The 57,181-nt window shown below is 34.0% G+C and carries 64 protein-coding genes, 2 tRNA genes and 1 riboswitch (1 of these 67 cut by a window edge); of the genes, 23 read left to right on the forward strand and 43 right to left on the reverse strand.

Features of this window, described 5'->3' with window-relative positions; all coding sequences use genetic code 11:
• The first annotated feature begins 70 nt into the window (after positions 1–70).
• Positions 71–574: an LVIVD repeat-containing protein gene (locus YW9_RS0102775; protein ID WP_018278658.1), complete on the forward strand. Its 504-nt coding sequence runs from the start codon at positions 71–73 to the stop codon at positions 572–574.
• Positions 575–587: 13 nt separating this feature from the next.
• Positions 588–1,325: an LVIVD repeat-containing protein gene (locus tag YW9_RS0102780; RefSeq protein WP_026193766.1), complete on the forward strand. Its 738-nt coding sequence runs from the start codon at positions 588–590 to the stop codon at positions 1,323–1,325.
• A 133-nt stretch (positions 1,326–1,458) separates the two neighbouring features.
• Here YW9_RS0102780 and YW9_RS0102785 read toward each other — a convergent pair.
• Positions 1,459–1,534, reverse strand: a tRNA-His gene (locus YW9_RS0102785).
• Between the two features lie 103 nt (positions 1,535–1,637).
• Positions 1,638–1,805 carry a DUF5522 domain-containing protein gene (locus YW9_RS13555; protein ID WP_018278660.1) on the reverse strand — a complete coding sequence of 56 codons (168 nt, stop codon included), beginning with the start codon at positions 1,803–1,805 and terminating at the stop codon, positions 1,638–1,640.
• A gap of 205 nt (positions 1,806–2,010) precedes the next feature.
• Here YW9_RS13555 and YW9_RS12980 point away from each other — a divergent pair, with 205 nt between their 5' ends.
• The 12 genes from YW9_RS12980 (at position 2,011) to YW9_RS0102850 (ending at position 14,972) form a co-directional block, all read left to right on the forward strand.
• Positions 2,011–2,550 carry a septal ring lytic transglycosylase RlpA family protein gene (locus YW9_RS12980; protein ID WP_018278661.1) on the forward strand — a complete coding sequence of 180 codons (540 nt, stop codon included), beginning with the start codon at positions 2,011–2,013 and terminating at the stop codon, positions 2,548–2,550.
• 119 nt (positions 2,551–2,669) lie between these two features.
• Positions 2,670–3,995: a sodium:proton antiporter NhaD gene (gene nhaD, locus YW9_RS0102800; RefSeq protein ID WP_018278662.1), complete on the forward strand. Its 1,326-nt coding sequence runs from the start codon at positions 2,670–2,672 to the stop codon at positions 3,993–3,995.
• Positions 3,996–4,039: 44 nt separating this feature from the next.
• Positions 4,040–4,654 carry a hypothetical protein gene (locus tag YW9_RS0102805; protein ID WP_018278663.1) on the forward strand — a complete coding sequence of 205 codons (615 nt, stop codon included), beginning with the start codon at positions 4,040–4,042 and terminating at the stop codon, positions 4,652–4,654.
• A gap of 202 nt (positions 4,655–4,856) precedes the next feature.
• On the forward strand, positions 4,857–7,715 hold the full coding sequence (gene leuS / locus YW9_RS0102810) for a leucine--tRNA ligase (protein ID WP_018278664.1): 2,859 nt from the start codon (positions 4,857–4,859) through the stop codon (positions 7,713–7,715).
• Positions 7,716–7,727: 12 nt separating this feature from the next.
• The gene (locus tag YW9_RS0102815) at positions 7,728–8,384 is read left to right on the forward strand and encodes a hypothetical protein (RefSeq protein ID WP_018278665.1); all 657 of its coding nucleotides are present in this window, start codon (positions 7,728–7,730) and stop codon (positions 8,382–8,384) included.
• On the forward strand, positions 8,374–8,997 hold the full coding sequence (locus YW9_RS0102820) for a hypothetical protein (RefSeq protein ID WP_231555654.1): 624 nt from the start codon (positions 8,374–8,376) through the stop codon (positions 8,995–8,997). The genes YW9_RS0102815 and YW9_RS0102820 overlap by 11 nt, the downstream gene beginning before the upstream one ends.
• Before the next feature lie 18 nt (positions 8,998–9,015).
• Positions 9,016–9,225: a hypothetical protein gene (locus tag YW9_RS0102825; protein ID WP_155848710.1), complete on the forward strand. Its 210-nt coding sequence runs from the start codon at positions 9,016–9,018 to the stop codon at positions 9,223–9,225.
• Between the two features lie 11 nt (positions 9,226–9,236).
• A complete protein-coding gene (locus YW9_RS0102830; RefSeq protein WP_018278668.1) occupies positions 9,237–9,938 on the forward strand; it encodes a DUF6261 family protein in 702 nt (233 codons plus the stop codon).
• Between the two features lie 69 nt (positions 9,939–10,007).
• Complete coding sequence (locus YW9_RS0102835) at positions 10,008–10,886, forward strand: carboxypeptidase-like regulatory domain-containing protein (protein ID WP_018278669.1); 879 nt, start codon at positions 10,008–10,010, stop codon at positions 10,884–10,886.
• 178 nt (positions 10,887–11,064) lie between these two features.
• A riboswitch (SAM-I-IV-variant riboswitch) is annotated at positions 11,065–11,163 on the forward strand.
• A 60-nt stretch (positions 11,164–11,223) separates the two neighbouring features.
• Positions 11,224–11,493 (forward strand): hypothetical protein, encoded by a 270-nt coding sequence (locus YW9_RS0102840; RefSeq protein ID WP_018278670.1) that lies wholly within the window; start codon positions 11,224–11,226, stop codon positions 11,491–11,493.
• A 390-nt stretch (positions 11,494–11,883) separates the two neighbouring features.
• Positions 11,884–13,548 carry a gliding motility lipoprotein GldJ gene (gldJ, locus tag YW9_RS0102845; RefSeq protein ID WP_018278671.1) on the forward strand — a complete coding sequence of 555 codons (1,665 nt, stop codon included), beginning with the start codon at positions 11,884–11,886 and terminating at the stop codon, positions 13,546–13,548.
• Positions 13,549–13,631: 83 nt separating this feature from the next.
• Entirely contained in the window at positions 13,632–14,972 is a 1,341-nt protein-coding gene (locus YW9_RS0102850) for a UDP-N-acetylmuramoyl-tripeptide--D-alanyl-D-alanine ligase (RefSeq protein ID WP_018278672.1), read from the forward strand.
• A 41-nt stretch (positions 14,973–15,013) separates the two neighbouring features.
• Here the strand turns inward: YW9_RS0102850 and YW9_RS0102855 are convergent, their stop codons facing one another.
• Positions 15,014–18,298 carry a glycosyltransferase family 117 protein gene (locus YW9_RS0102855; RefSeq protein WP_018278673.1) on the reverse strand — a complete coding sequence of 1,095 codons (3,285 nt, stop codon included), beginning with the start codon at positions 18,296–18,298 and terminating at the stop codon, positions 15,014–15,016.
• A gap of 296 nt (positions 18,299–18,594) precedes the next feature.
• On the opposite strand from YW9_RS0102855, the gene YW9_RS12985 reads away from it, so the two are divergent.
• Together YW9_RS12985 and YW9_RS0102865 are read left to right on the forward strand one after the other, a co-directional pair.
• Complete coding sequence (locus tag YW9_RS12985) at positions 18,595–19,746, forward strand: energy transducer TonB (protein WP_018278674.1); 1,152 nt, start codon at positions 18,595–18,597, stop codon at positions 19,744–19,746.
• A 99-nt stretch (positions 19,747–19,845) separates the two neighbouring features.
• Positions 19,846–19,916 (forward strand) — tRNA-Gln (locus YW9_RS0102865).
• 108 nt (positions 19,917–20,024) lie between these two features.
• On the opposite strand, the gene YW9_RS0102870 is transcribed toward YW9_RS0102865, so the two are convergent.
• From YW9_RS0102870 to YW9_RS0102890, 5 genes are all read right to left on the reverse strand, one after another.
• Positions 20,025–20,501, reverse strand: a complete 477-nt coding sequence (locus tag YW9_RS0102870) for an S-ribosylhomocysteine lyase (protein ID WP_026193767.1) — start codon at positions 20,499–20,501, stop codon at positions 20,025–20,027.
• 21 nt (positions 20,502–20,522) lie between these two features.
• Positions 20,523–21,968, reverse strand: coding sequence for a tRNA (N6-isopentenyl adenosine(37)-C2)-methylthiotransferase MiaB (miaB, locus tag YW9_RS0102875; RefSeq protein ID WP_026193768.1), 1,446 nt, complete (start codon positions 21,966–21,968; stop codon positions 20,523–20,525).
• A gap of 118 nt (positions 21,969–22,086) precedes the next feature.
• Positions 22,087–22,527, reverse strand: coding sequence for a hypothetical protein (locus YW9_RS0102880; protein WP_018278677.1), 441 nt, complete (start codon positions 22,525–22,527; stop codon positions 22,087–22,089).
• Between the two features lie 97 nt (positions 22,528–22,624).
• Positions 22,625–24,595: a DNA primase gene (dnaG, locus tag YW9_RS0102885; protein WP_018278678.1), complete on the reverse strand. Its 1,971-nt coding sequence runs from the start codon at positions 24,593–24,595 to the stop codon at positions 22,625–22,627.
• A gap of 1 nt (position 24,596) precedes the next feature.
• Positions 24,597–24,914 carry a heavy metal-binding domain-containing protein gene (locus YW9_RS0102890; RefSeq protein WP_018278679.1) on the reverse strand — a complete coding sequence of 106 codons (318 nt, stop codon included), beginning with the start codon at positions 24,912–24,914 and terminating at the stop codon, positions 24,597–24,599.
• 120 nt (positions 24,915–25,034) lie between these two features.
• On the opposite strand from YW9_RS0102890, the gene YW9_RS0102895 reads away from it, so the two are divergent.
• The 7 genes from YW9_RS0102895 (at position 25,035) to YW9_RS0102925 (ending at position 32,230) form a co-directional block, all read left to right on the forward strand.
• The gene (locus YW9_RS0102895; protein ID WP_018278680.1) at positions 25,035–25,652 is read left to right on the forward strand and encodes a hypothetical protein; all 618 of its coding nucleotides are present in this window, start codon (positions 25,035–25,037) and stop codon (positions 25,650–25,652) included.
• A gap of 13 nt (positions 25,653–25,665) precedes the next feature.
• Positions 25,666–26,217 carry a hypothetical protein gene (locus YW9_RS0102900; RefSeq protein WP_018278681.1) on the forward strand — a complete coding sequence of 184 codons (552 nt, stop codon included), beginning with the start codon at positions 25,666–25,668 and terminating at the stop codon, positions 26,215–26,217.
• Positions 26,218–26,227: 10 nt separating this feature from the next.
• Entirely contained in the window at positions 26,228–26,800 is a 573-nt protein-coding gene (locus tag YW9_RS0102905; protein WP_018278682.1) for a hypothetical protein, read from the forward strand.
• Positions 26,801–26,884: 84 nt separating this feature from the next.
• On the forward strand, positions 26,885–28,573 hold the full coding sequence (locus tag YW9_RS0102910; RefSeq protein WP_026193769.1) for a glutamine--tRNA ligase/YqeY domain fusion protein: 1,689 nt from the start codon (positions 26,885–26,887) through the stop codon (positions 28,571–28,573).
• Positions 28,574–28,626: 53 nt separating this feature from the next.
• On the forward strand, positions 28,627–29,334 hold the full coding sequence (locus YW9_RS0102915) for a hypothetical protein (RefSeq protein ID WP_155848711.1): 708 nt from the start codon (positions 28,627–28,629) through the stop codon (positions 29,332–29,334).
• Positions 29,335–29,653: 319 nt separating this feature from the next.
• Positions 29,654–30,580, forward strand: a complete 927-nt coding sequence (locus YW9_RS0102920; RefSeq protein ID WP_018278685.1) for a phospholipase A — start codon at positions 29,654–29,656, stop codon at positions 30,578–30,580.
• Between the two features lie 156 nt (positions 30,581–30,736).
• The gene (locus tag YW9_RS0102925) at positions 30,737–32,230 is read left to right on the forward strand and encodes a YfcC family protein (RefSeq protein WP_018278686.1); all 1,494 of its coding nucleotides are present in this window, start codon (positions 30,737–30,739) and stop codon (positions 32,228–32,230) included.
• 150 nt (positions 32,231–32,380) lie between these two features.
• Here YW9_RS0102925 and YW9_RS0102930 read toward each other — a convergent pair whose 3' ends face one another.
• From YW9_RS0102930 to YW9_RS0103100, 35 genes are all read right to left on the reverse strand, one after another.
• Positions 32,381–32,848, reverse strand: coding sequence for a DUF302 domain-containing protein (locus YW9_RS0102930; RefSeq protein WP_018278687.1), 468 nt, complete (start codon positions 32,846–32,848; stop codon positions 32,381–32,383).
• A gap of 186 nt (positions 32,849–33,034) precedes the next feature.
• Positions 33,035–34,201 carry a hypothetical protein gene (locus YW9_RS0102935; RefSeq protein ID WP_018278688.1) on the reverse strand — a complete coding sequence of 389 codons (1,167 nt, stop codon included), beginning with the start codon at positions 34,199–34,201 and terminating at the stop codon, positions 33,035–33,037.
• A gap of 190 nt (positions 34,202–34,391) precedes the next feature.
• Complete coding sequence (locus YW9_RS13620; RefSeq protein WP_018278689.1) at positions 34,392–35,522, reverse strand: DUF6620 family protein; 1,131 nt, start codon at positions 35,520–35,522, stop codon at positions 34,392–34,394.
• Between the two features lie 134 nt (positions 35,523–35,656).
• Positions 35,657–36,379, reverse strand: coding sequence for an SMI1/KNR4 family protein (locus tag YW9_RS0102945; RefSeq protein WP_018278690.1), 723 nt, complete (start codon positions 36,377–36,379; stop codon positions 35,657–35,659).
• Positions 36,380–36,400: 21 nt separating this feature from the next.
• Positions 36,401–36,820, reverse strand: coding sequence for a hypothetical protein (locus tag YW9_RS0102950; protein WP_018278691.1), 420 nt, complete (start codon positions 36,818–36,820; stop codon positions 36,401–36,403).
• 16 nt (positions 36,821–36,836) lie between these two features.
• A complete protein-coding gene (locus YW9_RS0102955) occupies positions 36,837–37,274 on the reverse strand; it encodes an NTF2 fold immunity protein (protein WP_018278692.1) in 438 nt (145 codons plus the stop codon).
• A 10-nt stretch (positions 37,275–37,284) separates the two neighbouring features.
• The gene (locus YW9_RS0102960) at positions 37,285–38,637 is read right to left on the reverse strand and encodes an SMI1/KNR4 family protein (protein WP_018278693.1); all 1,353 of its coding nucleotides are present in this window, start codon (positions 38,635–38,637) and stop codon (positions 37,285–37,287) included.
• Between the two features lie 20 nt (positions 38,638–38,657).
• Positions 38,658–39,089 (reverse strand): hypothetical protein, encoded by a 432-nt coding sequence (locus tag YW9_RS0102965; protein WP_018278694.1) that lies wholly within the window; start codon positions 39,087–39,089, stop codon positions 38,658–38,660.
• Between the two features lie 36 nt (positions 39,090–39,125).
• A complete protein-coding gene (locus YW9_RS12450) occupies positions 39,126–40,148 on the reverse strand; it encodes a DUF7638 domain-containing protein (RefSeq protein WP_018278695.1) in 1,023 nt (340 codons plus the stop codon).
• Between the two features lie 168 nt (positions 40,149–40,316).
• The gene (locus YW9_RS0102975) at positions 40,317–40,865 is read right to left on the reverse strand and encodes an LIC11966 family surface protein (RefSeq protein WP_018278696.1); all 549 of its coding nucleotides are present in this window, start codon (positions 40,863–40,865) and stop codon (positions 40,317–40,319) included.
• A gap of 129 nt (positions 40,866–40,994) precedes the next feature.
• The gene (locus tag YW9_RS0102980) at positions 40,995–41,936 is read right to left on the reverse strand and encodes a hypothetical protein (RefSeq protein ID WP_018278697.1); all 942 of its coding nucleotides are present in this window, start codon (positions 41,934–41,936) and stop codon (positions 40,995–40,997) included.
• 42 nt (positions 41,937–41,978) lie between these two features.
• A complete protein-coding gene (locus YW9_RS0102985) occupies positions 41,979–42,230 on the reverse strand; it encodes an eL43 family ribosomal protein (protein ID WP_026193771.1) in 252 nt (83 codons plus the stop codon).
• A 49-nt stretch (positions 42,231–42,279) separates the two neighbouring features.
• On the reverse strand, positions 42,280–42,651 hold the full coding sequence (locus tag YW9_RS0102990) for a hypothetical protein (RefSeq protein ID WP_018278699.1): 372 nt from the start codon (positions 42,649–42,651) through the stop codon (positions 42,280–42,282).
• 38 nt (positions 42,652–42,689) lie between these two features.
• Positions 42,690–43,121, reverse strand: coding sequence for a hypothetical protein (locus YW9_RS0102995; RefSeq protein WP_018278700.1), 432 nt, complete (start codon positions 43,119–43,121; stop codon positions 42,690–42,692).
• Positions 43,122–43,169: 48 nt separating this feature from the next.
• The gene (locus YW9_RS0103000; RefSeq protein WP_018278701.1) at positions 43,170–44,039 is read right to left on the reverse strand and encodes a hypothetical protein; all 870 of its coding nucleotides are present in this window, start codon (positions 44,037–44,039) and stop codon (positions 43,170–43,172) included.
• A 36-nt stretch (positions 44,040–44,075) separates the two neighbouring features.
• Entirely contained in the window at positions 44,076–44,645 is a 570-nt protein-coding gene (locus YW9_RS0103005; RefSeq protein WP_018278702.1) for a hypothetical protein, read from the reverse strand.
• A 90-nt stretch (positions 44,646–44,735) separates the two neighbouring features.
• Entirely contained in the window at positions 44,736–44,981 is a 246-nt protein-coding gene (locus YW9_RS12455) for a hypothetical protein (protein ID WP_018278703.1), read from the reverse strand.
• 288 nt (positions 44,982–45,269) lie between these two features.
• Positions 45,270–45,479, reverse strand: a complete 210-nt coding sequence (locus YW9_RS0103015) for a hypothetical protein (RefSeq protein WP_018278704.1) — start codon at positions 45,477–45,479, stop codon at positions 45,270–45,272.
• Positions 45,480–45,495: 16 nt separating this feature from the next.
• A complete protein-coding gene (locus tag YW9_RS0103020; RefSeq protein WP_018278705.1) occupies positions 45,496–46,020 on the reverse strand; it encodes a hypothetical protein in 525 nt (174 codons plus the stop codon).
• A 20-nt stretch (positions 46,021–46,040) separates the two neighbouring features.
• Entirely contained in the window at positions 46,041–46,970 is a 930-nt protein-coding gene (locus YW9_RS0103025) for a hypothetical protein (protein WP_018278706.1), read from the reverse strand.
• Positions 46,971–46,996: 26 nt separating this feature from the next.
• A complete protein-coding gene (locus tag YW9_RS0103030) occupies positions 46,997–48,274 on the reverse strand; it encodes a hypothetical protein (RefSeq protein WP_018278707.1) in 1,278 nt (425 codons plus the stop codon).
• A 37-nt stretch (positions 48,275–48,311) separates the two neighbouring features.
• Positions 48,312–48,794: a HEAT repeat domain-containing protein gene (locus YW9_RS0103035; RefSeq protein WP_018278708.1), complete on the reverse strand. Its 483-nt coding sequence runs from the start codon at positions 48,792–48,794 to the stop codon at positions 48,312–48,314.
• Between the two features lie 78 nt (positions 48,795–48,872).
• On the reverse strand, positions 48,873–49,172 hold the full coding sequence (locus YW9_RS0103040) for a hypothetical protein (RefSeq protein ID WP_018278709.1): 300 nt from the start codon (positions 49,170–49,172) through the stop codon (positions 48,873–48,875).
• A gap of 10 nt (positions 49,173–49,182) precedes the next feature.
• Positions 49,183–49,638 carry an SMI1/KNR4 family protein gene (locus tag YW9_RS0103045; protein WP_018278710.1) on the reverse strand — a complete coding sequence of 152 codons (456 nt, stop codon included), beginning with the start codon at positions 49,636–49,638 and terminating at the stop codon, positions 49,183–49,185.
• 220 nt (positions 49,639–49,858) lie between these two features.
• The gene (locus tag YW9_RS0103050) at positions 49,859–50,344 is read right to left on the reverse strand and encodes a hypothetical protein (protein ID WP_018278711.1); all 486 of its coding nucleotides are present in this window, start codon (positions 50,342–50,344) and stop codon (positions 49,859–49,861) included.
• A 25-nt stretch (positions 50,345–50,369) separates the two neighbouring features.
• Positions 50,370–51,077, reverse strand: coding sequence for a hypothetical protein (locus YW9_RS0103055; RefSeq protein WP_018278712.1), 708 nt, complete (start codon positions 51,075–51,077; stop codon positions 50,370–50,372).
• A 102-nt stretch (positions 51,078–51,179) separates the two neighbouring features.
• The gene (locus tag YW9_RS12460) at positions 51,180–51,980 is read right to left on the reverse strand and encodes a hypothetical protein (protein WP_018278713.1); all 801 of its coding nucleotides are present in this window, start codon (positions 51,978–51,980) and stop codon (positions 51,180–51,182) included.
• 4 nt (positions 51,981–51,984) lie between these two features.
• Positions 51,985–52,440, reverse strand: a complete 456-nt coding sequence (locus tag YW9_RS0103065; RefSeq protein WP_018278714.1) for an SUKH-3 domain-containing protein — start codon at positions 52,438–52,440, stop codon at positions 51,985–51,987.
• Positions 52,441–52,456: 16 nt separating this feature from the next.
• Positions 52,457–53,164: an SMI1/KNR4 family protein gene (locus tag YW9_RS0103070; protein ID WP_018278715.1), complete on the reverse strand. Its 708-nt coding sequence runs from the start codon at positions 53,162–53,164 to the stop codon at positions 52,457–52,459.
• A 22-nt stretch (positions 53,165–53,186) separates the two neighbouring features.
• Entirely contained in the window at positions 53,187–53,666 is a 480-nt protein-coding gene (locus YW9_RS0103075; protein ID WP_018278716.1) for an SMI1/KNR4 family protein, read from the reverse strand.
• 2 nt (positions 53,667–53,668) lie between these two features.
• On the reverse strand, positions 53,669–54,169 hold the full coding sequence (locus YW9_RS0103080; protein WP_018278717.1) for an SMI1/KNR4 family protein: 501 nt from the start codon (positions 54,167–54,169) through the stop codon (positions 53,669–53,671).
• Between the two features lie 106 nt (positions 54,170–54,275).
• Complete coding sequence (locus YW9_RS0103085) at positions 54,276–55,160, reverse strand: NTF2 fold immunity protein (protein ID WP_018278718.1); 885 nt, start codon at positions 55,158–55,160, stop codon at positions 54,276–54,278.
• Positions 55,161–55,179: 19 nt separating this feature from the next.
• The gene (locus tag YW9_RS0103090; RefSeq protein WP_018278719.1) at positions 55,180–55,653 is read right to left on the reverse strand and encodes a hypothetical protein; all 474 of its coding nucleotides are present in this window, start codon (positions 55,651–55,653) and stop codon (positions 55,180–55,182) included.
• A gap of 41 nt (positions 55,654–55,694) precedes the next feature.
• On the reverse strand, positions 55,695–56,795 hold the full coding sequence (locus YW9_RS12465; protein ID WP_018278720.1) for a hypothetical protein: 1,101 nt from the start codon (positions 56,793–56,795) through the stop codon (positions 55,695–55,697).
• Positions 56,782–57,181, reverse strand: partial view of a hypothetical protein gene (locus YW9_RS0103100; RefSeq protein ID WP_155848712.1) — the 3' portion only. It continues 77 nt past the right edge of the window; 400 of the gene's 477 nt are visible here — the last part of the coding sequence; its start codon lies off the right edge, out of view; it ends in the stop codon at positions 56,782–56,784. Before YW9_RS0103100 ends, YW9_RS12465 begins: the two co-directional genes overlap by 14 nt.

Raw genomic sequence — 57,181 nt, forward strand, 5'->3', positions numbered from 1 at the left:
TATTTATTATAAATTGTTTGTTTTGAAAACAATTTATACCTTTGCGAAGGAAATTTTTTAAAGTAAAGTTATGAAAATTTATTTATTTTTTACATTTATGAGTTTTGCTCTCTTTTCCTGCCCTCATAGTAGAGATGGTATTTATTATTCTGCTTATGAGCCTGAAATTATGGAACGTTCTGCTTTTGAAAATTCAATTACTTTGGTGAAAACCTCTGGAAATGCAAGTGTTAAAAATGCAGGGAAAATCTATCTTAAGGATAGTTATATGTTCATTGGGGATACGAACAAAGGTTTCTACATATACGATAATTCCAACCCAGAAAAACCTGAACTGAAGGCTTTTTTGAAAATACCAGGTGCAACAGATTTAGCTATTAGAGGAGATGTTATGTATGTTAATCAGGCGGTGGATTTGGCGGCATTCAGTTTTGATATTTCTCAAAATAAGATTACAATTTACGATCGTATCCGAAATACCTTTCCTGTACTTAGGTCGCCCGATGGTTATTATCCAGTTTCTTCGGAAGGCAAGGTGGTGGTAGATTGGCATAAAAAAGTTAAAAACAATTAAAATCCCTAATGATATGAGAAAGATATTTTTTGTGCTATTGTTTGTTGTAATGGCAATTTCTTGTAGTAAAGAATCTAATAATGATGCGTTTACAAAGAGCTCGGATAGTGTAAGCGGTTCGTTGGCTACATTTTCTTTGGTTGGTAATTATCTGTATGTGGTGGATTCAGGAAGGTTAAATGTTTTTTCTGTTCAGAATCCTACAAATCCATCAAAAGTAAACACAATTTACGTTGGTTTTGATATTGAAACCTTGTTTTCATTGAATGAATTTTTGTTCATTGGCTCAAGAAGCGGAATGTATATTTATTCGATTGAAAAACCTGAATCACCCGAAAAATTATCTGAGTATAGGCATTTTAACGCTTGTGACCCCGTAGTTGCAAATGCTTCACACGCTTTTGTTACACTGCATTCCAATAGTTTTTGTGGTAATAATCTGAATGTGTTACAAGTATATGATATTGGAAATTTAAAAAATCCTGTAAAAATTCACGAAAGAAATTTGACCCAGCCCAAAGGACTTGCTTTAAAAGGTGATTATTTGGTGATTTGTGATGATGATTTGAAGTTTTTTGATATAAAAAATCCAGCAAATCCAACAATTGTTCATTCGGAAAATAAAAGCTTTAAAGATGTGATTTTTTATGAGAATAAGCTTTTTGCTTTTGGGGAAAGAGAAATTACTCAATATGCTTGGACTAAGAAAGATTTTTCAGATTTGTATGTAATTAGTACAACAAGATATTAATATTCGAAAAAAATATTGACAAAATGAGAGAATAAAAAACTCTCATTTTGATATATAATGAAAAAAAGAGTGATTTTTCTAGAAAAATCACTCTTTTTTAGTAACCATAAAATTTTAAAATGTGAAAATGTTTGGGTGGAATACCGGGCTCGAACCGGCGACCTTCGGAACCACAATCCGACGCTCTAACCAACTGAGCTAAAACCACCATTTCATATGCGAGTGCAAAGGTAGTAATTCTTTTCTTATTTGCAAAAAAATATTGCTGAAAAAATAATTTTTTTTCTCTTTAACGGAATAATAAATATTTTTCTATTTGTGTTTTTTCTCAACCTTTCCTGTTTTTTTGTTGTATCCGTATGGGCAATGTTTACAGCCACTCTGGCAGCAATATCCTCTTTTTAAGAGGTACGATTCTTTGAAAATTTTATATCCTTTTTCAGAATAATAAAAGTCGTTATTTTCTTCTTTTTCTTTCATTTTGCTTGTGAAAATTATTTTTGTGTTAAAAAGTTAACTCAATAGAGTAGGTGAAAAATAATATTTTTTCTCATTATTTTTTACTAAGCTTAAACATCTCTTCAAAATCCAAGCCAATAATTATTTTTTGTTGTAAACTTTTATTTTTAAGAAATCTCGTTAAGATTCTGAAAAATAAATATTTTTGCAAAAAAAATGAAAAGAAATGAAACAGAAAATTAGAAAATTACTTACATTTTTATTCCTGATAGGAAGCATAACAGCTTGTAGTGGACAAAAAACTTATAAAGAAAACTCTAAAAAGCAAACTACAAAAACAAAAAGTACAAAAACTTCTAAAAGGAATATTTCGACTAAAAAAGAAAAAACGAAATTTCAAAAGGAAAAAGATTCTAAGAAGGCGTCGCACCAAAAAGATGCTAAAAATGTGGTTCTTGCTCCAACAGAATCTTATAAAAAACAAGTGATTGCTACTTATTATCACGATAAATTTAACGGACGAAAAACAGCTAATGGCACCATCTTCGATAATAGCAAACAGACTGCCGCACATCGAACATTGCCTTTCGGGACAAAACTCAAGGTAATTAATCGTATAAATGGTAAATGGATTTATGTTATTGTAAATGACCGAGGTCCAGTGAAGAAAACCCGAGAAATAGACCTTACCCGAAGAGCTTTTATGGATATTACCGATGATACAAATAAGGGAGAGCTACTCGTAGATATTGAGATAGTGAAATAACTTTTCTCTACATACTCTTCAATTTTCTGTAAAAAAAGATAGTAAAGGTTTTACATATGCTCTTTTATATTACATTTGCACCCAAAATAAAAATATTTTAATATTCAAATCATTGAATTATGGAAACTTGGGTTATTGCCATATTTTTTATTGGTTATCTTTTTATTACTATTGAGCATCAGGTGAAAATTGACAAAACGATTTCAGCTTTAGGAATGGCTTCGGTTTGTTGGGCTTTATTAAAAACAGCTAATCTTGTTGTTTTTGATGTTAGTAGCGAAGGACTTGTTCCCATTAACGCAACGGATAATGCTTCAGCAATTGACGCTATTTTATTGCATCATTTGGGTAAAATTGGGGAAATCCTTTTCTTTCTTATTGGTGCGATGACCATTGTTGAAATTATTGATATGCATCGAGGGTTCGAAATCATTAAAAAGATTATAAAAACGAGAAAAAAGAAAAAGCTTCTCTGGATTTTAGGTATTGTAGCATTTTTCCTATCTGCTTTGATTGATAATCTTACGGCAACAATTGTACTGATTTCCATTGTTCGCAAATTGGTTCCACTTCGCACAGAACGAATGTGGTACGTGTCACTTGTGGTTATCGCAGCCAACGCAGGTGGAGCTTGGTCGCCTATTGGAGATGTAACGACGACAATGCTTTGGATGGCGGATAAGGTAACACCAGCTAAATTGACGGAATATGTGCTTATGCCTTCTATTATTTGCTTTGCAGTACCGTTTTTAATAGCTTCTTTTCTTCCTGTTTTTCAGGGACGTTTGGATATTCCACGCTCTGACAAAACACAGGCTTTTAAAAGTAGTTTACCTGTAGTCATTATTGGCTTTGTATCGATTATTTTTGTTCCGATTTTCAAAACAATAACGGGTTTGCCTCCTTATATGGGAATGCTCTTCGCCTTAGCAACGATGTGGTTTTTCTCGGAATTACTCAAGCCAATTAAGGAATTAGATGAAGATACGGCAGTTTCATTTTCTCCACATAAGGCGTTGTCTCGCATTGAAATGTCGAGTATTTTATTTTTCTTGGGAATTCTGCTTGGTGTGGCAGCTTTAGAGTCTATCGGAGTGCTTTATAATTTTGCAAATGTACTGAATCAAACCATTCCTAATCAAAATATTGTAGTTGCTTTGTTAGGAATTGGATCGGCAGTGATTGATAATGTTCCACTTGTTGCGGCAAGTATTGGAATGTTTCAAGAGCCCATCGATAGTGGATTATGGCATTTTATTGCTTTTGCAGCAGGAACAGGCGGAAGTTTACTTATCATCGGTTCGGCAGCGGGAGTAGCGGCAATGGGTATGGAAAAAATTGACTTCTTCTGGTATGCTAAAAATATTTTATGGTTGGCATTTATTGGTTTTCTGTCAGGATTTCTTTTTTTAGTGTTGTTGGAGAGTTTTCACGTTTTTGGTTAAAAAATATTTTTTTAGTTCAGTAGTAATTTTAAATTTTAATAGTTATGGTAAAGGCAAAGTATGTTTTAGGAATATTTTTTGTGTTGGCGATAAGTCTTCTGAGTTGCAAGAAAGATGATAATTCGGAAGAAGTTCCTCAATTGGAGCCGCCTTATATTCGTGTGAAAATAGATGGTGAGTGGTGGATTGCAAAGGAGAAGTTGGAGGATTTCAGACTTTATCCAGGTTTTGGACCATCAAAAGCGGTATATCTTTGGGAAATGGAAGCGAAAGGTATTAATAAAGACGCTTGGGAAGATGATCTTTATGAGTTTAAGATTCGTTTCCCTTTCAGAGAAAAGCCTCAGGTTGGAAAAACGTATACTTTTAAGTTGTCTAATCCCCAAGAAATAAATTTTGGACTAAGTTTTATTCGTAAAACCCCAAGATACGAAAGATATTCATCTCATATTGTAACTCGTGTCAATGGTGTTGTTAGCAATGTAGAATCTTTTCCTATAACCGTCACAATAACAGAGTTAAAACAATTGCAAATAAGTCCTGAGGGCGATGCAGAATATCTTGTTTCGGGTGCATTTTCTGGCAAAATGATACATAAAGAAAGCAAAAGAATGATTGAAATTACAGATGGAGAATTCAAATCAGTAATTAAGAAGTAATTTCATTCTGAAAGGAAAATAACTTATGAAAAAGAGTCGTTCATTTCGGTGAGCGACTCTTTTTACTTAATCTCTCTTTCAAAGTTTAGATTTAAGCATATTCCTATTTAGAATATATTATTACTTTGCCAGAAATTCCCTATTTTTGTCCCTTTAATCAGATTATTAACAAATTAAAATAACCGCGTATGCGGTCTGCACTATGAACTATAACCATAAAGACATCGAAGCCAAATGGCAAAAATATTGGTCAGAAAACCAAACTTTTAAAACAGAAAACCATTCAGAAAAACCGAAATTTTATGTATTAGATATGTTCCCATATCCATCGGGAGCGGGGTTGCACGTAGGGCATCCGCTTGGGTATATAGCATCGGATATTTTCGCACGATACAAACGCCACAAAGGCTTTAATGTGTTACATCCGCAAGGGTACGATTCGTTCGGATTACCTGCCGAGCAATACGCCATACAAACAGGGCAACACCCCGAAAAAACCACTCGTGAAAACATCGCTCGTTACCGCGAACAGCTCGACAAAATTGGCTTTTCGTTCGATTGGAGTAGAGAAGTAAGGACTTCAAATGCTGATTATTACAAATGGACACAATGGATTTTTATTCAATTGTTTCATTCGTGGTATAACAACACTACCAATAAAGCGGAAGATATCCAAACACTTGTTCAGCATTTTGAGAAATTCGGAACGGAAAACCTAAATGCGGCTCAGACTGAAGAGCTTCATTTTACCGCTGAGCAATGGAAAAATTACAGTGAAGAAGAAAAACAAAACATTCTACTCAATTATCGTTTGGCGTTTCGTGCCGAAACTACCGTTAATTGGTGTCCGGCTTTGGGAACGGTTTTGGCGAACGACGAGGTAGTAAATGGCGTTTCGGAACGAGGCGGATATCCTGTTTTTCAAAAGAAAATGACGCAATGGAGTATGCGTATTACCGCTTATTCCGAGCGATTGTTGCAAGGCTTAGAAACGGTGGATTGGAGTGAATCTGTAAAAGAAAGCCAACGCAATTGGATAGGAAAATCAAAAGGGGCGTCAATCAAGTTTAAAGTTCTAAGTTCAAAGTCCCAAGACGTTGAACCTGAAACTTCAAACGTTGAACATATTACCGTTTTTACAACAAGACCCGACACCATTTTCGGCGTAACTTATCTCACTTTGGCTCCTGAACACGAATTGGTTTTACAAATCACAACCGAAGCACAAAAACAAGCCGTTTTGGATTATATTGAAGCAACTTCTAAGCGTTCGGAAAGAGATAGAATGGCGGATACCAAAACTATTTCGGGAGTGTTTACGGGAGCTTATGCCGAGCATCCGGTTACTAAACGACCTGTTCCTATTTGGATAGGTGATTACGTATTAGCAGGTTACGGAACGGGTGCGGTAATGGCGGTTCCTGCGGGAGATGAACGTGATTATGCCTTTGCAAAACATTTTGCAGGTGCGGAAGGAATGCCTGAAATCATCAATATTTTCGACAAGGATATTTCAGAAAACGCATTTACTGAAAAAGGCGGTTTCAAATTGCAAAATTCGGATTTTCTCAACGGAATGGATTACGAAGAAGCCACAGAAAAAATTCTTGAAGAATTGGAAAAATCGGGAGTAGGGAAGGCTAAAATCAACTACCGACAAAGAGATGCTATTTTCTCGCGTCAGCGGTATTGGGGCGAACCTGTGCCTATTTATTATAAAAACGGAGTGCCTTACACGTTGCCGTTTTCAGCTTTGCCGTTGGAACTTCCTGAAGTGGAAAAATACCTTCCAACCGAAGATGGCGACCCACCATTAGGGAACGCAAAAGAATACGCTTGGAATGAAGCCGAAGAGAAAATCGTAAGTACTGATTTGATTGACAATCAATCGGTTTTCCCTTTGGAACTTTCTACGATGCCAGGTTGGGCTGGGTCATCTTGGTATTGGCTTCGCTATATGGACGCACACAACGAAAAGGAATTTGCCTCGCAAGAGAGCCTAAATTATTGGCAAAATGTAGATTTGTACATCGGTGGAAGCGAACACGCCACAGGGCATTTATTATATTCGAGATTTTGGAATAAATTCCTCAAAGACAGAGGGTTTATACAAGCCGAAGAGCCTTTCCAAAAAATGATAAATCAAGGAATGATTTTAGGAACGAGTGCGTTTTTGTACCGATTGGAAGGTACAAATACTTTCGTTTCCAAAGGGCAAATTGGCGACAAAAAAGTACAAGCCATTCACGCCGATGTTTCACTTGTAAATACTTCATCGGAATTGGATATTGAAGGATTTAAACAATGGCGACCTGATTTTGCCGATGCGGAATTTATTTTGGACGAAAACGGAAAATATATTGTCGGTCACGAGGTCGAAAAAATGTCAAAATCCAAATACAATGTCGTGAATCCTGATGATATTTGTGAGCAATACGGAGCAGATACATTGCGTTTGTATGAAATGTTTTTAGGTCCGTTGGAACAAGCAAAACCTTGGAATACCGCAGGAATGACGGGCGTTTCAGGTTTCTTGAAGAAGTTTTATAACTTGTATTTTGATGGCGATGTGGTTTCCATTTCTGACGAAGAACCGACCAAAGAAGAATACAAAATCTTGCATACGCTCATCAAAAAAGTGGAGTATGACATTGAGAATTTCTCGTTCAATACTTCGGTTTCGGCATTTATGATTGCGGTAAACGAATTGCAAAAAATCAAATGCAACAAACGAGCGATTTTAGAACCAATGGCAGTGCTGATTTCGCCGTATGCACCGCACATTGCTGAAGAACTTTGGGAAGTTTTAGGTCATAATGAAAGCATTAGCCGAGTGCCATTCCCAACTTTTGAAGAGAAATATTTGGTAGAAAGCACGAAAGAATATCCGGTGTCGTTCAACGGAAAAGTGCGTTTCAAAATCGAATTGCCTTTGGATATGCCCAACGAAGAAGTGGAAAAAATCATTTTGGCAGACGAACGCACCCAAGCCCAACTTGGTGGTAACCCCCCGAAGAAAATCATCGTGGTGAAAGGGAAAATCGTGAATGTGGTGGTGTAAAGTTTTAGAAATATGATAACATTTTTTGATAAAAATAAGGGGGAATTTCGTGTTTGTGAGGATAGTTTAACGGCAACAGTTTTTGATTTGTTAAAGTATCTTCCACACGAAATATTTTGGGATATTCTCAAAAAATCATTGTTTCATCAAAAATTACCTGAGATGTCAGGAGAAATTTTAGAAATGAACCTTTGGGATAGATGGAGTCCCCAATATACATCTAATAACAGATATGTAGAACCTGATGTATTTATTCGTTTTAATGATTTTGATTTGCTTATCGAGGCAAAAAGATATGATATAAGACAACAAAATGATACTCAAATCCAAAATGAAATTAAAGCCTATCGTAATGAATATGAAGAAAATAAAAATTTGTATTTCATTCAGTTGGGTGGATTATGGAATGAAGATGACACCCCTAACATTGATGGAGTTATTATGTGTAAAACCAATTGGTCAAGAATATTAGCTCAAGTTGTGATAGAACGAAATAAAATAAATAATATAGATTATTCACAAATCAATTCATACAAGCGAGTTTTGGACGATTTAATCAAAGGATTTGCTATGCACGGCTATTTCAAAAAACTGTGGTTGAAAGATTTAGAGGAAGTAAATATAACTTCTAACATTCCAAATATTTTTAAGTATGCAAATGGAAATTAAAAAAACTTTATTAGAGGCAAGAAAAGCCTATCGCTTTTTATACGAGTATCAAAGAAGAATACTCGATTTGGTCGATTTTATAAGTAAAAAGTATGATTATACCTATCAAGGGGGATATTCAAAATTTAGCAATGTAACTCCTCGTGATGGAAAGGGAGATTTGAAATCTTGGGCGTGGGATTGGCTAAATATGTATTATTATGAGTTTCACTTTAACACAAGAAAAGTAGCTAATGATGAAATACATTTTTCAATTTTCGTACTCAATGATACGGGATTTTTTCAAGCCAAAGAAAAAAACGGAAAAGCAGATAAACGATATACCTATACATTTGAAAATATAGAACTTTCTGAAAGTAAGCTTATTTTTGTTGTTGGGAAAAACCAATGGATAGGAAAAGGTTTTGCTAAGGATAATTGGGGTACTAGTGAATTTGTTTTAGAAGAAACAGGAATTTATCAGGAAAGTGAGAATCAATTAATGTTGTTCAAGTCATACTCTTTGGAGAAGTTTACCGATGAAGAAAGTGCTTTGAGGTGTATTGGGGATTTTCAAAAGTATTGCAGTGAAAATAAAATTCAGCTTGATATAAGAGAAAAGGTAGGTAAATAATAAAAATATTCTCTATATTTGGCAATCACTATAGTGAAAAAGCAAAACGGAAAACAAAACGACCTTTTCACTGTTGTGAAAACATTCAACGGTAAGCTTAACGATTTTTTCATTGCAGTGAAATCGTTCACCGAGAAACCAAACATTCCTTTCACTCCATTGAAAAGCCTCACCGAAAGACAAAACACCCTTTTCACTGCGATGAAACATTCAGACATAAACATTTAACAAATATTATTATGAAGCCATTAAATTATCAATCCAGAATTACCGAAGTGGGCGATGTTGCCAACCGATTGGCGGTTCTTTACAAAGGTACTGCTACTTTGCAGGACGATGCGTTTTTGAAAAACCTTCTTTCGGAAATACAAACCCAAGGCGATGCCATTACCGAAGCCATAAAAAAAGATAAAGCTGTATCGAAACTCGAAGATGCTGATGCTGAGCGTGACCAAGCTATTCGTGTGTTGGACAAAATGCTCAAAGCCTATGAGGTGTTTCCGGTGGAAAATACCAAAGCTCACGGGCAGAAAATCGCTACCATTTTCAAGAAATACGGCGTAAAAATCACCGAAGAGAACTATGCCAGCGAGTCGAACCTGATTGATTCGTTGCTCAAAGACTTGTCGGTAAGTGAGGTTCAGGCATCTGTGACGGCACTTTCGGGAGTGAGCGAGGCAATTACACAAATCCGCACCACGCAGGAGGAATTTGCCAGATTACGTCTGCAATACGAGGAAGCATTCACCGAAAACCATTCGAAAGTTAGTGCTAGTAGCCTCCGCAAACCGCTTTTGGGATTGATAAACAAAAAGTTGATTCCGTATTTGGTAGCGATGACCCTTGTCGATGAGGCAAAATACACCACTTTTGCCGACAAAGTAGCTAAAATCATCGACGATATGAACGAAGTGGTCAAAGCCCGAGGCAAGAAAAAATAATATAGGTATAAGATAGTGGATAAAACGCTTAACGTCTGTATGATAATTCTCTATGATTATTAATTAAAAATGAGTAAAAGAGTGAAAAATTTATTTTTTATTTTATGTTTACTTTTTGTTAATCTTGCTTTAGGGCAGGTGGTTGTTAAAGGAAAAGTAATGTCGGAACAGGGAGAGCCTTTGGCTTATGTGAATATAGGGATTAAAGATAAAAATGTTGGGGCAATATCAGACGAACAAGGATATTTTTCCATTGCGATAGATGCATCAAAGGTTAATGAAGCACTTACATTTTCACATATTGGGTTTTGTGAAAAGACATTCAAGATTTCAGAGCTTACACAAGAACCCTCTTTGGTGGTTGTTTTACAGGAAAAGATTAACCAACTAGAAGAAGTTGTTGTGGTTCCTTCTAAGTCTGAATTGGTTCAAATCGGAACTACTTCGTACTCCTCTATGGTTTATGTTCGTTACATTAGGGGGGATGGAAAAAGTTCAGACAATGCATCATCACAAAGTTCTGATTTGCCAGACAATATTGATTCAGGCGAAATAGCAAAGAAAATCAAGATAGGTAAACCTTCCTTGTTGGTAGATGTTAACGTAAATTTATTTGATATTGATATTGATACAGCCACATTCAGAATCAATGTTTACGACATCAAAAACAATTTACCTAACCAGAGAATTAATGCCGAAAATATCATTATTACACAAACTCTTAAAAACGGTTGGAATAAGTTCGATATTGAAAAGTACAATTTGAGATATGATAAACCCATTTTCATAACCATTGAATACTTACCTAAGAAAGACGAAACTTCAAAAAGTCTGTTCAAATACAGAGGTAAATTCTTTGGGAAGTTTATCACTCGTTACCATAGTTTAGGAGCTTGGGATGTAAAAAAAGGGTTAACTGTCGCTATGTATGTTACTGTAAAACAATAATTATAATAATTTTAATCACACAAAAAATCCCTGAAAAAATACGTTCAGGGATTTTTGTTTTTATTTACAAAATAATTTCTTTTGTGAGTCTTTTTTTAATGTTTTTTTTCTTGCAGAGTTTCGGTTTTTCGCTAAATACAATAAAATTTGTAGGAAATATAAAAATGTTTTACCTTTGTGCCATCATCAGGAGTTTCTGAGTGTCAGGACACCAACCGAGCTAAAGCCAGCCACGGTGGTTTAGAATGAGGGCAACCTGCCAAAAACAAAGGTTTCTTCTATTGTGACTTCATAACTTCTGTTGTAGGTGTAGTAATCAATTATAATATACAATACAATGGAAAGAAAAGAAAAAACACTTCAAGATTATTTTCAGGATTACAAACTTCGTTTCTCAAAAATGACAATTGATGAGTTAATAGAGGTTTTTAACAGAGAGGTAGGCAATAAGGGTTGGGTAGGTGTTCGAGGTGCTTACTTAGCTGCTTTACATCAGGAATTTCTTAGTAGGGAATTTGATTGTAGTCAATTTATTTTTGAGAATTCAACGTCCTTACAATACAAAATTCGTCTGGAGGGTAAAAAGTTAGTGCAGATTATTGATTAAAGTCAAATTTAAAAGAAAAGACACTAATTTGACGATGTGAAAAATGAGATTAAGGTGAAAAACTTTAGTCTCGTTTTTCAATTATTGGTGCTTGATTATTTTAAATGTAAAGGACTTTATTGAATTTTTTGAAAAAAAATACGGATTTTAAGTGGTATTCTAACAAAAAAAGACACCCGAAAATGTTAATTTTTTTTATAAAAAGGTATTAATTTTTTTATAAATTGAAAAGATAATTTTTAATGTAAGTGTTTGATAATTAAAAAAGTATTTGTTTGTATTTTTGTGTCCCACAAATGTATAGAAGTTAAAATGTTTAGTCAATTACTTTTATTATAGAAAGTTTTGCTATCTTGCACCCGAAATTTATGCTAATAATATAGGTTTACTATGAAGAATAATCTGCTTAGAATTTTCGTTGTAATCGCTATTTTTTCAGGTTTGTCTTTGGTTACAAGTTGTGGAAAGAAATCTGATAAAAATATTTCAAATGCAACAGGATGGAAAATTAACTCTAAAGAAGGAGGCTTCCAGTACAATACTGACTTTAAAGAACAAGAAGCTGCTCCTGGTCTTGTACTAGTGGAGGGAGGTACTTTCACTATGGGACAAGTTCAAGATAACGTGATGCACGATTGGAATAACGTTCCGACACAGCAGCACGTGCAATCATTCTATATGGATGAAACGGAGGTTACCAACAAGATGTATATGGAATATTTGGATTGGTTGAAACACGTATTTCCACCAGATCAAGAGCAATACAGAAATATCTATGTAGGAGCCTTGCCAGATACATTAGTTTGGAGAAGTTCTCTTGGATTTAACGAGTCGATGGTTACCAACTATTTGCGTCACCCTGCTTATGCGGAATATCCTGTTGTGGGAGTAAACTGGGTACAAGCGGTTCAGTTTAGTGTTTGGCGTACAGACCGTGTAAACGAAGCTATCTTGGAAAAATCTGGATATTTGAATAAAGATACTCGTTATCAGGTAGATTCAGAAAGTACCTTCAGCACAGATGTTTATCTTAACACTCCGTCAAATTCGTACGGAGGAAAGGTGTCAGAATTCGCAGGTAAAAAAGCAGTTACCAAAGAAGGTGAGCCAACATACGCAAAACAAACAAGCGGAATTTTAGTTCCTGAGTATCGTTTGCCTACTGAGGTTGAGTGGGAATATGCTGCTAAGTCGTTGAACGGAATTCGTGAGTACAACAACATTAGAGGAAGAAAAAAATATCCTTGGGATGGAGCATATAGCCGTTCAACAAAACGAGCTACACGTGGTGATCAATTGGCTAACTTCAAGCAAGGAAAAGGAGATTATGGCGGACTAGCAGGTTGGTCAGATGACAGAGGAGATATTACAGTTGCTGTGAAAACATATCCGCCAAATGATTTTGGATTGTATGATATGGCAGGAAATGTGGCTGAGTGGGTAGCTGACGTTTATCGTCCAATAATTGATGATGGGGAGAGTGATTTCAACTACTATCGTGGTAACGTGTATATGAAACACGCTATTGGAGAAGATGGTAAGCAAGTGGTTGTAACTGCTGATAATATCAAGTACGATACGCTTAGTAACGGAAAAATAGTTGCTCGTAATCTTCCAGGTAACTTAGCAACAGTTCCTATTGATGAAAATGAGACGTATTTGCGTTACAACTTCACACGAAGTGATAACAGAAGTTTCCAAGATGGGGACAGATCTTCTTCACGTGGATACTACGGAAGTAGAGATGAATTAGCTTCTTCAAAAGAGGAAAAAGACCACAGAAATACAATGTACAATGCTCCGAAACATAAAATTGAGAAAGATTCTATGGGATTGAGTCGTATATTTGATAAATCGAATGAACGTACTACTTTAATTGATGATGAGGTACGTGTTTATAAAGGAGGTTCTTGGAGAGATCGTATATTCTGGATTGACCCTTCACAAAGAAGATATTTGCCTCAGTACATTGCAACTGACTATATTGGATTCAGAAATGCAATGAGTCGCGTAGGAGCAAAATCTTCTAGAAAAAATAAAACTCCGAAAGGTTAGATATTAATATAAAAGTTGATAAAATTAGAAACTCTGTAGATGTATGTTTACAGAGTTTTTTTAATGAGATATGATTTTATTTTATGGAAGATTTATATAAAAAATTTCTTGCTTCATCAGGTGTTTGCACTGATAGTAGAAATGTTGCCGAAAAATGTATTTATTTTGCGTTAAAAGGGAATTCTTTTGATGGGAATTTGTTTGCAGAAGAGGCTCTTAAGAAAGGAGCTTTGTATGCTGTTGTTGATAATCCCAATATAAAATTATCTGAAAGAACAATTCTGGTAGAAGATGTACTTACTACATTACAGAAATTGGCAAATTACCACCGAAGAAAACTCAAAACTCCTATCATAGCAATTACGGGGAGCAATGGAAAAACTACAACCAAGGAGCTTATAAAATCAGTTCTGTCTGAGGCTTTTAATGTAGTAGCAACAGAAGGGAATTTGAATAATCATATTGGAGTTCCCTTAACAATTCTTTCAATTACACCAGAAACAGAGATTGCGATTGTTGAAATGGGGGCAAATCACCCTAAAGAAATCGAATTTTTGTGTTCCATTGCTGAGCCTGATTATGGTTATATCACAAGCATTGGGAAAGCTCATTTGGAAGGATTTGGTAGTTTTGAGGGGGTTGTCAAAGCTAAAGGGGAGCTATATGATTACTTAAAACAACAAAATAAAACCATCATTTTCAATAATAATGATGAACTTCAAAAGAAATTGTTGAGTGATTATCAAAATGTGTATTCTTTTGGTAATGAGCCAGAAGTAAATGTTTTTGTGGAATGTTTGGGATTTAATCCTGTGGAGGTTTCTTTCAGGGAAACATTTGTAAGTGAAGTGTTGAATGTTTTCGAAGAAGTAACGGATACCCCTGAAATTGAAGATTTTTCGAGTGAGAAGATAAAAATAAAATCCAATCTGGTAGGAAAATATAATTTTACGAATATTGCTGCAGCAATTGCTTTTGCAAGGTTTTTTAAAATTTCATCAGAAGCAATCAAACGAGGAATAGAAAAGTACATTCCCAAAAATAATCGTAGTCAAATTATAAACCAACAAACAAATACAATTTTGTTAGATGCTTACAATGCTAATCCCAGCAGTATGTCGGAAGCAATTGTGAATGCAGTTGAAATACAAGGGTTTAAAAAGAAAATTCTTGTTCTTGGTGATATGTTTGAACTTGGTGATTATGCGGCTCGAGAACATCAAAATATTGTAAGTTTAGTGGAGAAAAATACTTGGGAGAAGGTTTTTTTAGTTGGTGAAAATTTTTTTAAAACAAAAAGTAAGTATCCAAAATTCAAGACTTTTGAAGATTTCCAAAAAGTTTTTGCTTTGAAAGATTTTTCAAATAGTTTTATCCTCATCAAAGGTTCAAGAGGAATGGCTCTCGAACGAATATTAAAATAAAAAAAACATCGGATAGTTAAACCTTAACTATCCGATGTTTTTTAATTTGTTATTGAATCTAAAGAATCTTTCGTAGCTTTAGGACTTACTAAAGAATCGTTTTCAATAACTTCATATTCTTCCAAATCATCTTCATTCAGAAAAGGAGAAATTAGTTTTTTGAGTAATTGATATTTCTCGTCGTATAATTTTTTGTCAAAATCTTCTATATCAACAAGTAACGACATATAATAGCGTATGGTGGCATCCACATTTTCATACTCCTGATAAATTTCATTCGCAGGAAGTTGTGTATAATAATTCAATTCTTCCTCATATTTTTTCATTACTTTTTGTGCTAGCTCACGTCCTTTTTCAGTTTCACCTACTTGATAATATCCTTGAATGAAAGGCGAAAGGAATGTGTAATACCCATAATATTCCATTGGCATATTCTCCATTGCCAAATTGATAATGTTTTTAGCTTTGTCAGTTTTCTTCTCTTCAATCAATTTCTCAACCAAACGGGCTAAATTCATACGGAAAGACATCGAACTTCTGCGAGTTTCAACATCGTGATAGATATTCGAATCTCCCATATTACCCCATTTCCATTTGGTCACAATATCATACATCAAATCGCTATCAATACGTCCCATTTCGGAAGAATTTTTATTAACTGGAGTCTTGATAGGGACTAATTTGTATACCAATCCGTCCAATTGCAGATAGTCTTTCATCCAAATATATTCTTCATTTTCATAACTTCCTCCAGTGAAGTAAATAGGGCGTTTCCAATCGTTATTAGCGATTATATCAAGCATCATCAAGCGGGTTTTATCAATGGCGTTTGGTAATTTTATATCGATGTAATCAACGATTAGGTGAGCATCTTCAGGTTTTACTATGCCACTTTTCAGAACGTTTTCTTTGTTGACTGGAATACGAATTTTATTGGTTGGATAGTAATGAATTGTTTTTCCATTTTCAAGTACATTTTTAGTATTTGGGTCGTCACTGGCAATCCAATTCATTAGGTCTTTTACATTCCACGTGTTTTTCGTTCTCTCAATAAAATATACTGCTTCACGAACTCCGTAGGCATACTGACTATGTTTTAGTTGTGACGGAATTGGGTCGCTCTCGTAGGCTTTTCGTTTCATTTGGTCAATATACCAATCGGTTTGGAGCAAACTTGTGTTGATGGTTCGCACATCAGTTCGGTAGCCTTCAATTTCTTGAGCATACCAAAGTAAGAATGTATCATTGTCTCCAATGGTGAAAATCATAGCTCCCGTGTCTTCGGAAACAGAATCTAAATAACAATGTGCAATTGCCTGAGCAGAGTATTTTCCAGAGCGGTCGTGGTCGTCCCAATTTTGATAGGCCATCAAGGTGGGGACACACAAAAGGGAAACGATTACAGCAATTGGAGCGGATAATTTCTGGCTTGTCACTTTCTTGAGAAGTTCGAAAAGAGCATATACGCCCAAGCCAATCCATATTGTAAAAGCAAAAAATGATCCAACCAACGCATAATCACGCTCTCGTGGCTCGAATGGTTTTTCGTTCAAATATACTTTCAAAGCCAAACCTGTGAACATAAATAAAACAAACACCACCCACGTTTTTTGCTCACTTTTTAAAGCCATAAATACTAAACCTAAAATACCTAAAATTAGTGGTAAAAAGAAATACGTATTTCGTGCTTTATTGTTCAGAACGTCCGAAGGGAGATTTTTTTGTGAACCCAATCGTATCGAATCAATAAAATTGATGCCACTAAGCCAGCTTCCGTGACCATTGTATATTTTTCCTTGTATATCATCTTGTCTTCCAACGAAATTCCACATAAAATAACGGAAGTACATATAGCTCATTTGGTAGGTGAACATATATTCCATATTTTTGAGGAAACTTGGCTTCTCAACATTCAAATAACTGCTAAATCTGCTCAGGAATAAATCATATTCATTAGGAGTAACTCTTCCTAATTTTACTTGTTTTTTAAACTCATTAACTGCTTGATGAAGTTCCTTGTTTGAAAAATGTTCTGGTTTAATTGAAAAGTCAAGTAGATCCGTTAGCATCATATAGTTTGCAGCGTACTGCGGATTCCACATACGTGGAAGTAAACCTGTATGTTTGGAATTGGGCGATACTCTTGCGTTTTCATAGTCATTTACAATGATATATTTATTATTTTCGTAATCTCTTTCGTACTTTGGCTTATCATCCTTATACGGATTTTCTTCATCTTGCCCTGCATATTTATCTGAAAACATTGGTCCGTAAAACAAGTGAGTTTCAGGATATTGTTCTAATTTATAATAAGCCAACAACAAACGTGCATCGGTAGGGCTATTTTCGTTGATAACCACATCGGCATTGGCACGAATGGGAATCATCAGCCACGATGAAAACCCTATGAAAACGAACATTATGCAAAGTGTAATTGTTTGTAAATAAACTTTTTGTTTTTTAGCAGAATAGCGAAGTACAAAGAAAAAGGCAATGACAATTGAAAGTCCCGCTGCAATTGTCCCTGAGTTGAAAGGTAATCCTAATGAATTTACAAAAAAGACTTCTAAATTTCCAAAATAAGCTAATGTGTAAGGGAGTATCAATTTGAAAATCAGTAATAAAATTGCAATAGAAACCACATTTGCAATTACGAAATTTTTAAAATTTTTCTCATAATTACTATTGAAAAAGTACAACATTCCGATAGCAGGAATTGTAAGCAAAGCCATAAAATGCACTCCGAAAGATAATCCTACTACTAATGATGTTAAAATCAGCCATTTATCTCCTCGTTCAGTGTGCAGATTGTCAGTCCATTTTATTCCAAGCCAAAACATAGCAGCCATAAAAAGCATCGCCATTGCGTAAACTTCAGCTTCAACAGCATTGAACCAAAAACTATCAGAAAAAGTATAGGTTAAGGCTCCCACGAAACCACTTCCTAAAACAGCAATTACTTGAGGTATAGGTAATTCGTTTGTTTCTGAAATATTTTTAAAAGCAATTTTTTTGGTAAGATTTGTAATTATGAAATATAAAAATAGAATGGTGAATGCACTTGAAAATACAGACATATAATTCACAAATAAAGCTACTTTTTCAGCTTCAGGAGCAAAAAAGGCGAAAAAAGCCCCCATCATCTGAAAAAATGGTGCTCCCGGAGGATGTCCCACTTCCAACTTTGCTGCTGTGGATATATATTCGCCACAATCCCAGAAACTTACGGTTGGTTCTACAGTTAATCCGTAAGTTATCAAAGCTATGAAAAAAGTAACCCAACCTACAATAAGGTCATATTTTTTAAAATCTTTATTTGTTAACATATCGTTTTGATTTGAAAAAATAGATGTAAATCTTCAATTTTTAAAAGAAATTGATTAAGTCTGCGAATATATGAAAATAAAATAATAAATCTCACATTTCAAGCGAAATAATATTGAAAAAGGAAGAGATGAATCCTTCTACCAGAAAAAAATATTATTATGTGATAAACATTTTTCATTCTCCGTTTCAATTTTGAAGAATGTTTATTTTTAATTTTGGAATTTTCCTAATATAACTATTTATTTTATTATAAAATAGTTATATTTGCTTTTATTAACACAAATTTTAAATGTGTATGAGAAAATATTTCTTAATTATTGTTGTGATGATGTCTTTTTCAGCTTATGCATTCAGAATTACTGATAATCATCTTTTTATGCAGAAAGATTCTATTCAGCCTAATAACTCTTCTGTTACTGAGAAAGTAGAACCAGACCAATATCCCAAAATGAGAGATTGCCAAGATGCAGACGGAACTATTGAGGGATTCAAAAAATGTCTCATTAATTATCTCAGTGAAAATGTGCAAAATACTGAAAATCTTGATGGAAGGGCTTATCTTGTATTTAAAGTTAATACTGGAGGGAAAGCTGAAAAGGTAGTAATTCACTCTAATCACAATGCTTTGATTGAAGAGGGAGAGAGACTTTTAAAACAGATGCCTTTATTTATTCCTGCTCAAAAATCTGGAAAATCCATTGATTTTGTATATTCAATACCTCTTACTTTTAAGAGATTGGAAACACTCAAAGATGAAGTGTATTTTACTAATCCAGATGTACAAGCAAGGTGGGAAAATTGCGAAAATATAGATGATACAAATAGATATTTGAACAAGTGTATTCAAAGTTTTATGTCTGAAAAAATAACATTAAGAGATGACCAAAGGAAATTGATTTATATGTTGTTAAAAATTGATTCTGATGGAAATTCTATGATAGAGGATATTGATGGAGAAGACGAAACTTTAATGAGGGAAGTTGTCAAAAAATCAAGAGAATTTCCGAAGTTCATTCCAGCGATGAAGAACGGAAAATCAGTAGGTTCCATAACTCTTGTTTCTGTTGTTTTCAATGAAAATGAAGTGCATAAGCTTAAGTTTCCAGAAATTTTTCCACAAATCCAATTTTGTAAAACGTCAGCTGATAATTTGGAGAACTTTCAAAAATGTTTGGATAGATATGCAAAAAATGCATTTAAATATCCAGAATTGGCAGTAAAATATAATATCCAAAGAACTGTTTATGTTGTTTTCAAGATAAGAGAAGATAAAAGTATCGAAATATTGGCCGCTTTGGGAGATGAGACTCATATTTTAAGAAATGAGGCGATACGAATCATTAAAAATCTCCCAATAAAAGCCCCAGCAATGGAAAAACAGAAGCCCACGTATTTAGTTTTTACTTATCCGATAACTTTTAAATTAACTAAAGTCATTGATTATTAATGATTTTTGTTTTTGTGGTCAAGAATGTGCTAAAAATTTTCTGAAAAATATTTGGAACTTAAAAAAAAGTATGTATCTTTGCACCGCAAAAATGATGATTGGCTCATGGTGTAATGGTAACACAGCAGATTTTGGTTCTGTTATTCAAGGTTCGAGTCCTTGTGAGCCAACAAAAACCTCTTGAAAGAATCAAGAGGTTTTTTATTTTTAGAAATGTAAAAAAAAGGAACTCCTATCATAATTAGGAGTTGTATGAATATTCAATTAATTACTTGTTGTTAATTAGGATAAACCAAATTTTCTTCCTTTAAGTGGTAAAGCACTTCTTCCAAATACTTTTTGGCTTCATATTTTGCCATTGGCAAATTGTTATTATAAAAATTTCCGCATTCTAAAGCTGACGCACCAGGTATTTCACCTTCAAAATCAGCCATATATTTGAATAAATCTGTAATCAACGGAACAATATCCTTTGAGGAATAATCCCCAGCCAAAATCAAATAATTTCCTGTTTGGCAACCCATTGGTCCCCAATAGATGATTTTGTCTTTCCACGAGCTATTCCGAAGCCAAGTGGCTGCTAAATGTTCAATCGTGTGAATTTCGGCAGCTCCTAAAACAGGTTCACGATAAGGCAATTTCATACGGATATCGAATGAAGTAAGCACTTCATTTCCAACATAATCTTTACGAGAAACATAAATTCCTCGCTCCATTTTCAGATGGTCAATGCAAAAACTGGCTATTTTCTCCATATAAATATGATTTTCAAAAGATTAGTTCATATCGCTATACCCGATAGCTTTTCCGATAAGGGTGGTTGAGGTACAACTTTCTATTTTAACATTCACAAAATCACCTACTTTGTAATGTTCTTTCGGGAAAACTACTACGGTGTTTTGCGTGTTTCGTCCCATCCATTGGGTGTCTGATTTTTTAGAGTTTCCTTCGATAAGTACCTCACAAATCTGCCCGACTTTTTCTTGTGTGCGAAGTAAGCTGTGTTTTTGCTGTAAATCAATAATTTCAGAAAGACGACGTTTCTTAACTTCTTCAGGAACATCATCTTCTATTTTACGTGCAGCAAGTGTTCCTGGTCGTTCCGAATAGGCAAACATAAATCCGAAGTCGTATTTTACGTATTCCATTAGTGAAAGTGTATCTTGGTGGTCGGCTTCGGTTTCTGTGGGAAATCCAGCAATCATATCTTGTGAAATGGCACATTCAGGAATGCGTTTTCGGATATTATCAATCAATGTAAAATACTCTTCTCTTGTATGTAATCGGTTCATTGCCTTTAAGATACGATTGCTTCCGCTTTGTACAGGCAAGTGAATATATTTGCAAATATTGTGATGTTTTGCCATTGTGTCAATCACATCAAGAGTCATATCTTGTGGATTAGATGTGGAAAAACGGATACGCATCTTTGGGTGGGCAATTGCCACCATATCAAGTAGTTTTGCGAAATTTACGGCAGTGGCTTTTTGCATTTCACTGGCTTTATCGAAATCTTTTTTTAGTCCGCCACCATACCAAAGATAGCTGTCCACATTCTGACCCAAAAGAGTAATTTCCTTGAAGCCTCTTTCTTCTAAATCCTTAATTTCATTTAAGATAGAAAAAGGATCACGGCTACGTTCGCGTCCGCGTGTAAAGGGAACGATACAAAACGTACACATATTGTCGCAACCGCGTGTAATGGAAACAAAGGCAGTTACTCCATTGCTGTTGAGGCGAATAGGAGAAATATCAGCATAGGTTTCATCTTTGGAAAGAATTACGTTCACAGCTTCGCGTCCGCCTTCTACTTCTTGCAAAAGATTGGGTAAATCTTTGTAAGCATCAGGTCCTACTACCATATCTACGATTTTTTCTTCTTCCAGAAAAGCGTGTTTTAGGCGTTCAGCCATACAGCCCAATACTCCTACTTTCATTGCAGGACGATTTCTTTTGATGGCATTGAATTGCTCCAATCGCTTACGAATGGTTTGTTCCGCTTTCTCGCGAATGGAACACGTATTTACTAAAACTAAATCGGCTTCTTCGAGCGTTTGTGTGGTATTATATCCCTGTTCGGAGAGAATGGAAGCTACAATTTCGCTATCTGAAAAATTCATCTGACAGCCGTAACTTTCTATATATAATTTTTTGTGATTGTTCGTATTTTCTTTCAAAACAAGACTTTGTCCTTGCTTTGATTCGTCAATAACTTTTTCCATAGTGTTGATTTTCTTGAGGGGCAAAGATAGTAAATAATTCATAATTATGAGTTTCTCGTTTTCAAAATAAAAAAGGTCACCTTTTTGGTGACCTTTCATTTAAGTTGTTATCTCAAAATTAAAATTCAAATTCAGAAATTTTTTGTTTCCATTCCGACCATTTTGTAGCGTCTTCAAGAGTCAATTTAGCTCCAACTTCTTCCATTTTAGTTTTCCACTCAGCAGCTTTAGCTTTAAATTCTTCTGCTTTTTCAGCACTTCCTGATTTTAGAGCTTCTGCTTTTTCTTCTAAGAATTTCTTGTAATCATCAGCCACTTTTTGAGCTTCATTGTTGCTGAATTTAGGTACTTCAATCTTAGAAATCATATCTTTAACTTTTTCTTGAGCGTTCTCAAGAGCTTCTCCAGCTTCTTCTTTCATCTGGTTCATAGCATTCCCAGCGTCTTCTTTTACTTGTTCCATTGCCTCTGTCGCTTTTTGTTTCGTCTGATTGAAGTTATCGCACGAAACGAATGTCATAATAGCAACAGATGCTAAACTTAATACTACTTTTTTCATTTTGTTAAAATATTAAAATTAAACCACTAACGAAATACAAAGATATAATTTTTTTGAAATAAAGAAACTATTGCTGTGCTTTTTTGTTGGGAATTGATTAGTTTATAACGCGATTCAGTCGTTTGCCTAATATTTTCTGTAATTGTATATAGCTAACAATTTCTTCTAATATTTCTCGTTTTTCGCTCTCATCGGAGTTGTTGATTTTTGCTGTAGTACTTTCTATTAAATTGCTTACCAATAACTTGCGTATGTTTAAAATAATGTCAGAAACTGCTAAATCAATGTTTGCATCCTTGTTTTTTGGTACAATATCTTTTCGGAGCCAGTCGTGTAGTTGGAGATTTTCATCTTCCATAATGATTTGCGATACTTTTTGGCTGAGTTTCATAGGTAACTGATTAATGAATGTTGCTAACTCATATGTTTCTTCTTTTTGGCGGAATTGCTCTATAGCAAGTTCGTAAATACTCTTGAAGTCAGGATTTGCAAACTGGATTTCATCTTCTTGAAGTTCAAGATAGATTTTTTCATAAACTTTCAGTTCTTGCTGTATTTTTTTTTCTTCCAATTTGCCTTCTTCATCAATTTGAAGTACGGAATCCGTAAATATACACGTTCTGTTTCCATACAAAAGAAGATGCTTAATAAGGTCGTGTTCCAAAATTTCCAGTCGGTTTACAGCTATTTTTGCCTGTTCGTTCTTACCTCTCGTTATTTCAAGGGGTAGACGCTTTTTGCGTTCTACTTTTTGTCCTTCATAGAAATCTTTTTTAAGCATTTGAGAAAGTGTGGAGAAAAGCACTTCTTCCGAAATATCCATAATGACGGCACACTCACGTATGTACACTTCTCGCTTGATAGAATCAGGAATTTTTGAGATGCTTTCTACCATATCACGAATGGTTTCTGCTCTTTTAATTGGGTCATTTTTAGATTCTTGTACTAAAAGAGAAGCCTTAAATTGGATAAAATCGGTGGCGTTTTCTTCCAAGTAAAGTACTAAATCCTCATAGGCTGTTTTTCGGGCAAAACTATCAGGGTCTTCTCCTTCGGGAAAAGTACAAATTTTCACGTTCATTCCCTGTTCCAAAATTAAATCCACCCCACGAATAGAAGCTCGGAGTCCTGCCGCATCTCCATCATAAAGAATTGTTATATTGGCAGTTAGCCGATTTATTAGCCGAATTTGTTCAGGAGTGAGTGCCGTTCCGCTCGAAGCCACAACATTTTCAATTCCCTTTTGGTGTAGCTGAATTACATCAGTGTATCCTTCTACCAGATAGCAGTTGTCTGCTTTGGCAATGGCTTGTTTGGCGTGAAAAATTCCGTATAGAATTTTACTTTTGTGATAGATTTCACTTTCGGGTGAGTTGAGATATTTGGCAGCTTTTTTATCTTGGGTAAGAATACGACCTCCGAATCCCAACACACGTCCGCTCATTGAATGAATGGGGAACATTACCCGCCCTTTGAATCGGTCGAATTTCTTATTTTCTTTAACAATGGTAAGTCCTGTCTTTTCCAGAAATTCTAATTGATAACCTTTATTTAGAGCGGTATCGGTGAAGGCTGTCCATTCATTAGGAGAATAACCCAAATGGAATTTTTTGATGGTTTCAAGTGTAAAACCTCGTTCCTTGAAGTAAGTGAGTCCAATGGCTTTTCCCTCATCGGTGTTCAGAAGTGTTTCTTCAAAATATTTTTGAGCAAATTCCGACACGATGTAAAGGCTTTCGCGTTCGTCAGCTTTTTCTTTTTCTTCGGAGGAAACCTCAGTTTCTTCAATTTCAATATGATACTTTTTTGCCAGATAGCGAATCGCTTCTGGATAGGTAAAATGCTCGTGTTCCATCAGAAAAGCGATGGCATTTCCTCCCTTTCCAGAAGAGAAATCTTTCCAGATTTGCTTGACGGGCGACACCATAAAACTAGGTGTTCGTTCATTAGAAAACGGGCTAAGTCCTTTATAATTAGAACCTGCCTTTTTCAGCTGAACGAAGTCGCCAATTACTTCCTCGACCCGCATTTGGTCGTAGACTTTGTCTATGGTGTTTTTTGAAATCATTTTAGATGACTACTGCTGTTCCACTGGCAGTTACCATAAGCATTCCGCCACTGCTACCAACAGTTTCGTAATCTAAATCGATGCCAACCACAGCGTTAGCACCTATTGCCAAAGCACGTTGCTGTAATTCGGCAAGGGCTGTGTTTTTGGCTTCAATAAGTACTTTTTCGTAGGTGGAAGAGCGTCCGCCAAAAAAATCGGTAAGTCCAGCCATAAAATCTTTAATAGCATTAGCTCCGATGATGGTTTCTCCTGTTACGATGCCTTTGTATTCCTTGATAGGATGTCCTTCCAATGTTGGAGTTGTTGATAGAATCATTTTGTAATTTTTTTAAAAGCTACTTTCAATATAGCACAAAGGTAGAAAATTTATTCCAAAATTCGAAATATTTTGTACTTTCGCATCCAATGGAAATTTGTGAGAGTAGCGTGAAATACTATGAATTACAATCAAGAGATTAAAATTCTTCAGCAACAAATATCTGTTTCAATTGCTCAGGCTTTGAGACTGCTTAAAAATACCAATGGAATAGTTTCTTTAGCTGTGGAGCAATTTCATCAAGAAAATATTACGCATATTGGTGAAGAAACTGAACGTAATCCTGTTTTGGCTCGTGAATTTTATGAAAAATGTAATTATAATGCTGAAAAAGCGATTGCTGAAATTCTGAAAAAACCAGTTGTTTTTGCCACTTCTGTTGGTCAAGATAAAGGTAAAATAGGTTGTGTTATTTACGGATTAGACGAAAAATTTAATTCTTTTTCAGGAAAGAAAGGGATTTCTGCTTTTATTCCAGAATCTGATTTTGAACATATTAAAAGTGAGTTTCAATCTTTTTACCCGAGAATGAATCCGCTTTTTGATGAAATGGAAGAAGAATTCAGTGCGACTTCTGATAATGTTTTTGACAGGGAAATTTGTTTAAAGATTCTTGAAAAATTAGAACAAAATGTGTTTGATAACGAAAATGTTACAAAGTTTGTGAGTGATTTGATTGGCTGGATTCTTGAACGATTAAAATATGCCCATTACATCAATTTTTGCGGAAATTTATAAATTGAAATAGAAAATGAAACCAAATATATCAAAAGGATTGGAAGGAGTTATTGCAGGAGAGTCAATAGATTTTCTTGTATTTGCCAAGAAAAGAATGTTCCGAACAGTTGCGGTTTTCTTTATAATCTATGGTGTTTTTGGGGTTTTATTTTTCTTAGGGCTTTTAAACGATTTTTTGGTAAGTGATAAAGCTCATAAAAAACTTTTGATTTGGAGCTTAATTTTTTGTCTATTAACGATATATATTTATTTTTCGGTTGGATTAAATAGCTTTTTTAGAGATGGTGGCTATTTTGTAGGGACACCCACACGACTTATACATTATCAAAAAGGGATTTCAAAAATCTATAATTGGCAAGATTTTACGGGAAACATCGAAATGAATCCTAAAAAACATTATGTCACGTTTTATCTTCATACTAACCACAAGGAAAAAGTTGACGATAGGAGGTATATGATTTGTGATATTGTAAATTTGCCCTATGTAGATGATGTTTTGCAAATAGAAAGAATCGCACGCAAAAGAATAAATGAACATAGAGATACCGATAAATATATTTTCTAAATAGTAAAAAATGTTACCAAAAGCATTGAGAGTTGTCATCAATGAAGAACGTATAATATTTTCTTGTTTTGCCAAACGAGAAGGGACCTTATCTTCCGCTATTGATAATTTTATTAGGGTAATGGTTTTCTTTGCATTTGTTTATTTGATATTATATGTAGAAAAAGAGTCCGTTTTAGAATTGACAAACAATAAAGAATTCGAATTGAATTTAATTTTCCAAATGGATATTTACAAATTAGCACTTGCTTTGTTTTTTACATTTAATGCTCTATTATATTTTTTACCTATAATTCGGTTTATTTTCAGTAATGGTGGTTATTTTGTAGGCACCCCTACAAGGCTTATTCATTACAAAAAAGGAACCATAAAAACCTACGTTTGGGAGCTTTTTACCGATGAGATTAAAACCGATGTTGATAGCGGAGATATCGTTTTTACACTCAAAACAGGCAATTTTCAAGGAAGCAAACAGCCAATTTTTGTCCCCGATAAAATCGAAATTATTTCCGCAGAAAATGTTTCAAAAATAGAAAGAGTGGCTCGTGAGCGGATTCGTTCTCTCAGTTATTCAGCAAGATAACATTTTAAAAAGAAAAAACCTTGTACTGAGTTTACATTTAATTTTCAAAAAATGGTTAACTTTGTGGCTTCAAATTCAAATTTTATGTTAGAGGAATTAAAAGAACAAAAATCAAATAATTTTATTGAAAATATTATTGAAGAAGATTTAGCAAATGGATTTTCTTCCAGCAAGTTGCGTTTTCGTTTCCCACCAGAGCCTAATGGCTATTTGCACATTGGTCACGCTAGTTCAATATGTTTGAACTTCGGATTGGGGTTGCGTTATCAATCGCCTGTAAATCTGCGGTTTGATGATACCAACCCGTCCAAAGAAGAACAAGAATACGTTGATGCTATCAAACGCGATGTGGAATGGCTCGGATTTGAGTGGGACAGAGAGTGTTATGCTTCCGATTACTTCCAAGAACTGTACGATTGGGCGGTGCAGCTCATCAAACAAGGAAAAGCCTATGTAGATGGGCAAACTTCCGAGGAAATCGCCAAACAAAAAGGAACGCCTACCCAAGCGGGTACTGAAAGTCCGTATCGAAATACTTCCGTTGAGGAAAATTTGCAACTTTTCGAACGAATGAAGAACGGCGAATTTGAAAACGGAAAATACGTGCTTCGTGCCAAAATCGATATGGCTTCGCCTAATATGTTGATGCGTGACCCAATCATCTACCGAATTATGCATTCAAGTCATCATCGCACTGGAAATCAGTGGTGTATCTATCCGATGTACGACTGGGCTCACGGCGAAAGCGATTATTTGGAGCAAATTTCGCACTCCATTTGTACGCTTGAGTTTTTGCCACATCGCGAATTGTACGACTGGTTTTTAGACCAAATTATTGACAAAGATAAAGTCCGCCCCAAACAGCGTGAGTTTGCTCGTCGGAACCTATCGCATACCGTTGTGAGCAAACGAAAATTGTTGCAATTGGTCAACGAAAAACACGTTTCAGGTTGGGACGACCCGCGTATGCCCACCATATCAGGCTTACGCAGAAGAGGTTACACGCCCGAGTCTATCCGAAAATTTGCTGACACCATCGGAATTGCCAAACGCGAAAATTTGATAGATGTTTCATTATTAGAGTTTTGCATTCGCGAGGATTTGAACAGAAAGGCAAATCGCGTAATGGCAGTGCTTGATCCTGTTAAAGTGGTGATTACCAATTATCCTGAAGGAAAAGAAGAATGGTTAGATGCTGAAAATAATCCCGAAGAAGAGGTATTAACCTTCCGAAAAGTGCCTTTTTCGAGAGAAATTTATATCGAAAGGGAAGATTTTAGAGAAGAAGCCAACAACAAATTTTTCCGATTGAAATTAGGTGGGGAAGTTCGCTTAAAAAATGCGTATATCATTAAGGCAGAAAGTGTTGTAAAAGATGAAAACGGAAATATTACCGAAATTCATTGTACATATGACCCCGATAGCCGTAGTGGAAGCGGTACGGAGGCGAGTAAACGCAAAGTGAAAGGTACATTGCATTGGGTATCAGTTCCTCACGCATTGGAGGCGGAGGCACGTATTTACGATCGATTATTCACCGTTGCCGAACCTGACCGTCAAGAAAAGGACTTTTTGGAGTACGTAAATCCCGATTCACTTAAAGTTACAACCGCTTATGTGGAACCGAGTTTGAAAGATGCTAAAGTAGGCGAAGGTTTTCAATTCCAACGATTGGGTTATTTCAGTCTTGACCCTGATTCAACTGCTGAAAAATTAGTTTTCAATAAAACCGTTGGACTGAAAGATACTTGGGCGAAGGTAGAAGAGAAATAATGATTTAGGTAAGGGCAAAAACTTGCCCTTGTATTTTATAAAAATATTTAAAAATGAAACATAAAATTTACGTATTTGTCTGTTTTATAGGGTGCCTCATTTTGGCTTCGTGCAGTACTATGAAGCTAAAGGATGGAAGAAAAAATACAACTCAAATGGGGCAAATAGAAGAAGTAGCTATGATTGCCCAGAATGAGAACATACAACATCATTCTCGAAAAATAGGACATTTTATCTTAAAAGAGGATTTTAACATAGAATGGAAAAATCTTAGGAAAAAAATGACTGACTTTGCCAATGAAAATGGAGGGAATTTGTTTGAAATATCTGAAATTGGCTTCGGAAAGAAAGGACATGTTTTTTATGTGGAAGGAGAATTGTATTACAACGAAAATCTGGGAGAAATTCGTTCTCAATTCAATGAAAATTGTGCTATACACATTATTCGTCCGAGCTTCGGGAATCCTTTAGGTTCAACCTTCACCATAAATATTGAAATTGATGGAGATAAATATGAAAAAGTGTCTCACAAACAGAAACCTATTAAAAAGGAATTTTCCGATTGTGATAAAGAGGTGGAAATTTTCACCAACAAAAGCAGGAATGTAGTAAAGCTTAATGGAACTCCAAAATATTATTTCGTTGCACGGGAAGGAGGAATGATGGCTACTGCAGGGGGTGTGGGAATCAGTGTTGGGGGAGTTACCTTAACAGAGATAGAAGACAAAGATTTTGGAAGAGTTATGATGTATCAGTATTAATTCTTTCAGGAGATTTTATAACAGATTTTATGTGCTAATGTCCATAGAGAAAACAAGATTTTATCTTATTCTTAATCGTATTTCCTTCAAAAAAATAAAAAGAAAGAAAACAACGACCAAAATCAACTGATTTTGGTCGTTGTTTATTTTTAAAAGAGAGTGATTTTTTCATTTTTATTAAAAAAGTTAGTTGAAAGGCTTGATAAATTGCCAAAAATCAAAAATGAAACTATATTTGCCCGCTTAATATCTATTTCTGCAAAAAGGAATTAGATATATTTTTTGTTTTTAATGTTTAAGAAAATACAGAATTTAAAAAATGAGAAAATTACTTTTTACGTCGTTTTTAATTGTTGGTTCTATTTTGGTTAGTTATGCTCAGGAAACAGAACTTCCTCAGCCTAAGGAGTTAAATAAAGAGTTGAAACACGGACGATTAGGACGTACACTCTCACAAATGTTTGAAATTAGTGATGACGACCAAAAAGGAATGTTTCGACCGACTTCCTATAAGCCGATGTATGTGATTCCGTTTCGGTGGACAGATAAATTTAACAGGCAGCCAACAAATTTTAACTCAAATAGAGGAAATCCGCCATATAGAGACTATCAAAGTGTGGAAGCAAAGTTTCAAGTTAGTATAAAAACGAAAGTCTGGCAAGACGTCCTTTGGGGCAAAGGTGATTTGTGGGTTGGATTTACACAACAGGCTTACTGGCAAGTGTTTAATGCGGAACTTTCTCGCCCTTTTCGTGAAATTAATTACGAGCCTGAAATAATGTATATTATGCCTTTGAATCTCTCTGCTGGGGATTTTAAATGGCGAATGCTTGGACTTTCTGTCAATCACCAATCTAATGGAAAAGAGCAATTATATTCTCGCAGTTGGAACAGGGTGATATTAATGACGGCTTTTGAGTGGGATGAATTCATTTTTTTAGCTAATTTCTGGAGGAGATTTTCTGAGAAAAATGATGAAGATGATAATCCCGAAATAGAAAATTACATCGGGCGTTCTGAGTTTAACCTTTATTACAGCACGTCGCGTAATATTTTTCATTTGATGTTTCGTAATAATCTTAATTTCAACAAAAACAGAGGATTTGCAGAATTGACCTATACACATCGTTTCAATTCAGGATTAAGGCTTTTTGCCCAACTTTCCCACGGATATGGAGATTCACTTATCGAATACAATCACAAACAAACAACCATTGGAGTGGGAGTGTCATTGTTTGAATTTTAACAGAAGTATTGAGTTTTTTGAATGTAGGAATTTTTAGACTAAATCCCCAAAAAGTGAAATTGTAATGAGAGCGTTTTTCTCTAAAAGAATTCAAAAAAAGATTTAATGATACATTAAAAAAATGCGTATTTTTGTCGCCCCAAAACGATTGGTAGTATGAAACGATTTTTAAAATTTCCGACGCCCTATACGGTGTTGATGATTGTTATTGTTATTGCGGCAGGATTGACTTTTTTGTTGCCTTCGGGTAAGTACGATACGCTTTCTTACGATAGTGTACAGAATGTATTTGTTATAAACTCGAAGGGAGAAACGCAAACCTTACCAGCCACACAGCAAACCCTGACCGAAAAGAATATTTCCATCAGTATTGAAAAGTTCAAAGAAGGAAAAATTAAAAAACCAGTTTCTATTCCAAATACGTACAAGCAAGATGAAGCCAAACCGCAAGGTTTTTTAGAAATCCTTTATGCCCCGATTAAGGGAATTTACGATACGATTGATATTATTTTGTTCGTATTGGTTTTGGGTGGCTTTATCGGAATTTTTAATAGCTCGGGGACGCTGAATGAAGGGGTTGGTTATCTGGCTTACAGGCTGAAAGGCAGAGAAGGAATTCTCATTATTTTAGTGTTTACGCTCATCGCTTTAGGGGGGACTTTTTTCGGTTTGGCAGAAGAAACACTCGCCTTTTATCCGATGCTTATTCCTGTGTTTTTGGCGGCAGGATACGATTTGATGGTCCCTCTGGCTGTGATTTATCTGGGTTCGTGTGTAGGGACGATGGCTTCGACAGTAAATCCGTTTTCGGTTATTATCGCCTCTGATGCAGTAGGAGTTGATTGGACAACAGGGCTGGTAACACGTCTTGTAATGCTTGTACTTTCAACTGTAATTAGCTTGGTATACATTATTCGCTATGCAGAAAAGGTAAAACGCAACCCACAAGCATCGGTCGCGTATGGTGCATCACTTCCTGAATCGTTACATAATGAAAAAGCAGTTCCTGTGGAGCGACTTAAGTTATCAAGTAAACTTTTGCTTGTTGTTTTTGGGTTGTCTTTTCTGGTGATGATTCTCGGTGTTTCCCAATGGGGTTGGTGGTTTGAGGAGATGACGGCTTTATTTTTAGTTGCTTCTGTAATCATTGCTATTTTGCAACGTACGGGCGAAGAACAATCGATCGCTCATTTTTTGACAGGTGCGAAAGATTTACTGGGTGTGGCTTTTATCATTGGGATTGCCCGAGGAGTTACTTTCATTCTTAATGACGGACAAATCTCAGATACGATTCTTTATTACTCGTCGAACTTAGTAAGCGGAATGTCTCCTGCGTTGTTTTTGCCCGTGTTGATGTTTATTTTCGTAATACTTACCTTGTTTATTGCTTCTTCATCAGGAATGGCAGTAGTAACGATGCCTATTATGGGTGGATTAGCATCAGTGGTGGGAGTAGAGGGGCAAAGCGTGGTAAATGCTTATCTATTTGGAATGGGATTGATGAGTTTTATTACCCCAACGGGACTAATTTTGCCTTCACTTGCAATGGTAAACCTCAACTATAAACAATGGTTGCGGTTTGTGTCGCCTTTGATGCTTATTTTGGTGGTTTTAGCCATTGGTGTTTTATTGGTGGAATATTATTTGTAGATAAGCAATAGAAAGAGAGATGATTTCAGAATTCTGAAATTATTTCTCTCTGTAAAAATCAAAGATAATTTTCTTGTTTTGATAGGAAATAAGTCAAAAAAAATTCCCAAAGTATATTTTGGGAGTTTTTTATTTGAAAAATTGTTTGTTTTATTGGTAATTTTTATTTCCTGAAGCCTCTTTTACAATGTTCTCCATTAGTTTTTGCATCTTTTCCAAAATGGCTGTGTTTTTTAAGGGATATTTGTCTGCTAAAAGTTTTACATTCGTAAAGACCAATGATGTTTTTTGCTGATTGTCCTCAACAACAGCAATTTTTAGTGGTAATTCTAAAGCTATATTAGGATTATCAAGCATTAATAATGTTCCCACTTTTGGATTTCCGAATACAATTACATTGCTTTTAGGCATTTTCATTTCAGATTTTGTTGCATTTTGCTGATGGTCAAAATTTGCAAAAATAGTCAGTTGTTTTTCTTTTAAAGATTGTAGCAAACGATTTAACGTTGTGTCAAAATCATATTTACTTACCACTGACTGAACTTCCTTTTGGTTATTTTGTCCGTGCAGATTCAGGAAGGAAAATAATAATAGAAAAATAAAATAGATTTTTTTCATAGTTGAAACAAAGTAAAAGTGAATACCGCAAAAGTAAACAAAATTAAATAATCAATAACTTTAAAAGTAATTTATTAGTGATAACCTTTTATGATTGTTTCGGTGTAAATTATTGGGAATGATGATATTCCTAAAAATAGAGAGTGAAGAAATAAAAATGCGACCCCAAATTAGGTCGCATTTATGCTATTCATATGTGATTTTATATGTAGTTTCAGCCTTTTGGATATTGGCAGTACTTGCAGTGTGAATTTTCGTCAGGTTTGTGAATGTTTTTTCTTCCCCATTGAGTGTATATGTGAAATCGTATTTTTCTATTTCGTCATACGGCACATAATCAGTTCCGTTTATGTTTGCTCTTTCGTGTTTACGGATAACTAAAACAAATTGATGTACATTTCCTAAACTCGAATTTGAAAGGACTTGATACGTTCGTTCTTTTTCTATTCTATTATCAATCTGTTCGATAGTTTCCTGAACTTCATTCCATATTTCATTGATTTTTTCTACATCACTATCGGCATAATTGGTTTCTTTTACTTGTTTTGAATAGTAGTGTAAAAATCTTTTTTCTTTTATTTCCGAAATATACCCATCGTTATAAACATATTCAAAATCACGTTCCGATTTGCTGTATTTTACAGCATTATTTTCTTCTTTTACAATTGATTTTATCAAATTCTTAGTTGGTTTTCCCCAGTTTAAGGGATATGAGTCTTTGAAATAATTGAAATATCCCAGAGCCCAATTGTCATTTAGGAAAAAACTTGGTGAAAATTGATTTTTATTATCTGTTTCGTAGTAATCGTATTTGGTAATTTCTTTGCCATTGGTCATTCTTATCATATTTTCGTTGTCCCAATGATATTTGTGGTTGCCATTACTTGTTAGTTGTTGCTCATTATTATATCCAAATTCGGAAACGATTAACGAATCTTGTTGTTCATATTCTTTCTTGATGATATTAGCTTGGTCGTTCAATGAAAAGGTAACCTCTCTTTCTTCCTCTCCTTCCGTTATTTTTGCAAGAATGTTTTTGCCCTCATAGCTTATTTGAGAAGAATAGAACTGCTCATTACCCTTAGTGATTGCCACATTTGTTATCTGATTGTTTGTGTAGGTGAAGTATGTTTTGTAATTTTCTGTTACAGAAACTTCTGATTCAATCTCATCATCATAAAAATATTTCGTAGAAGCAGTTTGTATTTCCTTTATTTTTCTTTCGGCTTTTGGGTTTAAGGTAGGATTTTCTGTCTGTTGTTGCTGTTTTATTTCAGGATTGTTATTTTCCTTTTCACAAGAAGCTACAAATAAACCACTAACCAAAATTCCGCATAAAAATCTCTTTCTCATTATTCAATATTTTTTTAAAACGCTGACAAAAGTACATTTGTTTTTTTAGAAAAGAAAGAAAATATTAACGGAAAACTAAATATTAACAAATTTTTATGAGAAATCAATTAGGAAATAATTTTCACAATTTTATGAATTGAAATAGAGCATAATATATAATGGATTTTTTACAGAAGTTTTTTTATGTTATTTAAAATTCAATGTTATCAGCGATGTTGCCACCGTTTTCTTCAGCGAATTTTTTGGCATATTCTTTTTGCTTTTGTTGCTGATACGGAAGCATATTAATCATATTGCTCATCCACTTCATTGCCACACTTTGGAAATCACCGAGCGAGATTCCGTAATTGTCCTCAATCCATTTTGCTCCGTCTAGTCCAGCTTCGTAAGCGGCTTGTCTTGCTCCACAAAGTTCGTAATAAAACTTCTCATCGGTGGAAATTCGAGTCAGATAGTCCTCATTGGATTGGCTGTTAGTTTGTTTACCAAGTTTTGGATGTAAGTGTGCCTGTCCGAAATATTGCCCGTAAAGAGACATAACCACGAAAGAAGTGTCCTGTTGCATTCGTTTTATCCAAAGCTGATTGGCTTCGTCCCATACTGGAAGCTCAATGCCTAACCTTTTACAAACTTGTTCATCAGTCATTCCGTTTGCCATATTAGCAGCGGCGGCAGCGTAATCCTCAAGTGAAACACCGTGAATGGGTTGTAGAAGTGGATTGTTAGTATCGTGCTTCATATTCATAAACGGATTGACAAATCCGCCGTAGTTAACAGAGGGTTCGTCGTCGTAATCATCATCTTCTTCATCGTCTGCTTCATATCCGTGTCGTTCAAGAAATTCATCACTGAAACGATTTAGCTTATCCATATTTTTTTGGATACGTTTGTTATTTTCATTCAATTGAGCTTGTTCCTCAGGTGTACCTCGTTTTCCTTCAGTTCGTAGTTGGATAAGAATTTTGTAACCATTATCCATTAACTCGTCATAGAACAGGAAGAATTTGATAGCAGCTTCAATAAATGAATTGTCGCCTTCGTATGCTCCAAGCTGCTTTACTTCATTGATATAATGTTGCAAATCTTTTTTCCACTGCAAACGCACTTTTTCGGCACGAATATAATCTTTATCGTCCATTGCATCATTCATATCTTCCATATTATAATCGCATTTATTGATGATACAAATGATTTCGTTGTTGTATTCTACTTCGTCATCAAAAGTTCCTTTGGCGTAATACACACCTTCTTCCTCGTTCCAGCCTCCTTGAAAGGATTTTTCTTCTTCTTTTCTTGGTTTGTTAAAAAATTTTCCGAACATATTGTTTGTTTTATTAATTGATGCAAATGTAATAATAACGTCTATTTGTAAATAAAATGTGGTATCTACAAATCGTCTACATAACAAAAAAATTGATGAATGACAGAAAATAAATAAAAACAACTTTAAAAGAATCACATTTCGTCTTCCCAATTTTCATCATCTTCGTAAGAAATATATGACCATTGCAAGTTCAAGTCTTCTAAAGTATCAAGCAAATTATCAAATTCTTCTTGTTGTGAACTTCCTAAAAATAGAGCTGTAGCCTGTCCTTGCAGATTGTTATTAACCTCAAAACTGATACTAATTACTGCAAATTCGTTTTGATAAATTTCTTGCTCCACAAAACTAATTTTTTCAATTTTTTTGAAATTTTCTCGGACGTATTTCACTGCTTCAGGACTGATATATGAATTTTCTTTAAAAGTATTTCTCAAAGCATTGGCATTATAAGTAAGCCCGCCCAAAACGCCGTTATAGATTGCCATATAAAGCCAGAAATCAGAAGTTTTTTGTGTTTGTATTATCCAATTAGGTTTTGCTTCTGAATCATAATTTCCCCACACAGGCGGATTGTCCAAATGCAAATCATTTTTATGAATTCCCCAAGAAACAACACCTTGATTTTCTTCGTAAAAACAGAGAAAATCTCCAATAAAATGTATTTTTTCAGGAGAAAATAAATAATTATGCGACTGATTGATACATTCAGTATTTCCAAACTGCAAATAATACTCACGCAGAGTCTTCGGAAATGAAATATTTAAGCGTTTTTCTGCTAAAAGTAGTTCTTTTTCGGAAAATCCTTTGTATTCGCTTTCTGGAAGTTGGTATATTTTCTTGATTTCTGCTAACATTTAGTATCTATTTACTATTTTTTATTGATTATAAGTTAAAACCATACTAGCGAAGGAACTTTTTGGGTTGTAGAAGGCACTTACTTTTCCCCAAGGAAATTCTGTGCCTCCGAGTGTTTTGATAAGCCATTTTTCGTATGATTTTTTCTTCTGTAATTCTATTTTCTCATCGAAGTCTTCCCAAGAAAATGCTTTTTCGTAAATGCCTCTAAAGCCGAATATAATCATATGTAGTTGTTCTCCTTTGAAGCAAATATCTGCATAAAATTTTTGATTTTCTACGATAATGTCCTGAAAATAAATCCAAAAAGAGCCCGTTCCTACCTCCCAATATTTATTGTTGGGAAATAGATTTCTTAATTCACTATAAGTTGTTGTTTTATTTATTATGATGTTGTCTATCAAAAGAAAATCTCCGTTTTCGGTGTCAATTATTTTCATTATAAAATATTTTAGTTCAAAACAATTGCCGTGATTTTTTCCATTTATCGTAATACATAAATGCCATTTGGTCTATTTTCCACGCTCCATCTTCTAAAACTAAAGTGTAAGTTTTTTTCTCACCGTCTTCCAATGCAACATCTATTTCATATTTTTTGTCATTAATTTTTCGCTCAGACGTGATTACTTGATTGTATTCAGGTGGAATTTGATAAGTTAGTGTCGTGCGTCTGTCTTGTTTTAAGGAAAGTGCCTTTTTTGACAAAAATCTATCCTGAATAGCAATGATTTCGGAGCGTCTTTTCTCGCGTTCTTCCGTTAAATTACACTTTTGCAATTGGGATAAAGCTTCTTCACTTCTGTCATTCAAGAGATGTTGAATTTTAGCTCCCCAAAACTCTTCAAAGTTTTTCATTTCAGTGATAAATTTTTCTAAAACTTCCTTTGCTTCCATAAATTTTATTTTAAAAATCCATTTTCAAAATCTCTTCCACCGAAAGCCCAAATTCTTTTAGGCGGTGATTGAGATTGTTGTACACATAATGTTCTTTCTCGTTTTCTTCTGGGAAACGAGTCGCAACTTGCTTGTAATGTGGAAGTAATGCTTCATTTTTGATTCCACTCAATGCTTGTAAATCAGTCATTACCACAAAAGATTTTTCATCGTATAGCCCTTTTATAAAAATATCCAAGTATTTTTCTTTATTTTTCAGTTGCCCTAAGGTGTAAAAAGCATCTGAACGGATTTTATAATCCTTATTTTCGGTAAAAGGAGCTATCCATTCGCCATAATCCAAGTCCGTTTCTCTCAGCACATAGCCACAAAAGCGGAAAATCTCTTCATCGGTGATGTTTGGCAATTTTTCGCGGATAATTGCTAACAAATCTCGACTATCTTTCTTCTTATTTTGAGAATACCAGACAATATTCTGAAAAAATCGTAATAAATTATGTTCTGCAAGTTGTGAAAAGTACTTTTTGGCTCTTTCAAAGTCAGAAATACACAAAATTGTGACAAAATATTGAAAATAGAAATCCTCTTTTTGTGTATAATTCTCTATTTTATTTAAAATCTCCACAGGGAGAGGTGGTTTTTTGTGACGAAGTCCTAGTAAAGCATCAGTTTTTTCTTCTTTATCAGAAGAATTTTCAAAAATGGAAAGTAATTCTTCTGCACTTCCGCCCATTTGATAGCTAAATCCGTTAGATTGATACAAAATTTCGCCAGAAATTATCTCATCGAGCCATCGTTCGTACCAATCCAAGAAATTTTTCTCAAAAGCGAAGTGTGGTTTTTGAAAATCAATGTCAATATTTACAACTCGTCCGCGATGTTTCCCCTCCAATACAATGGCAGTATCGTAAGTGCAGCCTTGTGTGCCAAAAGTAAGTAGCGAACCGAATATTTTCCCTACTTCCTTATCATAATCTTCATCGGAAATGTTTTCATCATCAAGTTTTGCGACAATTTTATCCCAATTTTCATCGCTCATTTTGGGATAAATTACGCACGGAAAATAAAATCCCTCCTTACTTTCTTTGATACATTTTTCAACGGGATAAATCCCATAGAAAGGAGCGGCACCAGCAAATTGTTTTTCTCTGCCATTGCCAATATACAAAAGAAAACTTCGGAAACAATCAGGGAATGAAATTTTATATTTTTGTTCTAATTGTTGTAATTTTTCTTCTGAAATAGGTTTCCCAAGTTCGTATTTGTGACTTTTTGCACCAAAAACTTTAAGTTCTTTATCAATCTCTTTGGCTTTCTGCAACTTTTGTTTAATTCGGGTGATTTGTTCTTCAAAAAGTATCATATATTTTATTTTAGTGGGGATTAAACTATAGCAAAATCTTCATAAAAAGCTAATTTTTCTCTGCTGAAAGCTATCAAAAGGCGTTTTTCAGGGATTTTTTTCTTTCCAAAACCTCCAAGACTGATGCCCAGCGTTCGGAAAGTGGTGTAATACTTCCCTTCTACAAAATCAGGGTCTATTTCCTTGAGTTTTTCTAATCCTAAACCGAAAATATCGTAATTTTCAATGATAGGCGTGGTATCTTTTGAGCAAATTACCTGATTTAGGATATAATCATTGCCTTGTTTGTCATAAATAAACTCTTGTGCGTGGCGAAATTCGGTAATTCTTCCCATAATATTATCTATTTCTATTCTGGAAGCCTCTCCAAATTGCTCTATAATCTCTTTTTGAGTCTTTCCGAAAGTAAAATCACCCACACTTTTGTAAGATTTGATGATGATTTTATTCATAAGCTAACTTTTTTGACTAATTTGAATGTAAAATTATCATTTATTTCTTTTTTCTTCATCTTTTATCTCTGGAATTTGAATGTTTGGAAGCTCATCGCCCAATTTTTTAGCTAATTGATAATGTGACCAGTTCTCAATCTCCTCTTTTCCGTAGATAATCATTCGTATCTCGATGTCTTTGGTGTCCATATCGCCTAAATACATACGCTGGTGTTCAGGAACTCGCTCGTAAGCCTCTTTCAATTGATTTTTGTTGGTTTCAGTAGGGTTGTTTTTAAATTCATTAAAGGTTTTTTTGCAAAGCACAAAGTATGTTGGTTCGTTATTTAGCTCTCTGAAAGTCTCCTCTAACTCGCTCAATATATCTTCTATATCATTGCTCCACGATTCTTTATCAATAGTGAAACTTCCTAAGCCATAGATGTTTATAATAGTATTTTTAGGTGGATTGGTAATGATTTTTTTCTCTGCTACGAGCTTTTTAAATTCTTCAAAACTTACTTCAAAAGGTGTTTCAAGCCTTGTTATTTGTAAAGTTCGGTCAGCAAAAACCAAAACTTTTACCAAATGATATGTTTTATCCTCTTTATAGAAAAGATTTATCTTTTTTCCGTGTGTTTTTTTATTATTGAATGGCTTTTCTGGGTATTTTTCTTTGTAAATAGTTCCTTCTCCATTCTCTCCGATAGTAATTTCGCCGATTTTTCTTTCAATATAAGTGTAAATATTCTTCCATTGAGGATTCATTTCTCGAATTAGGCTTTCTACATAGTTAATAAAGCTCTTTTTATTAAAAATCCACTCGGAATTTTTAATTTTCCAATTACCCAGATTAAAAATAGAGATATTTTCTCCGTCAGGAATGCTCAAAACCACCCATTCTTGTTTTATTTCATCTTTGAAAATCTCAAAATCGTGGAAATTCCAGCAATAAACTCTTCCATTTTCATAAATATCTAAATCTACGAAGTGATAATCGCCATTTTGGATAATTGCAGGAATGGAAACACCTTGTATTTCTTGTGTTTTGTAAACTTTATTTGAGGGTTTGAATATCATAACGTTTTTATCTTGAAGTTATTTTGATGAAAAAGATTCTTTCTTTGCGAAATTATATAATTTAGAGATAATAAAGTGTGCTTTTTGATTGATTTTTTGTAGTAAGAATAAAGAATTTCGCAGAAAAAAGCTCTCCGCGAAATTCATTGTCGAAACATTGCTTGTATGTTAATCGTCTTCGTGTTTTTCAAGGAAATCATCACTAACTTCATTGAATTTGTCGGCAAGTTTTTGCATTAAGTTATTATTCTCTTTGAGTTGGGCTTGTTCTTCGGGAGTGCCTCTTTTTCCTGCCAATCGCATAGCAATAAGTTTTTGATATCCGTTTTTCATTAGTGCATCGTATGACTCAAAATACTTAATAGCAGCCTTTTGTAGCGTGTCGTCGCCGTTGTAAGCTCCCAATTCGTTTACTTGAGCAATATAATTGGGAATGTTTTTAATCCACTCCAGACGAACCTGTTCGGCACGAGCATAATCCTTGTCGTCCATTGCTTCGTTCATTGCTTCCATATTGTCGAGAGTTACATTGGTAATACAAACAATTTCGTTGTTGTATTCTACTTCGTCATCGAAAGAACCTTTGGCATAGTAAACTCCTTCTTGTTCGTCCCAACCGCCTTCTTGATTTAAGCCTTCAGGGATATTCATCTGGAAGTTATCTCCCATAGCTTTTTTCATTTCTTCTTGCATTTTTTTCATTAAATCTCCAAACATAATTTTTTAGGTTTTAATATTAAACAAATTTTAAATTCTGGAGCAAAGGTATTTTTGCAAGGTAAAAATTCCTAAAAATGAGCGACTACAAAGTGTCTACAACAGAAGAATATTTATATAATGATTGTTTTAAGAATCTCTTTCGATGTTGGAAATCAGGTTTTTAAGTTCTTCTTGTGGGATGCCTCTTTCCCCGATGTACTCGAAAAGCTCAATGACTATTTTTTTATTTTCAGGTTCGGTTTGCATTAAAAGCTGTATGATGTTTCGGTATAGATCAGGGTTTTCGTAGAAGTTATAGCTGTCATAGGTCATTAAGTCGTGTATTTCACGAAAAAAAACTTTTTTGTTGGCTTGTTCAAGAACGGGAACAATATTTTTTACCTCTTTCCACACGGCTAATCGCCAACGAAAATAAGCAGCAAATATTTCTTCAGGGGTTGAAGTGCTTTTGTTCGCAATTTTTTCGTAGCGTTTTTCTTCTTTTTCGGTGCGTTCTTCGGCTAAATCTTTGGCGATAAACTCTAATTCTCGCATTTTTGTACTGGGGACAAAAGTATTTTGAGTCTGGCAATACGGACAAGGAATGTAAGTGGCGATAAAATATATTTCGTTGATATCTAATTTGCCTCCGCATTGCGTACAATGGAAGTTGTCTTTGATTTGGTTGTATTCATCGATGATTTCCTGAAGAGTGATTTCGGGAGATTTTTCTTTCAAATCTTTGAAAGTGTCTTCAGAGAGGTTACGAATTTGGTCTTTCCAGTTTTCAAATTCATCGTGTATTTTCCGAAACCATTTTTCTTTTATATTGCCTTCGGGAGTTTGTTTTTCTCGAATTGTTGGTTCGTGAAACTGAATTTGATTGTCAAAAACCTCTTGAGCTTTGTTGATTATGCTGGTAAATTGCCCCTGAATTCCCATTTTGAAGTTAAAAAAACTTCGTTTGTGAGGGTCAATGTCATCATTATAAAAGTCTTGTACAGAAGATTTTGTTTCTTTTGCAAGTTCGTTGGCACGTTCGGTTAATTTGTTTAAAAAATTCTCGAACCTAATGTGTAATTCTTCCATTTTATATGTGTTTGATGTTCAAATTTTGTTTCTGTAAGGAGGTTAAAACTTTTGGCTATTATCTTCTTTTTTGATGTAAATTCCTTCATCGAGTTTATTACTGATAAATTCATAACCGCAATAGGCACAATGTGTTATTCCTTCGTGTTTTGCTCTTCCTGCTCCACAATTTGGACAATCTTGTGTGTCAAGTTTTGCTTGTTCTGTTTGGAATTTATCATCGCCATATTTTTTCTGCTGTTGTGTTTTTAGTTTCATCTTTTCTACAAAAGATAAATTCTTATTTTCTTCCATTGGTAAGCGATTTTTATTGATATAACATTTTATTCCAGTAAAAATAGAATTAAACGCTGAAATATTTGAATAAAAACTTCGGGAAGTGATTATCCGTGTAATACTCTCCAATGATGTAGCCCAAATGCTCTTTTCCTTCAAAGAAAACACATTCTACTCCATATTCAGTAGGTTGTTTGGCACTTTCATTATAAGTGAAAATTTCTAAGTAATCTTGTCCGCTGACTTGCTTCTGCATTTCTTCTATTGGGAAAATTCTTAATTTGCTAAGGTCTTCTACAAAATCAAGCATTTCGTAAATTTCTTCCAAAAACTCTCCCGAAATATCAAATTTTTCGGTTAAGGTTTTGAAATCCTTTGTTTTGTAGCTTTTTATGAATTCTGAAATAGCGAAATAAATTTCTTCTTTAAGTGTTTGCACATTATTTAATTTTAGAAAAAGTTAATGTAAAATGCTTTTTATTCATTATCAATAGGTTGATTAGTAAGGAGTTTTTGAAATTTAGTGAAATTATCAGCGTGTTTTTCGCAAAACATATCACTGTACCAGGTCCAAACCGAACCGTTGTGTAGATTGATGAACAGAAATCCCTCGTTTAGGCTACCAATCACGAAACCACTTTCTACTTCTTCGGGAGTGATATAACATACATCTTCACGAAAATCAATCATTGAAAAATCCAATTCTGACTTGCTTAACCACTCATAGTTAGCATTGTTTTTATCGTAAGTATTTGAAAGTAATTGGCTTTCTGTCCAAATTTCTACTTCCTCACTAAATTGGTTTTCTGTGTTTGGGTACATTGTCAGCCAAAAATCTTGTTTCTCATAGCTAGTTATGAAATCTAAATATTCCTTTGGAAGTTTTCTTCCTAAATGTTTTGTAATCATATTGTTATATTTTATTTTGAGTTTATTTTTACACCATTTTTTGAAAGTTTATAAATTTACAGTTGTCTGTCCCCACCATTGTTCCTCTCCTGTTTTTGTAATTTTAAAGTAACTGAAGATGAGTGTCCCATCGTGGTATTCCATTGAAGCAATATCGGAAAGGATTTCTCCGTCTTCGTTTTCTTCTGGTTCGTAACCTTCAATGATGATTTCTTCGCCAAATTCCATTGTTTCGGGATTAAACAGAAAATGACGTGCACTATATTCATTGGAAACAATCCAACATTTGTCCGTTATTTTGCTGATTCCTCCATAAGAAAAATCCTCTGGAAATGTGAATGTTTTCAGCGTTTTTAGGTCGGGATAGGAAACTATGAAAATGGTATCTTCATAGAAGTTAAGTAGTAAAGCCTTTGTGTTGTCATCGAATGCAAACAAAAAACATACATCACTTTCTATTTCACGCTGAATTTCTATTTTGTTAGCTTTTGCGGACAAAAAATACTCTTGTGAGCCATCTTGTCCTCCGCAAAAATCAATGGCAACGCTTGTTTTCTCGGGAAGTAACGTAATTATAAAGCTCGAATCGTATATCACATCTTCCATTTGGGCAGAAGCGAGTTGTTTCCCTGTGTAATCGTAAACGAAAATGCTTACTAATTCCTCATTTTCACGACGAACGAGCCAAATCCACTCATTACGCGGGTCGATTTTTGCATAACAGATACTTTCTCTCAGTTCCCAAAGTTTTTGACGTTCGAAATTCCATACTGAAAAGGTTTCATTCTGCTCGTCCCATTTCAGAAGTAGTTTATTCTGCTGGTCAATGTCAAAACTCATCCAGTTTGATATAAAGTTATCAAGATTTATAGTATACTTTGGGTGATAATTCGTTTTTGTAAAATTGCGTATAATCATATTTTTTATTTGTAATTACTTTTTGTTGTAAATAGCTCAAAATTGTTTGTATTTAGGCTCGTTTTGAAGATAACGTAGACAATATTTTCTTGTCTCCGCTTCGCCTCGTGTATGTTCTATTTTCTGATGTAAGGCTTTGACTTTTTCGCTAAAACCTCCAATTTTACGACTGCATAGAACGCGCATTGTTATATAGCCCCAAGAGGTCGGGATTTCGCTTAAAGTTTTCACGTAATCAGCGATTTGCTTATCCATTTTAGCATCTTCCAAAGTGTATAAGAAATTGATTCTTGCCTCAGTGGAATATTTTTCGTTGTAGAAAACCTCTAAAATAGCTTTTTGCACTTTTTCAGATTTTACTAATTTCGGATACAAACGCTTTAAGCCCGTACCTAGACGCAGGGCAATAGTTGCAAGTTCGTATTCGTATTCTTGCTTTGCCCACGAGTCGGCAAGGCGAAACGGCTCTTGAAAATTGTTAAATGCATAATCCACTGCCTCAAAAAAATGTGCTACTAAAGTATCTTCGGTAAAAGATTGATTTTCATCGATAAAGCGATATGACATCGCCGTCATTTTGTGGTCTTTTTCGGTCAATTGTTTCATTTAATTACAAGTTAAAGATTAATTTTATTTTTTTAGAAGCCACGATTTTAAAATTTGCTCAAAATCTCTTCAGCTAATAATTTTCAACATTTATTGAATTTCTTTTGTCAATAGTGTTTCTCCACGATATTTTTTCTCATATTTTATCAAAATGCCATTATGAAAATAGCCAATGTAATAAGCACGCTCGTTTTTTTGTTCAATAGCTTGTTGCTCACTGATTTCTTCATACAAATAGGTAGGTTTAGCGGATTTTTGTTTATGCAAATCGGAACACGATAAGAGAAAACGCTTTTCTATAGTTGTTTTTTGCTCTTTTAATGAGTTTTTTGTCATAATATGGTTGTTTTTACAAGAAATTAAGACTAAGAAAGATAAAATAAGACTAAATTTAATAATTTCCATTTTCTCTTTTTTATAGCGTGAAACTGCTTTTGAGTACCTAATTCTTTTCTATTGAATTTCATAATGTTATTTTTTCTGCAATTCGTTCAGAATCGCTGTTAATTCTTTATTGGAGTGAGTGTAATTGGGCTTTTTCGTTCCGAAATAAACTTCGTATTATTTTATTCCCTTTAATAATTTTTTCAGTGTAAAAATGCTTTTAACTTTTCCAATCGATACTTATTTTACTTTTTTGTTGAATTTAATAGCTAAAATTTCATCACTCTCTTCTGGAGCTATTTTGTAATCAATAGCCACAACTCCATCGCCCCAGCAATCGATGCTGGCGATAATTAGTTCGTTTACAAATGTTGTTACATCAAGCTTAAGCTCGTTGTAGTGGAAGTCAATAAAATAAAGATGTTTTATCACTCTTTTGCATAAGTTCATCTGTTTTAATTATGAGTTATTTCCAAATTTTCGCAACAATTTCTTCTATTGATAATTCGTGCCAATTACCGTTTTTATCTTTTTGGCTGTTGAAAAAATCTGGCTTGTATCGCTTAAAATTCAACTCCAAAAACTGACGAAAATAATTATGACTGTAAAACATATAGGGCATAAACCGCTCCTGAAATTGATTTTCACATTCAAATTCATTATTGCGAATGATAGTAACAAAGGCTTGTAAATCATCACGCGTAAGGTTGTCGTGTTTTTGGGCTTCGGGCATCGCCAAATCAAACGCAAAAACCTCAATGCCATTGCTTTCCCACCATTCCCATAGCCAAGTTTCGGACAAATCTTTGCCTGTCAACTCACTTAAATAAGCCTCCATTGCTTTGTATTCGGCATCAAAAACCGCTTCTGGGGTATCATCAGGCTGAGCATCCCAAAAGGTTTCATAATCTTGCAATCTCTTTAAAATCAGAGGGTAAAGTTTTTCTGTGGTTGCCCAGTCGGGACGTAATTCTTGCCGAAGTGTCTTCATATTTTTTAATTTATTATGTATTAGATATTCACACTTATTATTTTTTTATCTCCTGATGCGTGAGCAATTGCCAAAATTAGTTGCTTTTCTTCAAAAAAATGAAGAATAGATGTGCTTTTAGGTGCAGTGATTTCATTAATTATGCTTTCTTTTTTGATAGAAAACTGCCAAATTTTGCTACCTCCGATTAAAAATAATGAATTTTCATCGTTTGAAAGCATAATTTCATTAAAATCAAACTCAAAATAGTATGTTTTCTGTTGTTTTTCGGCAGAAACGATTAAAATTTGGTTTAAAGGGTTGAGTGTGTCGGTATTCATACCGCCTGTTTTAAATTGTCCTAATTGAAAATAAAAATTTCCTTTTTTATCCTTCGTCCCCTTGTGAAAAGTTTGTGTTTCCAGTACAATTTCCAAACTATTGTTTGGTAAATTATAACGTTGTACAACGCCATTTTTTGAGCTGAAAATCAGATAATTGTCTGTATCTTCTTTGATGATATTACAACACCAATCATTTTTGGTTACTTTCTTTTTTAAAAGTTTGTTTTGTTGATGATTAAACACAGAGATTGTTTTACCTACGTAATTCATCATTATAAAATTGCCCATATCATCACTTTGCATAAAATCGGTATATTTGGGTATGCTTTTATCAAATTTTTCTTCGATTTGTAGTGTTTCTCGATTGATTTTGAATATTTTACTATCTGCTATAGCAAAGATAGATTTGCCTTCAGGCGAAAAATACAGACATCGAACCATACTGCGTATCAACACATTAGCGGTCTCTTTACCTGAAAGAAAAGAAATTCTACGCAATCGCATTGAGCTATACATCGAAGTCCAGCCGTCTGCCAGATAAAATTCATCAGGAGAGAAAGGGTCAGTGGTTGGAGGAAGGATTCCCACAATACTATTTTTAAATGTTGTTTCCCAGAGGATTTTCATACGCTATGAAAGTTTTTGATTTTGTGTTATTTATTTTGTAGTTTTTTTATTGCATCTTGATTGACCAAGTTTGCTGGTAATTTTTTGTAAAAATTCAATTTTTGTTCGTCTGTCCATCGAGTGTTGTTATTGAGCATAATAGGAATGTTGTATTTGCTTACGGCTTCAGGTTTGTAGGCTATCCACTTTTCTATTATTGCTTCGGTGATGGGAATTTGCAAAAGGTTAAGAGCATCAATGTAGAGTGAAGCCCCCTTTTCTGCTTTTTCCCGTTTCAAGAAATATGTAGCTAATTTTTCTTTAATAAATTGATTTTTAAAATTTTTAGGAAGTAAAGCCTGTAATATTTGGTCATATGATTCATACGCAGCCGCCACTCCCGCACTCAGCGAGAAGTATGTTTGCAATGCAATTTTTTCAGGTACTATTTCGGTAAGTATTTCCAGCCATCGCTCGTCCAAATTCTCCTTAATTTCTCTGCTGAAATAGGTGCTTGTGTCGTTTCTCTCATCGTAATAGTTGCCCCATTGAGCTATGGTAGTGTGTTTTTCAGTTTTCTTGTTGAAATATAAAAGTGCCAGTGCATCAAGTATATATGTTTTTTCTTTCGAGAGAAGAAGAGGCGAATATTTTTCGAAAAGAACTTCTGCCTTTTCAGTAAAAAATGAAGCGACCATTTTTGCTGTGAGCCAATTTTCTCCGTATTTTTGGGTAAGTTCGTCTGCCAAAGTTATCAAACGCTGGTCTGGATTTCTGATGATGGAGAGTGCGAGGGTTTGAGGAAAAATTTTCTTTTTGGTTTCTTTGGTAAAGGTATAAAAATTAAAATGCTGATTAATAGATGATTTGAAATTGAAAGAAGCAAACTTATCGTTGTTTTCAGCCAAAAGTCGGTAGATATTTCGCATTTTTTCACTTGCTTTACCCAATATTAAGGAAAGAAATCTTTGAAAATCCTCGAAATTATCAACTGATAAGCAATAACTTTTTTCATTTTGAAATAATTTGGTGAAAAACGTGTGAATTTCCTCTGCCACTAAGTCCGAAACCATATCCGAAGTGCCGTGTAATAAGATTTTTTCTCCTTTACTTTTGGATTTGAGTAGTTTTTTGAAGATTGGTAAAGCCTCTGCTACATCAAATCTTATCAGTCCTTGCAAAGCATATTCCTTGTTGTAACCTTTTTCATTTTCTGCAAGATGCAGTAACACAGGAATGTTTTTCGCATCATTTGCTAAGTTTTTTATAAAATCTAATTTCTCGCCACCTTTTAGTTTCGCGATTTTGTTTAATGTTTCTTGCATATTTCCTTTTTTTATTCAAATTTTTATCTTCACTCTTTTACATTTCGCTTAAAATTTGTTTAGCATAGGGCTTCATATATTTATCTGAAATTAAAATAGTTAAAATTTCTTTTTTAGCGTCACTGGGTAATTTTTCAATAGCAGATAAGGCGTTGTGTCGCAAATTTTCGTCTTCATCACTATCACAAACAATTGATTTTGCTAATATTACAAGTGGTTGATAATCAGTAAAGTTTTTTAAAGCCATTACCGCATAATTTTTTACCAAATAATCTTCTTGATTAGTAATGATATGCTCCAAACTTTGGGCGATTTTGTCTTTCTTTTGGTTTGGAATTTCATAAAGACCAATGATTTTCAGTGCTTCAATTCGTGCTAAATCATATTCTGATTCGTTTGCGATAATTGCGTTGAAAAAATCCCATTTTTCATAAGTTTCTTCGTATTCAACTTCTCTGATAAAATCATATTTTTGGTCATCTTTTAAAGCATTTAGCTTTTCTAAAAAAGTATTTGTCATAATTGTCTCTTTTTTTAATTAAAGTCGAAAGTCTTCGACATAATTTTTTAATATATTTTACTAAAGTCTTTCTAAAAATTATTCTTGATAATCAATAATTTGAATTGATGTATTTTGCGAGTACAGGTAGTTTTCCAGTTCTTCCAGATATTGCCAAACATCAGCTGTACTCCACTGGCAAATATAAATACCATCACTTTCGATTATGAGACTGACATTGGGGAGCTTCCCGTGATTGTCAGAATGCCGAAAATCCCAAAATAACTGTTCTTTTACCCAATATTTTCGCTCAAAATAGTCATTTTTTGATAAAATTTGTTCTATTTCAGAGATTTGTTTGGGTGTTAGTTTTGCTCGTATTTTGTATTCAAATCCCATTTCTTGAAGTCTATTCTTGTTCCACTATCTCGGATTTGGACAATAATTCATCAAAGCAATCAGCAATTTTTCCCACGCTGCCTTCGTCTAACCAATATTTCCAAACAGACATATTGTCTTGAATATCAAAATATAAACGAACGCCATCACTGCCGTCAGCGAATAAAAATCCATTGGCTACTCGCTCTCTCGGAAGTGTTTCTGAGCTATCGTTTCGTTTAACTAATTCGGGTTTGGGTTGTTTGTGAGTATTATCTTGTGTCCATTGCTGCAAATATTGCCATTCTTGCAAATCACTTTTCGTGTCTATTGAACTAGAAAGGCGATTAATATTTCTGATATCTATTTCTTTTTCCCTGTATTCTAATACGCAAAATGATTCAAACTCGCTCATCAATTTTTTGTAAGATTCTGGAAATGTTATATTTAATTTGTTTTCAATTTCTTTTAAAAAATGTGTGTTCATATTTTGTCTCTTTTTCTTTAAAATTATTTATTCTTTTTCATAACTAAGCGGTAGAGCCAATTCTTCAAATATTTGTTTGGCTTTTTCCGAAATAAATATGCCTAATCTGTTGCCATTTTTTTGTGTAAAATTAAATGTAGTTTTACACTATAAATATTCATAATATCTTTTTTCAATTATTGAAACTTTTTATTTTTACGGACTTTTCAAAACCTAAATTTCAGTAAATCTTAAAATCCTCATCTTCAAACTTGTTTCCAATTGGTTCTAAGTTAATCATTTGTAAAAAATCACAGAAATTGTCAGCATATTTTTCGCAATGATAAAGGGTAATCTCATTTTTCCAGTCCGAATCATCACTAAAATGCCAAATTGAGCCGTTGTGCAGATTGATAAAAACATTACCTTCATAAGTATCAGCTATTGTAAAGCAGGTTTTCACTTCATCAACAGAAATTGGCTCTTCTGGGTGTAAGGGTTTTACCTTTTCAAACGCATAATCGCCTTTACTAATCCATTCATACCAATAAGAGTTTTTATCATAACTATCTGACAATAAGCCTCTCTTGGTGTAAAGATTGATTTTCTTGTTATTATGATATGTATTATTAAAATAGTACATCTGAAAATTTTCTTTTGAATTGATTTTTTCAATAAATTCCAAATAGTCTTCTGGAATGGTTCTACCTAAGTGTTTTGTAATCATATTTTTAGTTTTTTGAATTTCAAATTTATCGTTTTTTCATTTTTGGTCGGAAAGAAGTTTTTTTGTCAAAACCCTTGTTTTCAATTTTCTGTTCGTTGGGAACTTCGGGTGATTTTTCGGTTTGAGATTTTAAATTGGACAAAAACTGCACGATGTTTTGCCACATAAAATCAGCATCGATATAAATCCCAGCCTGAGCCAAAAACGGATTGGAATCCAATAATATAGATGAGTCGTGCCAGAGTCTTCTAAGTAGCAACAGCGGTTTTTGTGAAAAATCTTCCCATTGTAATTTATTTCCTGTACCCGTTGGAATGTTTTCTACACCATAGATGTTTTTGGCTCTGCTTTGATGAAATTGCTCGTATAGTGAATAATTATTTTTGGTATATAAATACGAAGTAATGGTGATACTTTTGCCATTTTTGAGTTTGAAATCATCACTTCCCAAAAAATAATCAGAATATGCATCCAAATCCGTCACATTTTCCAAGTCAAAATGCGTGTAAATATGGCTTTCAGTTGAAAAAATATGCACCAACTCATTGCCTACATACAGCACGGAATGTAAAGCATCAATATCAGTTGGTTCTTTAAAAATGTTTTTATTTATAAGCAGCCCATTTTTAATGAGTAAAACAGGGTCACGGCGGTCGAAGATAAGCGTCTCATCTATTCCGTATTCGGCAACTTTCCAATCGTAAAAATCTTTGAATTGACTGATAATTTTCATTTTTCTGTTGTAAAATGTTATGAGACAAAAATAGCCCAATTTTTTTCAGAAATAAGAAATTGGGCGTCTACAAAGTGTCTACAAAATATAAAAACACATTTTTTATTTCACGATTTCCAAAGAATAGATTTTCCCATTTTTAATATCAAAAGCCATTGTTTTTGTTTCTGCTCTGATAGCTCCGTTTTTTGTTTTTATCACAAAACCTGTACGAACTGCAAAATAATTTTTATTATTGGTAAGTTGTTTTTGCCACAGATATTTAGTTTCGGTATTTTCTTGGATTATTTTCTGAAAAAATGTTTTTATTTTCTCAATTCCGATGTGTTCTTCTCCTTTGTCGGAAACAATTTCTCCTTTTTCGTCGAAAAGATTGCATAAATCATCTAAAATTATAGGATTTTGAACGAGAATTTCCAATTTTTCGAAAAAATCAGCTACTAAATCGTGTAGTTTTTGTATTGTGTTGGGTTGGTATTTTGGGTGAAAAACAATCAATTTTCCATTGGGATATTCGCCTTTCCAGCCACAAGGGAACGCCCCTTTTTTGTATGCTTTGAAAATCATATTCCAAAGAAGATTGTTTTGCCTGTGCTTTATATTCAGATAACAATTGAGCAAATCATATTCTACTTCGTTATAATAGGTTTCATAACCAGCTTTTTGCAATTTTTGTAGAATATCTTTTTGTATGTATTTCCATTGCTTTTCTTCATCCTGATTTCGTGGAAAATCCCAGTCCAAGTCGTTTTTTTCTTGTAAATCAAGCCAAACTTGCTCAACATCATCATTGTACAGATAAATTTCGGCTTTTTGTTGGTCGGTTAAAATTTCCCAATCATCGTTTTCAATCGGGTCAAATTCAAATAACTTGTTGTTTATCAAATTAATAATTGATTTCATATTTTTAAATTCGTTTTCTTTCTAAGGGTGTATTTTGTAAAATATTTTGGAGTGCCACAAACGGATTTTCGCCATACAAAATAAGTTCATCTCCTTCAATATGAAAGGCATAAACTGCTCCACTTTCATCGGAAAACAAATCGTACCAACCTGACTTCGTTGTTCCGAGTGGAAATATTTGTTTTTCAAGCAGTTTTTCTGCGTATTCCGTTTGGCTCTTTGGAAAATATTTCATCAAGTGTTCTAAATTAAATTCGGTAATATGTCCTTTGTGTGAAATTTGCTGACCATTGAAATAGCAGAAAAATAGCACAACTTCTTTCGGAACAGACTCATAACCTGCATTTTGATAAAGACTGATGATTCGTTCTTCTCGTTCAGAAAAGATTTCTTTTGGGATTTTTCGTTCGATTTCAACTCCAATTTTGGAAAGTAAATTTTGTAAGGATTGCGAAAACATAATAGATGTTTTTTAGTTATTTGATTGAGGCATATTGTTGTAAAAATTTGATGATTTCGTTTGCTTTTGAGGAGAAAAGTTTCTGAAATTTCATTCGAATTTCGCCTGTATCCAAATTGAAATACACCCAACCGCCAATATTTTGCAAAACGCACTTAGGTTGGTAATTTTCTTCTCCGAAAATCATATCAATTGTATAGTTTTTTTTGAATTTTTTATAGAGAATGTTTATTTTTTCGAGTGTCAAGTCCGAAAATTCTCCTTCAATTTGGAAAAATCGCCAATCATTCTGATAAAAAGAGTCAAAATAGAGTTTTTTAAGATGATACTCATTTTTGTACCAATTAATTATTTCCCAAAGACTAATAAACGATTTGGGATATTCGGAATGACGAGGTAGGAGCAAGTAAGGCGAATTCTCATCGTTAAGAGCAAGGATTATATCGCCATCAATGGTTTTGGCAATCATCACACTACGGAGAGCCTTTTGTTGTAATGTTTCGTTCCATTCCCAAAGGTCTAAATATTGAGCAAAATTGTTCTTTATAAAATTCTCATCAGGTATTTCAAAAAGTAATAATTCATTGAGATTTCCGTAACCATAATCTGCTAAAAATATTTTGTAATCTTTTGGTAAAGAATATTTAGCCAAATTTTCTACATTGTAAATTTCAGCTTCACTCACTGAATGTGCTTCCCCAATGTAATAGATGTTGTTTTTCATATGCAAGATTTAATGAATGGAATTATTTTAAATTTTCTAATAAGTCCGTAAAATTTTTAGCTAAAATGCCTGATTTTTCGTCAATTTCACCGGAATTATGGTCGAAATAATATATTTTTCCGTCATTTTTCATCAAAAAATAGTTTCCTGAAGGGTCTGTTGCTATAGGTAAGCCTTTTGAAGCAAACTCCTCCAACAAATCTACAATGGAATTATATTTATAATCTGATTTTAGAGATAAAAAATGGTCAATAACCTTGCTTTTTATTCGTGATTTAGAAGGAATTCCACCGTTCTGCTTCAAGAGAAAATCAAAATAATCTTTTGGAAGATTAAAATTTATTTTTTCTTCTAATTTACATGTCATTTCAGTAGAAATTTCTGCGGTTTGATGGGCATTTATGAGGTTTCGCGTTGTTCTTTTGTCCAATTTCAGGTTGAAACGTTTCATATATTCCAACTTTTCAGGACTCAATCCGTATTTTTCAAATTTTATTTTCATTTTTATCTAAAAGAAGTTTTCAGGATTACTAATTCTTGTATTAAATCTTTTAACCAATCGTTAAAGTTCATAAAATCAGTGTCTTCTTCCCAGTATTCGGGTGGAATGTCAGCATAAAAAACACCAAAATTATTTTCTTGTTTTTCAATCAAAAATCCCATTGGATGTCCGTTATCCGAACCAATGATTAGAAATGAAGGAAATAAATCTACGCCAGTTCCTTCAAATACCTGCCTTGACCAATCAAATATTTCATCAGGAGGTAAAAAATCAATTCCTAAACCATATTCCGTTCCAAAAAGCGTACACGCTCCCACAGAAAGCAGAAATTCTTTGTAATCAGTTGGAAATGTGATGTTATGTAGCTTTTCAAATTGAGTTATTTCTTCTTCGCTAACAGGTCGCTTTAATTCAAAACGATGTTTATCATTCCCATACGGAATCATTTCACCCTTGCTTTTTGAAATTAATTGGTTAATATTTTCGAACAATTTTGAATTCATAAAATGATTTTTTAATTTTTTACAATATTAAACGTTCCCTTATTAAAAACCTAAAAGTGTGTGTCTACAATGTGTCTACAAATGAGACTTATTTTAGATATTTTTCTTATAGACTTTGTTTTTCCCAGTTACCTCGTTTACGCTGACAATCATCTATTTGCCAAGAATTATCTTTTTGCTTTATCATCAAAAATCGGTCTTGGAAAATATCGGCGTTGGTGTAAATATAGATTCGGTTTTTAGAAATAATTTCAATATCAACAATTTGGTGTTCTCCATAAGAACCTCCTTTCGTTGTAGACCAATGATATCGGTCGTTGTTGTGATGTTTTTTTGTTGCATATTTTTGGTAAAGTTGCTTCACTTTAGATGTTATTTCGTTTTCGTCTCCTTTGTTAAAATTAATGTCGGCAAATTGCTCCCATTCTGCCATTGCTTTGAAAAATGCTAACAAATGATTTTTAGCTCTTTCTATTTCTGTTTCACTCAATGTCGCAGAGGTTTTCTTTTTGGCAAAATTTCTTTGCATTTGTTTGAAAAATTCCATTTGTTCAGCAGAAAATTTGGTATGAGAAACGGGTTTGAGTTTTTTATTGTCCGCCACCGCCAAAAGTCCTTCAAAAGTTATCTTTGTACCATCAATTCGCAAGGTGGTAAGTTTCGGAATTTTAGTTATGATTTTCAGGGTGTTGTCGTCTACTTTGGTTTTTTCGATACCGATACAATCAAGTTTTGGGTGATTTTCAAAATGAATAAAACCTTCGCCTGTGATTTTCGTTTCACCCAGCCAAAGTAGCCCAAGTTTAGGTAATGTTGCCAGATACTCAAGGGCTTTGTCTGTAATATCTGTGCCTTCCAAACCTACATTGACGAGTGATTTGCATTTACAGATTTCCTGTACATCATCATCTGTTATTGGTTTGTATTTCAATGAAATGCCTTTATTTTTGCTTTTGCCAATTTCTATGGCTTCAGGGTGTAAATTACTCATATTCTGTGTGTTTATTTTTTTAATTCAATATTTTTTCTAAAACTTCCCACTCATATTCAGCATCGTGCAAAGCCAACGCATATTGATTTGGGATAAAAACTTCAAAATCAGGATATTCTTCAAACCAAGTGTCCAAATATTTGCAAAGTATAGATAATGAAACCTTTACAAAAAAATATATATCATTTTCTGAAAGAGTAATCCAAACAAAATCATTTGGTAGGGATTTTATTTTTTCAATAAAAAAGATTTGTGCTTTTTTGTGTTGTAAATGATACAAATCCCTATTTATCAGTCCTTTGTTGTGAAAAGAAAATGACTTCACAGCCTTATTTTCATAATTCCAAATACCTGAATTTCTGAACTCAGCAAAGAATTTTTCTCCTTTTTCATCATTTGAATTTATGATTTCTTCGATATTCAAAAAGCGAAATCTTTCCAAAAGTCGTTTTTGAGCGTTTTTTATTTTCAATTTTTCTAATTTTTCGGACATTTTGTTCGATTTTAGTTTGAAATTGTAATGAAATATCTTTTTTATTTCAGAATTTTCTTAAACTCGTTCATTTTTTCTGGATTGATTGCTTTAAAGTTCTTTTTGAAGTCCGATTGGTCGAAATATCCTGCTACGATTACAAAATCATCTGTTTTGTTCAAATTAAATTCTTGTAAATCTTGTTTTAGAACTTTGGCACATTCCACCATAACTTTCGTTGCCGTGCTGTATTTTTCGTTGAGCTCGGTTTGCTGATTGAACAAATCAAACAAATTTGCTGTTTCGTCATCTGTATCAATTTCCACCCAGTGTGAGTAGTCCGCTACATTCCAAATGATGTCGCTATGAGATTCATCTTCAGTCCACTGCTCTCTATCTGATTGAGTCCCAAAACCAATTTGTGGTGGGATTATATTCTGACTAAAATAACTCAGGTTGATACAATAGAGTTTTTCCGAAGGAGCGTGATTTTTAATATTTTGTTTTAATAAAGCGAGTAATTTTTCTTGTACTAATTCAGTTAATTTCTTGTAGGATAATCCTTTTTGTGGTTTTTGATACCAAATGTAATCACCTTCTTTAATGGTTTTCAACTGCCCAATTTCATCATAATCATAATTCATTGTACGATTGAAATTTTCACCATAATTATCCACGCCTTGCCATTCTTTGCGGATAAGTTTATCATTTTCGTAGATAAAATGCTCTATCCAGTAGCCATTTTCTTCAAAAAAAGAATGGATTTCGGTTAATTGGTTGTTTTCGTACATAAATTTTTTAATGTTTATGAGTTCTTTGTCATTTCCGTAATCAAAATGATAACTCAAAATCTCATTTTGGTTTCTGAAATAGAAAGTTTCATAGAAATTATCTTTAAAACTGGTCATTCCCCTCGCTACAATTATTTCATCAGCGGCATTTACGCCATATTGTACAGCATATTGCCTGTTTTTGGTAGGTTCTTCTTTTAAAATTTTCCCTTTTGAGTATCTGTTTTCTTCAAACCAAAACGGATTTAATCTAAACATAGTATTACTCGCCCAAAACCATCGAACTACCTGACTTTCAATATTTGCTTTTAAGGTTTGATAATCATTTTGAGCTTTGTTAAAAAGCTGTTTTAATTCTTCAATGTGTTTCATATTTTTCAAAAATAATTTTGCTTAATTTTTTATTATGACGCATATCTATTATACGGCGTGAGCTTATCCAATACACGATTGCTAAAAACAACGACGTGAGTAAAATAGGGAGCCAATGGAAACCTAAAAAGTAATATAAGCTACACAAAATCAGTATTGTGATAATTTCAAAGATAAAATAATTTTTTTCATTCGTTCGTTCTTTGATAATGAAAACATTACTCTTGTGTTTGCTTATCCTTTCCGCTACTTTTTGGGTAAAGGTATCAAGGCTAAAAGTGGTATCATAGTCTGAAAGTGTGAAGCAAATTCCGAATTCTAATTCTATTTTTCGCATAAAATTCCCGTGTTTGTTGGCTCCACGAAACGAATTGCGAATTTGACCC

Origin of the sequence: Capnocytophaga cynodegmi DSM 19736, assembly GCF_000379185.1 — a bacterium.
Taxonomy (GTDB): Bacteria; Bacteroidota; Bacteroidia; order Flavobacteriales; family Flavobacteriaceae; genus Capnocytophaga; species Capnocytophaga cynodegmi.

Bases quoted from the DNA above. Each gene is read 5' to 3' on its own strand.
- YW9_RS0102775 (WP_018278658.1), top strand. From the start codon at position 71: ATGAAAATTTATTTATTTTTTACATTTATGAGTTTTGCTCTCTTTTCC.
- YW9_RS0102780 (WP_026193766.1), top strand. From the start codon at position 588: ATGAGAAAGATATTTTTTGTGCTATTGTTTGTTGTAATGGCAATTTCT.
- YW9_RS13555 (WP_018278660.1), bottom strand. From the start codon at position 1,805: ATGAAAGAAAAAGAAGAAAATAACGACTTTTATTATTCTGAAAAAGGA.
- YW9_RS12980 (WP_018278661.1), top strand. From the start codon at position 2,011: ATGAAACAGAAAATTAGAAAATTACTTACATTTTTATTCCTGATAGGA.
- nhaD (WP_018278662.1), top strand. From the start codon at position 2,670: ATGGAAACTTGGGTTATTGCCATATTTTTTATTGGTTATCTTTTTATT.
- YW9_RS0102805 (WP_018278663.1), top strand. From the start codon at position 4,040: ATGGTAAAGGCAAAGTATGTTTTAGGAATATTTTTTGTGTTGGCGATA.
- leuS (WP_018278664.1), top strand. From the start codon at position 4,857: ATGAACTATAACCATAAAGACATCGAAGCCAAATGGCAAAAATATTGG.
- YW9_RS0102815 (WP_018278665.1), top strand. From the start codon at position 7,728: ATGATAACATTTTTTGATAAAAATAAGGGGGAATTTCGTGTTTGTGAG.
- YW9_RS0102820 (WP_231555654.1), top strand. From the start codon at position 8,374: ATGGAAATTAAAAAAACTTTATTAGAGGCAAGAAAAGCCTATCGCTTT.
- YW9_RS0102830 (WP_018278668.1), top strand. From the start codon at position 9,237: ATGAAGCCATTAAATTATCAATCCAGAATTACCGAAGTGGGCGATGTT.
- YW9_RS0102835 (WP_018278669.1), top strand. From the start codon at position 10,008: ATGAGTAAAAGAGTGAAAAATTTATTTTTTATTTTATGTTTACTTTTT.
- YW9_RS0102840 (WP_018278670.1), top strand. From the start codon at position 11,224: ATGGAAAGAAAAGAAAAAACACTTCAAGATTATTTTCAGGATTACAAA.
- gldJ (WP_018278671.1), top strand. From the start codon at position 11,884: ATGAAGAATAATCTGCTTAGAATTTTCGTTGTAATCGCTATTTTTTCA.
- YW9_RS0102850 (WP_018278672.1), top strand. From the start codon at position 13,632: ATGGAAGATTTATATAAAAAATTTCTTGCTTCATCAGGTGTTTGCACT.
- YW9_RS0102855 (WP_018278673.1), bottom strand. From the start codon at position 18,298: ATGTTAACAAATAAAGATTTTAAAAAATATGACCTTATTGTAGGTTGG.
- YW9_RS12985 (WP_018278674.1), top strand. From the start codon at position 18,595: ATGAGAAAATATTTCTTAATTATTGTTGTGATGATGTCTTTTTCAGCT.
- YW9_RS0102870 (WP_026193767.1), bottom strand. From the start codon at position 20,501: ATGGAGAAAATAGCCAGTTTTTGCATTGACCATCTGAAAATGGAGCGA.
- miaB (WP_026193768.1), bottom strand. From the start codon at position 21,968: ATGGAAAAAGTTATTGACGAATCAAAGCAAGGACAAAGTCTTGTTTTG.
- YW9_RS0102880 (WP_018278677.1), bottom strand. From the start codon at position 22,527: ATGAAAAAAGTAGTATTAAGTTTAGCATCTGTTGCTATTATGACATTC.
- dnaG (WP_018278678.1), bottom strand. From the start codon at position 24,595: ATGATTTCAAAAAACACCATAGACAAAGTCTACGACCAAATGCGGGTC.
- YW9_RS0102890 (WP_018278679.1), bottom strand. From the start codon at position 24,914: ATGATTCTATCAACAACTCCAACATTGGAAGGACATCCTATCAAGGAA.
- YW9_RS0102895 (WP_018278680.1), top strand. From the start codon at position 25,035: ATGAATTACAATCAAGAGATTAAAATTCTTCAGCAACAAATATCTGTT.
- YW9_RS0102900 (WP_018278681.1), top strand. From the start codon at position 25,666: ATGAAACCAAATATATCAAAAGGATTGGAAGGAGTTATTGCAGGAGAG.
- YW9_RS0102905 (WP_018278682.1), top strand. From the start codon at position 26,228: ATGTTACCAAAAGCATTGAGAGTTGTCATCAATGAAGAACGTATAATA.
- YW9_RS0102910 (WP_026193769.1), top strand. From the start codon at position 26,885: ATGTTAGAGGAATTAAAAGAACAAAAATCAAATAATTTTATTGAAAAT.
- YW9_RS0102915 (WP_155848711.1), top strand. From the start codon at position 28,627: ATGAAACATAAAATTTACGTATTTGTCTGTTTTATAGGGTGCCTCATT.
- YW9_RS0102920 (WP_018278685.1), top strand. From the start codon at position 29,654: ATGAGAAAATTACTTTTTACGTCGTTTTTAATTGTTGGTTCTATTTTG.
- YW9_RS0102925 (WP_018278686.1), top strand. From the start codon at position 30,737: ATGAAACGATTTTTAAAATTTCCGACGCCCTATACGGTGTTGATGATT.
- YW9_RS0102930 (WP_018278687.1), bottom strand. From the start codon at position 32,848: ATGAAAAAAATCTATTTTATTTTTCTATTATTATTTTCCTTCCTGAAT.
- YW9_RS0102935 (WP_018278688.1), bottom strand. From the start codon at position 34,201: ATGAGAAAGAGATTTTTATGCGGAATTTTGGTTAGTGGTTTATTTGTA.
- YW9_RS13620 (WP_018278689.1), bottom strand. From the start codon at position 35,522: ATGTTCGGAAAATTTTTTAACAAACCAAGAAAAGAAGAAGAAAAATCC.
- YW9_RS0102945 (WP_018278690.1), bottom strand. From the start codon at position 36,379: ATGTTAGCAGAAATCAAGAAAATATACCAACTTCCAGAAAGCGAATAC.
- YW9_RS0102950 (WP_018278691.1), bottom strand. From the start codon at position 36,820: ATGAAAATAATTGACACCGAAAACGGAGATTTTCTTTTGATAGACAAC.
- YW9_RS0102955 (WP_018278692.1), bottom strand. From the start codon at position 37,274: ATGGAAGCAAAGGAAGTTTTAGAAAAATTTATCACTGAAATGAAAAAC.
- YW9_RS0102960 (WP_018278693.1), bottom strand. From the start codon at position 38,637: ATGATACTTTTTGAAGAACAAATCACCCGAATTAAACAAAAGTTGCAG.
- YW9_RS0102965 (WP_018278694.1), bottom strand. From the start codon at position 39,089: ATGAATAAAATCATCATCAAATCTTACAAAAGTGTGGGTGATTTTACT.
- YW9_RS12450 (WP_018278695.1), bottom strand. From the start codon at position 40,148: ATGATATTCAAACCCTCAAATAAAGTTTACAAAACACAAGAAATACAA.
- YW9_RS0102975 (WP_018278696.1), bottom strand. From the start codon at position 40,865: ATGTTTGGAGATTTAATGAAAAAAATGCAAGAAGAAATGAAAAAAGCT.
- YW9_RS0102980 (WP_018278697.1), bottom strand. From the start codon at position 41,936: ATGGAAGAATTACACATTAGGTTCGAGAATTTTTTAAACAAATTAACC.
- YW9_RS0102985 (WP_026193771.1), bottom strand. From the start codon at position 42,230: ATGGAAGAAAATAAGAATTTATCTTTTGTAGAAAAGATGAAACTAAAA.
- YW9_RS0102995 (WP_018278700.1), bottom strand. From the start codon at position 43,121: ATGATTACAAAACATTTAGGAAGAAAACTTCCAAAGGAATATTTAGAT.
- YW9_RS0103000 (WP_018278701.1), bottom strand. From the start codon at position 44,039: ATGATTATACGCAATTTTACAAAAACGAATTATCACCCAAAGTATACT.
- YW9_RS0103005 (WP_018278702.1), bottom strand. From the start codon at position 44,645: ATGAAACAATTGACCGAAAAAGACCACAAAATGACGGCGATGTCATAT.
- YW9_RS12455 (WP_018278703.1), bottom strand. From the start codon at position 44,981: ATGACAAAAAACTCATTAAAAGAGCAAAAAACAACTATAGAAAAGCGT.
- YW9_RS0103015 (WP_018278704.1), bottom strand. From the start codon at position 45,479: ATGAACTTATGCAAAAGAGTGATAAAACATCTTTATTTTATTGACTTC.
- YW9_RS0103020 (WP_018278705.1), bottom strand. From the start codon at position 46,020: ATGAAGACACTTCGGCAAGAATTACGTCCCGACTGGGCAACCACAGAA.
- YW9_RS0103025 (WP_018278706.1), bottom strand. From the start codon at position 46,970: ATGAAAATCCTCTGGGAAACAACATTTAAAAATAGTATTGTGGGAATC.
- YW9_RS0103030 (WP_018278707.1), bottom strand. From the start codon at position 48,274: ATGCAAGAAACATTAAACAAAATCGCGAAACTAAAAGGTGGCGAGAAA.
- YW9_RS0103035 (WP_018278708.1), bottom strand. From the start codon at position 48,794: ATGACAAATACTTTTTTAGAAAAGCTAAATGCTTTAAAAGATGACCAA.
- YW9_RS0103040 (WP_018278709.1), bottom strand. From the start codon at position 49,172: ATGGGATTTGAATACAAAATACGAGCAAAACTAACACCCAAACAAATC.
- YW9_RS0103045 (WP_018278710.1), bottom strand. From the start codon at position 49,638: ATGAACACACATTTTTTAAAAGAAATTGAAAACAAATTAAATATAACA.
- YW9_RS0103050 (WP_018278711.1), bottom strand. From the start codon at position 50,344: ATGATTACAAAACACTTAGGTAGAACCATTCCAGAAGACTATTTGGAA.
- YW9_RS0103055 (WP_018278712.1), bottom strand. From the start codon at position 51,077: ATGAAAATTATCAGTCAATTCAAAGATTTTTACGATTGGAAAGTTGCC.
- YW9_RS12460 (WP_018278713.1), bottom strand. From the start codon at position 51,980: ATGAAATCAATTATTAATTTGATAAACAACAAGTTATTTGAATTTGAC.
- YW9_RS0103065 (WP_018278714.1), bottom strand. From the start codon at position 52,440: ATGTTTTCGCAATCCTTACAAAATTTACTTTCCAAAATTGGAGTTGAA.
- YW9_RS0103070 (WP_018278715.1), bottom strand. From the start codon at position 53,164: ATGAAAAACAACATCTATTACATTGGGGAAGCACATTCAGTGAGTGAA.
- YW9_RS0103075 (WP_018278716.1), bottom strand. From the start codon at position 53,666: ATGAAAATAAAATTTGAAAAATACGGATTGAGTCCTGAAAAGTTGGAA.
- YW9_RS0103080 (WP_018278717.1), bottom strand. From the start codon at position 54,169: ATGAATTCAAAATTGTTCGAAAATATTAACCAATTAATTTCAAAAAGC.
- YW9_RS0103085 (WP_018278718.1), bottom strand. From the start codon at position 55,160: ATGAGTAATTTACACCCTGAAGCCATAGAAATTGGCAAAAGCAAAAAT.
- YW9_RS0103090 (WP_018278719.1), bottom strand. From the start codon at position 55,653: ATGTCCGAAAAATTAGAAAAATTGAAAATAAAAAACGCTCAAAAACGA.
- YW9_RS12465 (WP_018278720.1), bottom strand. From the start codon at position 56,795: ATGAAACACATTGAAGAATTAAAACAGCTTTTTAACAAAGCTCAAAAT.